The 57,671-nt window shown below is 36.3% G+C and carries 58 protein-coding genes and 1 tRNA gene (1 of these 59 running past the window's edge); 51 read left to right on the top strand and 8 right to left on the bottom strand.

Annotated elements, in window-relative coordinates:
• On the top strand, nt 1-332 hold the 3' end of the coding sequence (locus FC88_RS09625; protein ID WP_057815072.1) for a Gfo/Idh/MocA family protein. The gene continues 652 nt to the left of window position 1, outside the view; 332 of the gene's 984 nt are visible here — the last part of the coding sequence; the start codon falls outside the window, past its left edge; its stop codon occupies nt 330-332.
• A gap of 33 nt (nt 333-365) precedes the next feature.
• Here FC88_RS09625 and FC88_RS09620 read toward each other — a convergent pair whose 3' ends face one another.
• Nucleotides 366-920: a hypothetical protein gene (locus FC88_RS09620; RefSeq protein ID WP_057815071.1), complete on the bottom strand. Its 555-nt coding sequence runs from the start codon at nt 918-920 to the stop codon at nt 366-368.
• A 19-nt stretch (nt 921-939) separates the two neighbouring features.
• Nucleotides 940-1,557, bottom strand: coding sequence for a histidine phosphatase family protein (locus tag FC88_RS09615; RefSeq protein ID WP_057815069.1), 618 nt, complete (start codon nt 1,555-1,557; stop codon nt 940-942).
• Nucleotides 1,558-1,870: 313 nt separating this feature from the next.
• Here FC88_RS09615 and serC point away from each other — a divergent pair, with 313 nt between their 5' ends.
• Together serC and FC88_RS09605 are read left to right on the top strand one after the other, a co-directional pair.
• The gene (gene serC, locus FC88_RS09610) at nt 1,871-2,956 is read left to right on the top strand and encodes a 3-phosphoserine/phosphohydroxythreonine transaminase (RefSeq protein WP_057815067.1); all 1,086 of its coding nucleotides are present in this window, start codon (nt 1,871-1,873) and stop codon (nt 2,954-2,956) included.
• Nucleotides 2,956-4,125 carry a phosphoglycerate dehydrogenase gene (locus tag FC88_RS09605; protein WP_057815065.1) on the top strand — a complete coding sequence of 390 codons (1,170 nt, stop codon included), beginning with the start codon at nt 2,956-2,958 and terminating at the stop codon, nt 4,123-4,125. The genes serC and FC88_RS09605 overlap by 1 nt, the downstream gene beginning before the upstream one ends.
• Nucleotides 4,126-4,179: 54 nt before the next feature.
• On the opposite strand, the gene lexA is transcribed toward FC88_RS09605, so the two are convergent.
• A complete protein-coding gene (gene lexA / locus FC88_RS09600) occupies nt 4,180-4,803 on the bottom strand; it encodes a transcriptional repressor LexA (RefSeq protein ID WP_057815063.1) in 624 nt (207 codons plus the stop codon).
• 95 nt (nt 4,804-4,898) lie between these two features.
• Here lexA and FC88_RS09595 point away from each other — a divergent pair, with 95 nt between their 5' ends.
• The 13 genes from FC88_RS09595 (at nt 4,899) to purD (ending at nt 16,933) form a co-directional block, all read left to right on the top strand.
• Entirely contained in the window at nt 4,899-5,141 is a 243-nt protein-coding gene (locus FC88_RS09595) for a DUF896 domain-containing protein (protein WP_057815061.1), read from the top strand.
• A 61-nt stretch (nt 5,142-5,202) separates the two neighbouring features.
• Complete coding sequence (locus tag FC88_RS09590) at nt 5,203-5,424, top strand: YneF family protein (protein ID WP_057815059.1); 222 nt, start codon at nt 5,203-5,205, stop codon at nt 5,422-5,424.
• 241 nt (nt 5,425-5,665) lie between these two features.
• Nucleotides 5,666-6,148: a 5-(carboxyamino)imidazole ribonucleotide mutase gene (gene purE / locus FC88_RS09585; RefSeq protein WP_057815057.1), complete on the top strand. Its 483-nt coding sequence runs from the start codon at nt 5,666-5,668 to the stop codon at nt 6,146-6,148.
• On the top strand, nt 6,141-7,271 hold the full coding sequence (gene purK, locus FC88_RS09580) for a 5-(carboxyamino)imidazole ribonucleotide synthase (RefSeq protein WP_057815055.1): 1,131 nt from the start codon (nt 6,141-6,143) through the stop codon (nt 7,269-7,271). Before purE ends, purK begins: the two co-directional genes overlap by 8 nt.
• A gap of 2 nt (nt 7,272-7,273) precedes the next feature.
• Nucleotides 7,274-7,981: a phosphoribosylaminoimidazolesuccinocarboxamide synthase gene (gene purC, locus FC88_RS09575; protein ID WP_057815053.1), complete on the top strand. Its 708-nt coding sequence runs from the start codon at nt 7,274-7,276 to the stop codon at nt 7,979-7,981.
• Between the two features lie 10 nt (nt 7,982-7,991).
• Complete coding sequence (gene purS / locus FC88_RS09570; RefSeq protein ID WP_057815051.1) at nt 7,992-8,240, top strand: phosphoribosylformylglycinamidine synthase subunit PurS; 249 nt, start codon at nt 7,992-7,994, stop codon at nt 8,238-8,240.
• Nucleotides 8,241-8,915, top strand: coding sequence for a phosphoribosylformylglycinamidine synthase subunit PurQ (gene purQ, locus FC88_RS09565; protein ID WP_057815049.1), 675 nt, complete (start codon nt 8,241-8,243; stop codon nt 8,913-8,915).
• Complete coding sequence (gene purL / locus FC88_RS09560; protein WP_057815047.1) at nt 8,915-11,125, top strand: phosphoribosylformylglycinamidine synthase subunit PurL; 2,211 nt, start codon at nt 8,915-8,917, stop codon at nt 11,123-11,125. The genes purQ and purL overlap by 1 nt, the downstream gene beginning before the upstream one ends.
• Complete coding sequence (gene purF, locus FC88_RS09555; protein WP_057815045.1) at nt 11,110-12,516, top strand: amidophosphoribosyltransferase; 1,407 nt, start codon at nt 11,110-11,112, stop codon at nt 12,514-12,516. Before purL ends, purF begins: the two co-directional genes overlap by 16 nt.
• 12 nt (nt 12,517-12,528) lie before the next feature.
• Nucleotides 12,529-13,548 carry a phosphoribosylformylglycinamidine cyclo-ligase gene (purM, locus tag FC88_RS09550; RefSeq protein WP_057815043.1) on the top strand — a complete coding sequence of 340 codons (1,020 nt, stop codon included), beginning with the start codon at nt 12,529-12,531 and terminating at the stop codon, nt 13,546-13,548.
• Nucleotides 13,545-14,126 carry a phosphoribosylglycinamide formyltransferase gene (gene purN / locus FC88_RS09545; protein WP_057815041.1) on the top strand — a complete coding sequence of 194 codons (582 nt, stop codon included), beginning with the start codon at nt 13,545-13,547 and terminating at the stop codon, nt 14,124-14,126. Before purM ends, purN begins: the two co-directional genes overlap by 4 nt.
• Nucleotides 14,126-15,667, top strand: a complete 1,542-nt coding sequence (gene purH / locus FC88_RS09540) for a bifunctional phosphoribosylaminoimidazolecarboxamide formyltransferase/IMP cyclohydrolase (protein WP_187323367.1) — start codon at nt 14,126-14,128, stop codon at nt 15,665-15,667. Before purN ends, purH begins: the two co-directional genes overlap by 1 nt.
• Nucleotides 15,668-15,679: 12 nt before the next feature.
• On the top strand, nt 15,680-16,933 hold the full coding sequence (gene purD / locus FC88_RS09535; protein ID WP_057815037.1) for a phosphoribosylamine--glycine ligase: 1,254 nt from the start codon (nt 15,680-15,682) through the stop codon (nt 16,931-16,933).
• Nucleotides 16,934-16,984: 51 nt separating this feature from the next.
• Here the strand turns inward: purD and FC88_RS09530 are convergent, their stop codons facing one another.
• Nucleotides 16,985-17,614: a lysophospholipid acyltransferase family protein gene (locus tag FC88_RS09530; RefSeq protein WP_057815035.1), complete on the bottom strand. Its 630-nt coding sequence runs from the start codon at nt 17,612-17,614 to the stop codon at nt 16,985-16,987.
• A 62-nt stretch (nt 17,615-17,676) separates the two neighbouring features.
• Between FC88_RS09530 and FC88_RS09525 the strand changes: the two genes are divergently transcribed.
• From FC88_RS09525 to FC88_RS09400, 26 genes are all read left to right on the top strand, one after another.
• Nucleotides 17,677-18,405, top strand: coding sequence for a tRNA1(Val) (adenine(37)-N6)-methyltransferase (locus FC88_RS09525; protein ID WP_057815033.1), 729 nt, complete (start codon nt 17,677-17,679; stop codon nt 18,403-18,405).
• The gene (locus tag FC88_RS09520; protein WP_057815031.1) at nt 18,395-18,676 is read left to right on the top strand and encodes a GIY-YIG nuclease family protein; all 282 of its coding nucleotides are present in this window, start codon (nt 18,395-18,397) and stop codon (nt 18,674-18,676) included. The genes FC88_RS09525 and FC88_RS09520 overlap by 11 nt, the downstream gene beginning before the upstream one ends.
• Nucleotides 18,677-18,800: 124 nt before the next feature.
• On the top strand, nt 18,801-19,607 hold the full coding sequence (gene rpsB / locus FC88_RS09515; RefSeq protein WP_057815029.1) for a 30S ribosomal protein S2: 807 nt from the start codon (nt 18,801-18,803) through the stop codon (nt 19,605-19,607).
• Nucleotides 19,608-19,677: 70 nt separating this feature from the next.
• Nucleotides 19,678-20,553 carry a translation elongation factor Ts gene (tsf, locus tag FC88_RS09510; protein ID WP_057815027.1) on the top strand — a complete coding sequence of 292 codons (876 nt, stop codon included), beginning with the start codon at nt 19,678-19,680 and terminating at the stop codon, nt 20,551-20,553.
• 168 nt (nt 20,554-20,721) lie between these two features.
• Entirely contained in the window at nt 20,722-21,456 is a 735-nt protein-coding gene (pyrH, locus tag FC88_RS09505; protein ID WP_010019489.1) for a UMP kinase, read from the top strand.
• A complete protein-coding gene (gene frr / locus FC88_RS09500) occupies nt 21,446-22,003 on the top strand; it encodes a ribosome recycling factor (RefSeq protein WP_057815025.1) in 558 nt (185 codons plus the stop codon). The genes pyrH and frr overlap by 11 nt, the downstream gene beginning before the upstream one ends.
• 3 nt (nt 22,004-22,006) lie before the next feature.
• Entirely contained in the window at nt 22,007-22,750 is a 744-nt protein-coding gene (locus FC88_RS13175; RefSeq protein ID WP_057815022.1) for an isoprenyl transferase, read from the top strand.
• Between the two features lie 18 nt (nt 22,751-22,768).
• Nucleotides 22,769-23,563 carry a phosphatidate cytidylyltransferase gene (locus FC88_RS13170; RefSeq protein WP_057815020.1) on the top strand — a complete coding sequence of 265 codons (795 nt, stop codon included), beginning with the start codon at nt 22,769-22,771 and terminating at the stop codon, nt 23,561-23,563.
• 20 nt (nt 23,564-23,583) lie between these two features.
• A complete protein-coding gene (gene rseP, locus FC88_RS09485; RefSeq protein ID WP_057815018.1) occupies nt 23,584-24,852 on the top strand; it encodes an RIP metalloprotease RseP in 1,269 nt (422 codons plus the stop codon).
• Between the two features lie 14 nt (nt 24,853-24,866).
• On the top strand, nt 24,867-26,576 hold the full coding sequence (locus FC88_RS09480; RefSeq protein WP_057815015.1) for a proline--tRNA ligase: 1,710 nt from the start codon (nt 24,867-24,869) through the stop codon (nt 26,574-26,576).
• Nucleotides 26,577-26,926: 350 nt separating this feature from the next.
• A complete protein-coding gene (locus FC88_RS09475) occupies nt 26,927-31,225 on the top strand; it encodes a PolC-type DNA polymerase III (RefSeq protein ID WP_057815012.1) in 4,299 nt (1,432 codons plus the stop codon).
• A 118-nt stretch (nt 31,226-31,343) separates the two neighbouring features.
• Nucleotides 31,344-31,817, top strand: a complete 474-nt coding sequence (gene rimP / locus FC88_RS09470; protein ID WP_057815158.1) for a ribosome maturation factor RimP — start codon at nt 31,344-31,346, stop codon at nt 31,815-31,817.
• Nucleotides 31,818-31,827: 10 nt separating this feature from the next.
• Nucleotides 31,828-33,039, top strand: coding sequence for a transcription termination factor NusA (nusA, locus tag FC88_RS09465; protein ID WP_057815010.1), 1,212 nt, complete (start codon nt 31,828-31,830; stop codon nt 33,037-33,039).
• Between the two features lie 16 nt (nt 33,040-33,055).
• Nucleotides 33,056-33,364: an RNase P modulator RnpM gene (rnpM, locus tag FC88_RS09460; RefSeq protein WP_187323368.1), complete on the top strand. Its 309-nt coding sequence runs from the start codon at nt 33,056-33,058 to the stop codon at nt 33,362-33,364.
• Entirely contained in the window at nt 33,364-33,660 is a 297-nt protein-coding gene (locus FC88_RS09455) for a L7Ae/L30e/S12e/Gadd45 family ribosomal protein (protein WP_057815008.1), read from the top strand. The genes rnpM and FC88_RS09455 overlap by 1 nt, the downstream gene beginning before the upstream one ends.
• A gap of 13 nt (nt 33,661-33,673) precedes the next feature.
• Nucleotides 33,674-36,517, top strand: coding sequence for a translation initiation factor IF-2 (infB, locus tag FC88_RS09450; RefSeq protein ID WP_057815005.1), 2,844 nt, complete (start codon nt 33,674-33,676; stop codon nt 36,515-36,517).
• Between the two features lie 141 nt (nt 36,518-36,658).
• Nucleotides 36,659-37,018 (top strand): 30S ribosome-binding factor RbfA, encoded by a 360-nt coding sequence (gene rbfA / locus FC88_RS09445; protein ID WP_010019505.1) that lies wholly within the window; start codon nt 36,659-36,661, stop codon nt 37,016-37,018.
• A gap of 110 nt (nt 37,019-37,128) precedes the next feature.
• The gene (truB, locus tag FC88_RS09440) at nt 37,129-38,043 is read left to right on the top strand and encodes a tRNA pseudouridine(55) synthase TruB (protein WP_057815004.1); all 915 of its coding nucleotides are present in this window, start codon (nt 37,129-37,131) and stop codon (nt 38,041-38,043) included.
• A 12-nt stretch (nt 38,044-38,055) separates the two neighbouring features.
• Complete coding sequence (ribF, locus tag FC88_RS09435; RefSeq protein WP_057815002.1) at nt 38,056-38,982, top strand: riboflavin biosynthesis protein RibF; 927 nt, start codon at nt 38,056-38,058, stop codon at nt 38,980-38,982.
• A 177-nt stretch (nt 38,983-39,159) separates the two neighbouring features.
• Complete coding sequence (gene hrcA / locus FC88_RS09430) at nt 39,160-40,206, top strand: heat-inducible transcriptional repressor HrcA (RefSeq protein WP_057815000.1); 1,047 nt, start codon at nt 39,160-39,162, stop codon at nt 40,204-40,206.
• A gap of 16 nt (nt 40,207-40,222) precedes the next feature.
• Complete coding sequence (gene grpE / locus FC88_RS09425; RefSeq protein WP_057814998.1) at nt 40,223-40,783, top strand: nucleotide exchange factor GrpE; 561 nt, start codon at nt 40,223-40,225, stop codon at nt 40,781-40,783.
• A gap of 35 nt (nt 40,784-40,818) precedes the next feature.
• Nucleotides 40,819-42,684, top strand: a complete 1,866-nt coding sequence (gene dnaK / locus FC88_RS09420) for a molecular chaperone DnaK (RefSeq protein ID WP_057814995.1) — start codon at nt 40,819-40,821, stop codon at nt 42,682-42,684.
• Nucleotides 42,685-42,807: 123 nt separating this feature from the next.
• The gene (gene dnaJ, locus FC88_RS09415; RefSeq protein WP_010019515.1) at nt 42,808-43,947 is read left to right on the top strand and encodes a molecular chaperone DnaJ; all 1,140 of its coding nucleotides are present in this window, start codon (nt 42,808-42,810) and stop codon (nt 43,945-43,947) included.
• A gap of 197 nt (nt 43,948-44,144) precedes the next feature.
• Complete coding sequence (locus FC88_RS09410) at nt 44,145-44,840, top strand: hypothetical protein (protein ID WP_057814994.1); 696 nt, start codon at nt 44,145-44,147, stop codon at nt 44,838-44,840.
• 162 nt (nt 44,841-45,002) lie between these two features.
• Nucleotides 45,003-46,850 carry a translation elongation factor 4 gene (gene lepA / locus FC88_RS09405; protein ID WP_057814992.1) on the top strand — a complete coding sequence of 616 codons (1,848 nt, stop codon included), beginning with the start codon at nt 45,003-45,005 and terminating at the stop codon, nt 46,848-46,850.
• A 63-nt stretch (nt 46,851-46,913) separates the two neighbouring features.
• Nucleotides 46,914-48,218 (top strand): dihydrolipoyl dehydrogenase family protein, encoded by a 1,305-nt coding sequence (locus FC88_RS09400; protein WP_057814990.1) that lies wholly within the window; start codon nt 46,914-46,916, stop codon nt 48,216-48,218.
• Nucleotides 48,219-48,263: 45 nt separating this feature from the next.
• Here FC88_RS09400 and galE read toward each other — a convergent pair whose 3' ends face one another.
• Entirely contained in the window at nt 48,264-49,253 is a 990-nt protein-coding gene (galE, locus tag FC88_RS09395) for a UDP-glucose 4-epimerase GalE (protein WP_057814987.1), read from the bottom strand.
• 147 nt (nt 49,254-49,400) lie between these two features.
• Here galE and FC88_RS09390 point away from each other — a divergent pair, with 147 nt between their 5' ends.
• From FC88_RS09390 to FC88_RS09375, 4 genes are all read left to right on the top strand, one after another.
• Nucleotides 49,401-50,060: a class A sortase gene (locus FC88_RS09390; protein WP_083484628.1), complete on the top strand. Its 660-nt coding sequence runs from the start codon at nt 49,401-49,403 to the stop codon at nt 50,058-50,060.
• 91 nt (nt 50,061-50,151) lie between these two features.
• Complete coding sequence (gene recJ, locus FC88_RS09385) at nt 50,152-52,461, top strand: single-stranded-DNA-specific exonuclease RecJ (RefSeq protein WP_057814983.1); 2,310 nt, start codon at nt 50,152-50,154, stop codon at nt 52,459-52,461.
• Nucleotides 52,462-52,483: 22 nt separating this feature from the next.
• Complete coding sequence (locus tag FC88_RS09380) at nt 52,484-53,002, top strand: adenine phosphoribosyltransferase (protein WP_010019526.1); 519 nt, start codon at nt 52,484-52,486, stop codon at nt 53,000-53,002.
• 25 nt (nt 53,003-53,027) lie between these two features.
• A tRNA-Ser gene (locus tag FC88_RS09375) sits at nt 53,028-53,117 on the top strand.
• A 204-nt stretch (nt 53,118-53,321) separates the two neighbouring features.
• On the opposite strand, the gene FC88_RS09370 is transcribed toward FC88_RS09375, so the two are convergent.
• The 3 genes from FC88_RS09370 to FC88_RS09360 form a co-directional block, all read right to left on the bottom strand.
• On the bottom strand, nt 53,322-54,470 hold the full coding sequence (locus FC88_RS09370; RefSeq protein ID WP_057814980.1) for a site-specific integrase: 1,149 nt from the start codon (nt 54,468-54,470) through the stop codon (nt 53,322-53,324).
• 148 nt (nt 54,471-54,618) lie between these two features.
• Nucleotides 54,619-55,017, bottom strand: a complete 399-nt coding sequence (locus FC88_RS09365; protein WP_057814978.1) for an ImmA/IrrE family metallo-endopeptidase — start codon at nt 55,015-55,017, stop codon at nt 54,619-54,621.
• On the bottom strand, nt 54,992-55,387 hold the full coding sequence (locus FC88_RS09360; RefSeq protein ID WP_057814976.1) for a helix-turn-helix transcriptional regulator: 396 nt from the start codon (nt 55,385-55,387) through the stop codon (nt 54,992-54,994). Before FC88_RS09360 ends, FC88_RS09365 begins: the two co-directional genes overlap by 26 nt.
• Nucleotides 55,388-55,531: 144 nt before the next feature.
• Here FC88_RS09360 and FC88_RS09355 point away from each other — a divergent pair, with 144 nt between their 5' ends.
• From FC88_RS09355 to FC88_RS09335, 5 genes are all read left to right on the top strand, one after another.
• Nucleotides 55,532-55,750, top strand: a complete 219-nt coding sequence (locus FC88_RS09355; protein WP_057814974.1) for a helix-turn-helix transcriptional regulator — start codon at nt 55,532-55,534, stop codon at nt 55,748-55,750.
• Nucleotides 55,751-55,858: 108 nt separating this feature from the next.
• A complete protein-coding gene (locus FC88_RS09350) occupies nt 55,859-56,341 on the top strand; it encodes a hypothetical protein (protein ID WP_057814972.1) in 483 nt (160 codons plus the stop codon).
• 5 nt (nt 56,342-56,346) lie between these two features.
• Nucleotides 56,347-56,676: a DUF771 domain-containing protein gene (locus FC88_RS09345; RefSeq protein ID WP_057814970.1), complete on the top strand. Its 330-nt coding sequence runs from the start codon at nt 56,347-56,349 to the stop codon at nt 56,674-56,676.
• Nucleotides 56,677-56,931 (top strand): hypothetical protein, encoded by a 255-nt coding sequence (locus FC88_RS09340; protein ID WP_057814968.1) that lies wholly within the window; start codon nt 56,677-56,679, stop codon nt 56,929-56,931.
• Nucleotides 56,932-57,111: 180 nt separating this feature from the next.
• Nucleotides 57,112-57,671: recombinase RecT (locus tag FC88_RS09335; protein WP_200951541.1), on the top strand; the 560-nt coding region annotated here is incomplete at its 3' end.

Raw genomic sequence — 57,671 nt, 5'->3', positions numbered from 1 at the left:
ATTATGGATCAGTTAAAGCGGTAGCCATCGGTGCTAAGGATTCAGTTATCCCATTTAGAAGTAGTGTCATTCAAGGCAATCGTGGTTCAATTGTAGTCAACGGTCCAGCCAATGAAATGAAATCATTTGATATTTATGATAATGATAAGGAATTGGTAGAAAAAATCGATCACAACGTTTATCCACATCGGATGTACCAAGAATTCGTTGAATTTGAAAGGATCATTAGAACCCATGACTTACAAGCAGTTAGCAAACATTTGCAACACAGTGAAGATGTCATGTGGGTTGTGAAAAAAGCTTTAGAATCAGCTAATTTGAAATTAGACTAAAAAGATCCGTTATCAATTAAGATAGCGGATTTTTTAGATACTTTTTTTGACCATTCGTTCAATTCCATAATTGGAAAGGGTGTATAAGGAATCGAATAAAGCCTGTCCTAAAGCAGAATTACGTTTTATTTTACTGTTGTTATTATTTGGGATGTTTTTTAAAAGTGAATTGAGTTTTTCAAGATCACGATCAGAATAAAAGTGACTCTTTTTAAGATGATGAGTCAAGGCAACTAAAAAAGAATACTTAGGGTTGATTTTTTTCAATTGTTTTAATTTTTTGATTGCTGATTTATTCAAGCCATTTGGATAGATGATCTCGGAATATCGTTCACACAAATTAGCATAGACATCGCCAAAATGTAAGATCCAGACAATAAAATCATCAGAATTAATATATTGTAAAGTTAAATTAACTTCCGAGTAATCGTTAACTCTTTCTAGAATCTTATTTTCGATCAGCCAATCCATGAAGCCATAAAAGTACTCTTCGATATCACTGTTTCTAACGCTTGCTAAACCACTTAAACCATTAAAATTGGTAATCTTTTGCTTGATAATTTCATTTTCTAATTGTTGAATTGTCACATTTTTTCATCTCGAAATTTTAATTAAAGATTTGATTATAATACTCTAAATAAAACTCTCTATCACTAATGCCTGTTATTTTAGTCACGCTAGTGTTTCTTGGTTCTGGTAGGCTCATTGGATCTTGAGGTTTTAAAACATCCAAGGCACCGGCTTTGATAGTGAAGCCATGAGTAACACAAATAATTTTGTCGTTAGGATACTTGTTAGTGGCATCAATCATGAATTCGTGGACACGATTGATCACGTCATCAAAAGTTTCACCATCTTGAGCGTATTTGACGTACATTGGTAAGACGTCGTCCCAATAATCATTATAAGCATCTGGGTACTTTTTTCTCAAGTCAGCGTTCTTTTGGCCGTCCCATTGTCCATATGAAATCTCTAATAATCGTTTATCAAAACTAATTGGTAATTGAGCTGTTTGATTGAGAATTTCAGTAGTTTGTTTGGTGCGATTTAAAGGACTGGAGATGATTCTATCTGCGAAACTAATATCAAAGTGATTACGTAAATTTGTAGCTTGCTTTTGACCATTATCATTGAGATAGGTGATTTCTGAATTAATCGTGCCTTGTTTCATTTTTAGGACGTTAGCTTTCGTTTGTCCGTGGCGAATAAAATAAAATTGAGTCATGCGACCTCCTAGATATTTGTCTTAAGATAATTATATTCATAATAAATAAAGATTACTAGTTGACAATTATTAAAAGAATGTTAAAGTTTATTTAAGTTAATTGGAGGTTCTTTAATATGAAAAACATCAAAAATACATTAAACCTTACAGTCTCCTCCAAGTCTACACGTATATACATGTAGGCTTATTAACTAAACCTCATGTATGAAGTTAAATTCATAACTGTGGGGTTAATAAATCAAGTCAATTAGTTTCCTCACAGAGATTTTATCTGTGGGGATTTTTTTTCTAATTTTTTAAAGGAGTGGAATTCATGGTAGTTTATAATTTTTCAGCCGGTCCAGCAGTTTTGCCAACTGAAGTCATAAAAAAAGTTAAGGAAGATTTGCCATCTTTTGATAATTCGGGAATGAGTGTGATGGAAATATCTCATCGTTCGAATTTGTTTGAAAAAGTTATCGATCAAGCACAACGAGATTTAAAAGAATTATTGCAAGTACCAGATAATTATCACGTACTCTTTTTCCAAGGAGGTTGTACCTTACAGTTTAGTGCAGCTCCTTTGAATTTGGCAACTGAACATAAAAAGATTGCTTTGTTAGATAGCGGTCATTGGGCTGATCGAGCTAGGGATGAGGCTAGTCGTTTGGGCATTGGAGTAGATGTCTTAGATTCAACGAAAAATCTACATTACACTCAATTGCCTGTATTAAAAAATTTGCCACAAAATACTTACGATTACTTACACATTACGACTAATAATACGATTGAAGGAACTGCCTACAATACGTTACCAAAGACGAAGACTACACCCTTAGTAGCCGATTTGTCATCGAACTTCTTAGCCCAAAATTATGATTTTTCTAAATTTGATCTGATGATGGTGGGGGCTCAAAAAAATGTTGGGATTGCCGGATTAACTATCGTCGTGGTTAAGGATGAAATGCTCGGCAAAGCTAAAAATCTTCCTAGCATGATTGATTACGAACTCTTTGCTAAAAAGAATTCAATGTTCAATACACCACCAGTTTTTGCCATTTATGTGGCTGGTTTGGTTTTGAAATGGATCAAAGAACAAGGTGGAGTTGAAGAAATGGATCGCCGCAATCGTAAAAAATCCGATTTATTGTACGACTTCTTAGACGGTTCCAAACTATTTACTGCTCCTGTTACCAAAAAAGACCGTTCTTTAACGAATGTACCTTTTGTGACAGGTAACCAAGATTTAGATCAAGCACTGATTCAACAGGCTAGTGAAGTAGGTTTACTAAATATTAAAGGTCATCGTTCAGTCGGTGGAATGCGGGCTAGTTTGTACAATGCCATGCCTTATAGTGGCGTTGAAAAGCTAGTTGATTTCTTAAATAAATTTGAAAAAGATTATCGGGGGAAACACTAATGTATGATGTAAAAACTTTTAATGCAATTGCCCAAAGCGGCTTAGATACTTTTAGAAATGATTTTGGAATTAACAAGACAGACGATCCAGATGCTTATTTGATTAGATCAGTGAATTTGTTGGAAGCTGATTTCCCACAAAGTTTAAAGACAATCGTTAGAGCGGGTGCGGGTGTTAATAATATTCCGTTAGAACGCGTTACTCAAAAAGGAATTGCTGTTTTTAATACTCCTGGTAGTAATGCTAATGCGGTTAAGGAATTGATCGTGGCATTGATGATTGCTACGAAAAGAAATCTCTTTGCAGCACATCAATATTCAGATGAGCATACAGAAGCTGATGTCTCTCAACGAACTGAAAAAGATAAAACCAAATTTAACGGCACAGAATTAGCTAGCAAAAAAATTGCAGTGATTGGCTTAGGTCATGTTGGTTCTTTAGTTGCCAATGCTGCGTTAGGATTAGGAATGAAAGTAATTGGCTACGATCCTTATTTATCTGCTAATGCCGCTTGGAGAATCAATAATAAAGTTAAACGGGTGGATACAATAAAAAAAGCTGTTAAGAGTGCCGATTTTGTCACGGTTCACGTACCCAAAAATGAAGATACAATTGGCTTGATTGGAACGCCAGAAATCAATGAGATGAAGGATGGGGTAGTCTTATTTAATTATTCAAGAATTGGCATCGTCAATAATAAAGCCGCTATTAAGGCTATTCGTAATCAAAAAATAAATCATTATTGTACTGATTTTGGTGAACCAGTTATTGCCGAAAATCCTCAAATTACGATTACGCCACATATCGGGGGCTCAACTTTAGAAGCTGAATCAAATGGAGCTATTCAAGGTGCAAATACAGTCATGGATTATTTACAAAATGGTAATACAAATAACTGTGTCAACTTACCAAACATGCAAGTAGCTTTTGAAACAGCTTTTCGAATTACCGTAATTCACCAAAATGTTCCTAATATGGTTGGACAAATCAGTACACAATTAGCTAATCGCCAAATCAATATTGAAAATATGGCCAATGCAGCTAAAGATAAAGTTGCCTATACAATCGTAGATGTTAATGATTTGGAACAAGATGATGCAGAAGATTTAATTAATGCTCTAAATGAAGTTCCTGAAATCTATCGAGTACGTTTAATAAAACACCTATAAAAGTTGCTCAATAAAAAAACCACTCATCGGTTGAGTGGTTTTGAATAAGTAGTTTTAGAAAATTTGTGAACGATAAAGTCCAACGACTTTTCCTAAAATCTCAACATTATCTAGGATAATAGGGTCCATCGTATCATTTTCTGGTTGTAGGCGGTAATGTCCATTTTCTTGATAAAACCTCTTGCAAGTAGCTTCAATGTCTTCGGTCATTGCAATAATGATCTCGCCGTTATTAGCAAAGTTTTGTTCATGAACGATAACGTGATCGCCATCGTAGATTCCAGCATTGATCATACTTTCACCATGAATCTCTAACATGAATAACTCACCAGATTCGCGATTCAAATCAGGTGGGATTGGGAAATAACCATCAGGATTTCTCTCAGCAGTAATTGGTTGACCAGCAGCAACAGTACCTAAAATCGGGATTTGTTTAGATTTGATACCGATTGAATTGAGTCCAATGGTCGTTAATTCGATGGCACGTGGTTTAGTAGGGTCACGTTGAATGTAGCCTTTCTTTTCAAGACGAGATAGATGACCGTGAACCGTTGATGTTGAAGATAAATCTACAGCTTCGCAGATCTCTCTAACAGTAGGCGGATATCCATGTTCATCCAAGTAATCGTAAATGCATTGTAAAATTTGTGACTGTTTAGAGCCTTCAGCTTTTGACATTAGAACACCTCATTGTTAATATCTTAAATAGATTGTATCAAAATTTGAATACAAGTTCAAACAAGTGTTCGATTGTATTAGGGAGATTTGGAAAAATGAACGAACAAGACGAATTACTTAAAAAAATTAATGAATTAGCGCACAAAGCTAAAGCCGGCACAATTACTAAAGAAGAAGAAGATCAACAAGCTGAACTTAGAAAAGAATACTTGAAGAATTTCCGTGCTAGTTTTAGATCACAAATTGAGATGTTACGTGTCTTTGATAAGCAAGGAAATGAAGTTACTCCTGAAAAAGTTAGAGAAATTCAACGTAAAAAAGGATTACGTGACGATTAGGCTTTCAATTATTGAATTTTTTTTGTAATATTAATTAGTATATGGAAAGGGTGAAACATAAATGGGAACAACAATAGTCGTTGGTATTTTAGCTTTGTTGGTAGGCCTAGTTGGTGGTTTCTTCGCTGCTAGATGGTATATGAAGAAATATTTCCAAGATAATCCACCAATCAGTGCTGATATGATTAAGCAAATGATGGCTCAAATGGGACAAAAGCCTTCACAAAAGAAACTTAATCAATTAATGAATACTATGAAGAATTCACAAAAGAACAACAAATAGTTAAACCAAAATAAGTGATATGCATATTTTTATATGTGTATCGCTTATTTTTTTATGCTAAAAATTAAAGTATAAGTAAAATGCGAACTAAAAATATTTATCCAATTATTATCAGCAAAATGTAAACGATAAACACGAATAATAAAAGAAAAATATTGCATAAAATACGCTTTTTCCATTGAAAGAAAATGAAAACCCTGATAAACTTTGGATACCAAAGCAAGAAAGGTGGAAATTTTTAATGTCTGATGTAGCGATAGTTATGGGCTCTATTTCTGACTTGAAAGTTATGCAAAATACAATTGATGTTTTGCAAGAACTTGGGGTCAGCTATGAAGCCAAAGTGATTTCAGCGCACCGCACGCCTCAAGAAATGCTCGATTTTGCTAGAGGTGCTAAGGATACTTTCAAAGTGATCATTGCCGGAGCAGGGGGAGCTGCTCATTTACCTGGCATGATCGCATCATCAACAATTTTACCGGTGATTGGGGTGCCGGTTCCATCGAGATATCTCAAAGGGATGGACTCATTGCTTTCAATCGTACAAATGCCAGCTGGAGTTCCGGTGGCAACTGTTTCAATTGGTGAAGCTGGAGCTAAAAATGCAGCAATTTTAGCAACAAAGATTTGTGCATTACAAAATAATACTTATCAAGAATCATTAACAAAATATGTTCAAGCGATGCATGACAAATCGCTAGAAAGTGGGAAAGATCTTGAATAAGACAATTTTACCAGGCTCAACGATTGGTATTATCGGTGGCGGTCAATTAGGTCAAATGATGTCCTTTTGTGCTAAGGAAATGGGTTATAGAGTAATTATTTTAGATCCACAACCAAATTGTTCGGCTGCTCAAGTCTCTGATGATCAAATCGTGGCTGAATATTCTGATGTTGATCAATTAGTTGAATTAGCTAAGAGATGTGACGTCTTGACTTATGAATTCGAAAACGTTGACGCTTCAGCCATCAATGAAGTAAAAAAATACACTCAAGTACCACAAGGTATTAAAGCGTTAAAGGTCACTCAAAATCGAATTTCTGAGAAAGATTTTATCGATGCCAACGGATTTGCAACTGTACCACACGTTGTGATTGAAAATATCTTTGAATATCATCGTGGTGTTGAAAAATTAGGCGCACCAGTGATTTTGAAAACAATCCGCGGTGGTTATGACGGTAAAGGTCAAATTTTGATTACAGATCCCGAAGATGTTTGCTTTGCTGATATTGAACATTTATTGATGCAAGGGCCTTGTATGCTAGAAAAGAAAATTGATTTAGAAAAAGAAGTTTCGGTTGTCGTTTCTGCTAATAGTAACGGTGAGAAGTCAATTTTTCCAATCATCGAAAATGTTCATCGTCATAACATCTTGCATTTGAGTACCTGTCCAGCTCAAATCAGTAAGAAGAGTGCTCAACACATTTATCAAGTTGCTGAAACTTTAGCTGAGAAACTCGAGTTAGTAGGAACGATGTGTATCGAATTCTTTATTTCTACTAAAGATGAAGTGTTTGTTAATGAAATTGCGCCAAGACCTCATAATTCCGGTCATTTAACAATTGAGGCCTGCAATATTTCTCAATTTGATGCTCATATCCGCGGTGTTTGTAATTTAGCCATGCCAAAGATTGAATTGCTAAAACCTGCAGCTATGGTCAATCTTTTGGGTCAACATCTTGAAGCTGCTAAAAAGGAATTAGTTCAACATCCGGAATGGCATTTCCATGATTATGGTAAAGATGCTATCAAAGAAAATCGTAAGATGGGTCACATTACGATTTTAAGCGATGATCTTGAAAAAACTAAACAAGCTATCGAAAATAATTCAATTTGGGACGTGTAAAAATGACAGACGAAAAGTTACTTTATGAAGGAAAAGCTAAGAACGTGTATCAAGCTGAAAATGAGGATGAAGTTTTGATGGTCTATAAAGACCAAGCAACAGCTTTTAATGGTAAGAAAAAAGAAATTTTGCCAGGTAAAGGAGTTTTAAACTGTCAAATTTCAATGTTGGTTTTTGACTACTTAATTAAAAATGGTATTAAAACTCATTTAGTCAAAAATCTTTCAGATCACGAACAACTTGTTAAAAAAACCAATGTTTTCCCACTAGAAGTAGTTTTAAGAAATATTACTTCTGGATCACTAGTAAAAAAATTCCAAATTGAAGAAGGTCAAAAATTATCAACTCCAATTATTGAATTTTATTACAAGAGCGACGCTTTAGATGATCCATTTATCAACGAATCACAAATTCACGCCTTAAAAATTGCTGATAAAGATGAAATTGAAGAAATCAAAGAACAAGCTCTAAAAATTAATCAGTTATTAATTCCTTTCTTTGCTAAAGCAAACTTTGATTTAGTAGATTTCAAACTCGAATTCGGTAAATACAATGGTCAAATTATTTTAGTGGATGAATTTTCACCAGATAATTGCCGTCTTTGGGACAAGACTAGTCACCACTCAATGGATAAAGATGTCTTTCGTAAGCACGAAGGTGATTTAGTTGAAACATACCATGATGTCTTGCAACGACTACAAGATAAATAGGAGAGAAACCATGAAATTAGTTAAAGTTTACGTTACTTTGAAAGATTCCGTTCTAGATGCTCAAGGAGAGGCAATCAAGTCAGCTATCAATACGATGGGTTATGACAAAATTTCTGACGTTCACATGGGGAAGTATTTTGAATTGAAATTTGCCAGTGACTATCAAGAATTGGAAAATGACGTCGATAAAATCTGTGATGACCTTTTAGCAAATCCTAATATTGAAACTTATCGTTATGAAATTACGGAGGCTGAATAAATGAAACTTGCAGTAGTGAATTTCCCTGGTTCAAATTGTGACATGGACCTCTTTTATGCAATCCGTGACGGTATCAAACAAGCAGTCGAATTAGTTGATTATCGGGCTACGTCATTGAAGGGATTTGACGGCGTTTTGATTCCAGGTGGTTTTTCATATGGTGACTATTTGCGTAGTGGAGCAATTGCTGTACACGCGCCGATCGTTAAAGAAATTATTCGCTTTGCCAATGAAGGAAAAATTGTTTTGGGAATCTGTAATGGCTTTCAAATCCTGACAGAATTAGGTTTATTGCCAGGAGCTTTGATTCAAAATGAAAAGAGTCGCTTTATTTGTGAAACTGTCGACCTTGAAGTCGAGAACAATCAGACCATTTTTACAAGTCACTATCAACCAAAAGAAGTGATTAAAGTGCCAGTTGCCCATGGTGAAGGACGTTATTACTGTGATGAAGCAACTTTGCAGGAATTAAAAGAGAATCGTCAAATCATTTTCAAATATAAAGAAAATATCAATGGCAGTGTGGACCAAATTGCTGGAATTGCCAACAAAGAAAAGAATGTATTGGGAATGATGCCTCATCCAGAAAGAGCAATTGAAGAAATTCTCGGTTCTGATGATGGTTTGAAATTATTCCAATCGTTAATCAATCCAGAAGTAAAGGTGAATGACTAATGACTGAACCTACCGCAGAACAAATTAAAACTGAAAAGATTTATCAACAATGGGGTTTGACTGATGAAGAATATGACTTGATCAGTGAAAAGATTTTACATCGTCTACCAAACTACACAGAAGCGGGACTTTATTCCGTAATGTGGAGTGAACATTGTTCTTACAAAAATTCCAAAAAAGTTCTTCGTAAGATGCCTAATCACAGTGATCGCGTTTTGGCGGGTCCGGGTGAAGATGCTGGTATTTTGGATATTGGCGATAATCAAGCTGTAGTTTTTAAAGCTGAAAGTCACAATCATCCGTCCGCAGTTGAACCTTATCAAGGTGCCGCAACTGGTGTTGGAGGAATCATCAGAGATATTTTCTCAATGGGTGCTCAACCAATTGCTTTGATGAATAGTTTAAAATTTGGACCATTAAAAGATGGCAAGACTAAACATTTAGTTAATGAAGTAGTCGCTGGTATTGGTGGTTATGGAAACTGTATTGGTTTGCCAACTATCGGTGGAGAAATCTCGTTTGAAGATTGTTACGAACACAATCCATTAGTTAATGCGATGTGTATTGGTTTGTTGAATAGTACTGACTTCAAGCACGGTACGGCTAGTGGCGATAAAAACTTGATCGTTTATGTCGGTGCTAAGACTGGTCGTGATGGAATTCATGGGGCAACTTTTGCTTCAGATGAATTTACTGATACTAAGAATAAGCAACGTTCAGCTGTTCAAGTAGGTAATCCTTTTATTGAAAAACTCTTAATGGACGCTTGTGTTGAAATTATTGAACAACATTCTAATTGGATCTTAGGAATTCAAGATATGGGTGCAGCTGGATTAGTTTCTTCAACTGCTGAAATGGCTTCTAAGGCAGGATCTGGCTTGAAATTGAATCTAGATCGCGTGCCACAACGAGAAACTGGTATGACTGCTTATGAAATGATGTTGTCAGAATCGCAAGAACGGATGGTTTTATGTGTGAAACCAGAATTCATCGACGATGTATTGAATTTCTTTAGACATTTTGAATTAGATGCAGTTGTTATTGGTGAAGTTACTAACGATAAACAATATCGTATTTATCATCACGATGAGTTGGTTACTGATATTCCCGTTGACAGTCTGACTGAAGATGTTCCTGAGTATGATCGAATTGAAAAACAACCTCAAAGAATGATCGATGATAAAGATTTCCACTTTGAACCAACGATTTCTTCATTGAAAGAAACTTGGTTAGATATGTTGAAACGTCCGAATATCGCTAGTAAAAAATATTTTTATCAAACTTATGACTCTCAAGTTAAAGCCAATACCTTGGTACGTCCAGGTAGTGATAGTGGCGTGGTTAGAATTCGCGGTACAAAAAAAGCCATCGCGGTAACTAACGATAGCAATTCAAAATATGTCTATTTAAATCCATTTGTTGGTGGACAAATTGCTGTTATGGAAGCAGCTAGAAATATCGTCGCCAGTGGTGGCTTACCAATCGGTATCACTGACTGTTTAAATTACGGTAATCCAGAAGATCCAGAAGCCTTTTATGAATTGGATAAGAGCGTTGAAGGAATTGCCAGCGCTTGTGAAATTATTGATACACCTGTCATTTCTGGAAATGTATCGCTTTATAACGAATATAACGAAGTTGCTATTTATCCTAGCCCAATGGTAGGAATGGTCGGTTTGATCGATGATTTCAAGAAAGTCACTACGAGTGATTTCAAGCACGGTCAAGATTTAATTTATGTATTAGGTCAAACAGCTGATGATTTCAATGGGTCAGAAATTCAAATGGCACAAATGAAAAAATTAAAGGGTGATTTAAGACCGTTAGATTTAAATCAAGAAAAATTGCATCAGGATTTAATCAGACAAGCTATCAATCAAGGCTTGCTAAAGAGTTGTCACGACCTTTCAGAAGGTGGTTTGGCAGTTGCCTTATCAGAATCAGCTTTTGGAAATGATCTTGGTTTTGAAATTGAAACTAAGTTAACTTCAAAACAAATGTTCTCAGAAACTCAATCACGATTCTTAGTAACAGTAGCACCAAAAGATCAAATGGCTTTTGAAAATCTTGTCCAAAGGGATTTTGAATTATTAGGATTTGTAAGTTCTCAAAATATTTTCAAAATTACTACCGCTGATGCAACAGTTCAAATTAATGGACAAGCGGCTAAAAGTAATTGGAAAGAGGCGATTGCGTGCTTAATGAAGTAAAGAGTTTGAATGAAGAATGTGGCGTGTTTGGTGTCTGGGGAGCTGAAAATGCTAATTATTTAACTTATTTAGGTTTGCACAGTCTTCAACATCGTGGTCAAGAAGGTGCCGGAATTGTCGCTAATGATGGTAAAAGATTACGAACTTATCGTAATTTAGGATTGTTGACACAAGTTTTCTCTAAACCAGAATTTCTTAATAGTTTAGTTGGTAATTCAGCTATTGGTCACGTTCGTTATTCAACTGCTGGGGAAAACAAAATTGAAAATGTTCAACCATTATTATTTGACTTTACTGACAGCCAAATTGCCTTAGCACATAATGGTAACTTGACTAATGCCATCACACTCAAAAAGGAATTGGAAGAAAAAGGTCATATTTTTAAGTCCAGTTCTGACTCAGAAGTTCTAGTGCATCTTATTAAGGTTTCCAATGCGCCAACGCTGCACGAAAAAATCATTGAGGCGCTTAACAAGATTCAAGGCGGTTTCGCTTATCTATTGTTGACAAAAGATGCCTTGATCGTAGCACTTGATTCACATGGATTTAGACCTTTGTCAATCGGTAAATTATCTAACGGAGGTTTCGTAGTTGCCAGTGAAACATGTGCTTTGGATGCCGTCGGTGCCTCTTTAGTTCGTAACGTTCAACCTGGAGAATTGATTACCATCTCAGATTCAGGTATGGAAATTGATCACTGGACGAATAAAACACAATTGGCAATTTGTTCTATGGAATTCATTTATTTTGCACGACCAGATTCCGATATTTTAGGTATCAACGTCCATTCAGCTAGAAAACGTATGGGAGCCAACTTGGCCAAAGAAGCTCCAGCTGACGGAGATATTGTCGTGGGTGTTCCTAATTCTTCTTTATCAGCTGCTAGTGGTTATGCTGAAGAGATTGGTTTGCCTTACGAAATGGGCTTGATCAAGAATCAACACATGGGTCGCGAGTTTATCCAACCAACTAAAGAATTGCGTGAAAAGAGCGTTCGTCAAAAGTTAGCTGCTGTTAAAGGTGTTGTTCGTGGCAAACGAGTGATTTTAGTCGATGATTCAATTGTCCGGGGAACCACTTGTGCTTATATCGTGCAATTGTTGCGTGATGCTGGTGCTGTTGAAGTTCATTTAAGAATTGCTTCGCCACGTTTCATGCATCCTTGTTTTTATGGTATCGATATCCAAGAAAAGAGTGAGTTGATTGCTGCCCATAAGTCGATCCCAGAAATGAATCAAATGTTTGGTTCTGATTCACTAGAATTTCTCAGTGAGGATGGTTTGATCAGTGCAATTGGTTTAAATGCAGATGCACCGTATTCAGGTTTAGATATGTCATATTTTAACGGCGATTATCCAACCTATCTTTATGATTACGAATCCAAAAAATAAGGAGGCATCAAGATGTCTAATCCCTATCAAGATGCGGGTGTTAATATTCAATCAGGCTATAAAATTTCTAAGTTTGTTAAACAAAACACTCACGATAAAAATATCGGCAACTTTGGCGGTGTTTACGAGATACCAGAAGGATATAAGCATCCAGTTTTAGTTTCCAGCGATGATGGTGTTGGGACTAAATTGTTATTGACGAATAAAGCCAAGAGGTGGGATACGATTGGCATTGATTTAGTTGCGATGTGTGTCAACGATATTTTGTCACAAGGTGCTATTCCTCAATACTTTTTAGACTATATTTCGACTGGAAAAATCGACCAAAAAGTCGAAGAAATACTCAAAGGTGTAATTGAAGGCTGTAATCAAGCTAACGCTGCTTTGATCGGTGGCGAAACTGCCGAAATGCCCGGCGTTTATAGTGAAAAAGATTATGATTTAGCGGGTTTTTCGGTTGGAATCTGTGAAAAAGACGATTTATTACAAAGAGAAAATCTAAAAGCTGGCGACGTTTTGATTGGTATTACTTCTAGTGGTATTCATTCCAATGGTTATTCACTCGTTCGTAAAATTTTCTTTGAAGATCACAACTTTTCTATCAATGACGTGTTGCCAGAAGCATCTGGAAAGACTTTAGGCGAATTGTTATTAACGCCAACTAAGATTTATGTTGAAGACGTTGTACCACTGTTAGAAGAACGGTTGATCAAAGGTATCAGTCATATCACTGGTGGAGGATTTCTTGAAAATATTCCTCGGATGTTGCCAGATAATTTAACAGCGTCAATCAATGTTGACGTTTGGCCAAAGCCCCCTATTTTTGATATTTTGCAAAAATATGGACAGTTGGAATTAAGAGATATGTATAACATTTTCAATATGGGTATCGGGATGGTCATTGCTGTCGATCCTGATAGAGAAATTGAGGTTTTAGAATTATTGAATGAAAATAAAACCAATGCTTTTACAATTGGTGAACTAATACCAAAAGAATCTCAAAGTCTGATTTTGAAAGGAGATAAGCTATGAGAGTAGCCGTCTTTGCTTCCGGTAATGGTAGTAATTTCGAGGCCATTGCTAAATCGGATGAGTTAAGGAATTTAGGTTTAGAAATTGAAATTTTGGTATGTGATCAACCAAAGGCTCATGTTTTAAAACGAGCTAAAAAGTATCATATTCCAGTATTCGTTAATCAATTGTCAAACTATCCTGATCGTAGTAGTTATGAACAAGCAATCATTGAAAAATTAAAACCGTTAAACATCGAATATATTTTATTGGCAGGTTATATGAAAGTTGTGACACCAACTTTACTAACAGCTTATCCTAATCACATTATCAATATTCATCCATCGCTGTTACCGAAGTTCTCAGGCCTTGAAGCGATTGAAAGAACCTTTAAAGCAGGAGAGGAAGTAACTGGTGTAACGATTCACTATATTGATGAAGGGGTCGATACTGGGCCAATCATCAAACAGTGTAAAGTTGTTCGTTTAAGAAATGATACTGAAGCTAGTTTGGAAGCAAGAATTCATCAAACTGAGCATCAGATGTATCGCCAAGTAATTCTTGATTTATTAAATAAAAATAATGAGGTGGCCAAATAATGAAGAGAGCTTTAATCAGTGTTTCAGATAAAACAGGTGTTGTTGAATTTGCTAAAGGTTTAATCGCTAATGATTTTGAAATTATTTCTACTGGTGGTACATACAAAAAGCTTCAAGAAGCAGGCGTTAAAGTAACTGAAATTGATGAAGTAACTAAATTCCCAGAAATTCTCGATGGTCGTGTAAAGACATTGCATCCAGTCGTTCATGCTGGATTATTAGCTAAACGTGATAATCCTGAACACATGAAGACACTTGAAAAGCTCAATATCAATACGATTGATTTGGTTTGTGTCAATCTTTATCCATTTAAAGAAACTATTTCAAAAGCAGATGTTACCCCAGCTCAAGCTATTGAACAGATCGATATCGGTGGTCCTTCAATGATTCGTTCTGCTTCTAAGAATTTTAAGAGTGTATATGTGGTCATTGATAATAAAGATTATGAAACTGTCCTTGAAAGTATCCAATCAGACGAAGACGATACAATTTTACGTCGTCGTTTGGCTGCTAAAGCTTTCCGTCATACAGCCCAATACGATAGCATTATTGCTCATTATTTGACTGATCTAAATGAAGATGAATTCCCAGATGTCGAAGTCCTTGGATACGATTATCACCAAGAATTAAGATATGGTGAAAATTCACATCAAAAGGCGGCCTTTTATCAAAGTGCTATGCCAAGTGAATATTCAATTGCCTCAGCAAAACAACTTCATGGTAAAGAATTATCATTCAACAATATCAAGGATGCTGATGCTGCTTTAAGAATCGTGGCTGATTTTGACCAACCTTGTGTGGCTGCTTTGAAGCATATGAATCCTTGTGGTGTCGGAGTTGATGATGAATCAATTTATAAAGCATGGAGAAAAGCCTATACAGCAGATACAATGTCGATCTTCGGTGGTATCGTAGCAGTCAATCGCGAAGTTACTAAAGAGATTGCTGAAGAAATGCATAAGATCTTCTTGGAAATCGTAATTGCACCTAGTTTTACACCAGAGGCTTTAGAAATTCTTGAAGCTAAGAAAAATATTCGTCTATTGACACTTGATTTCTCTAAGTCAAAAGAAGCTGACAAATATGATTACGTATCTGTCATGGGTGGATTATTAGTTCAAGAACGTGATAGTACAGTTGATCAAATGAGTGAATTCAAAGTTGTAACTAAAAAAGCTCCAACTGCTGAAGAGATGAAAGCTTTATTATTCGGCCAACAAATCGTCAAGCACGTTAAGAGTAATGCCATTGTTATTTCCACGACTGACAAAACACTCGGTATTGGTGCTGGACAAATGAATCGTATCGGTTCAGTTAAAATCGCTGTTGAACAAGAAGAACAAGCTGATACACATACACCATTAGTTATGGCTTCTGATGCTTTCTTCCCAATGGATGACTGTGTTCAATACGCTGCTGAACACAACATTACAGCTATCGTTCAACCAGGTGGTTCCATTAAGGATCAAGACTCAATCGACATGGCAAATGAACATGGCATCGCAATGGTCTTCACAGGTAGAAGACACTTCAAACACTAGAGAGGTTTTTTAATGAAAATACTTGTTGTTGGTTCTGGTGCCAGAGAAGATGCTATTTGTAAGGCATTGTTGAAAAATAAAAATACTGTTTTCTGCGCACCTGGAAATGATGGAATGAAATTATCAGGTATCAAAACGATTTCAATTAATGAAGATGAATTTGATCACTTAACTAACTTTGTTCAGACTAACGATATCGACTATACGGTCGTTGGTCCAGAAGAGCCATTAGTAAATGGAATTGTCGATTTTTTTAAGGAACGTAAATTAAAGATTTTTGGACCTAACAAATTGGCTGCCCAAGTAGAAGGCTCAAAAACTTTTACTAAAAAAATAATGGCTGATGCTAATATTCCTACGGCTAAATATCATGAATTTACTGATTTAGAGAATGCTGTGGAGTATTTAACTGTTGAATCAAGTTTTCCAACAGTTATCAAAGCTGACGGATTAGCCGCTGGTAAAGGTGTTTATATTGTTCAGGACTTAAATGAAGCTTTAGAAGTGGTCAGTGAGCTCTTGGATGGACATAAATTCAATACTAAAAGAGTAGTGATTGAAGAGTACCTTGATGGTGAAGAATTCTCTCTGATGGCATTTGTTGATCACAAGCGCTTTTATCCTATGCCTTTAGCTCAAGACTATAAGAAAATTTTTGAAGATGACAAAGGTCCTAATACTGGCGGTATGGGTGCTGTTTGTCCAGTAGGCAATATTTCTGAAGACATCAAGCAAATGGCCATTGATCAAGTTTTGGAGCCTTTTGTTCACCAACTATATCAAGAAGGTATCAAGTATACGGGTATTTTATATGCCGGCTTGATCTCGACTAAAGATGGTATCAAGGTAATTGAATTCAATGCTCGCTTTGGTGATCCTGAGACTGAAGTGGTTTTGCCACGTTTGAAATCTGATTTGTCTGATATTTTTGTAAAGATTTTGAACCATAAAAAAATTACTGAGATAAATTGGGAAACAAAAGGTCTTAATCTAGGGGTTTTTGCGGTCAGCCAAGGTTATCCGCAGAAACCAATTTTTGGTAGTTTAGGTAAAGTCGATGATTTCAAAAATTGTCCATTGACGATTAATTTTGCTGGTGTTCGCAAGCAAGATGAAGAATTGATCAGCAATGGTGGGCGATTGTACTTGATGCAAACACAGGCTGATTCGTTGAGTCACGCTCAGGCTGATGTTTATCAGCACTTGCAACGTATGAATCAAGAGAATATTTTTTATCGTCGTGATATTGGTAAAAACTCCATATAGACGAAAAAGACGACAATTCAATTTGAAATGTCGTCTTTTTCGTCTATATAATTATTTATGTTTCTTTTTTGGTGGGATATATTCAAAACTAGGATCGATTTCGTTATCGATTTTGTCCCAAGCTTCTTCCATATCTTCATTAATTTGTTTAGTTTGCTTTTCATCCAGTTTGGCTTTAAAGTCAAAGTCGATTTCTGGACCGATTCCGACGGTGATTCGCTGATGTTTCATAAGACCACCAAAAGTCAAAGGTCCTTGATAAACAAATGGTACTAGTGGGGCTTTAGAAAGTTTTGCAATTAAAGCAGCACCACCTTTTAAGTCTTCCGAATAACGAGTTCCTGAAGGAAACATTATCAAAACTTTGCCTTCTTTTTTCAAGGCTTTAACGGGTGTTTTGATAACTGAGGGACCGGGATGTTCTCGATCAACTGGAAAGGCATGGGCGTGAACTAAGATAAATCTTAATATTGGATTCTTGAAGAGTTCTTTTTTTGCCATAAAAGTTGCAACACGTGGCGAAATTACCAAAGCAAAAAAGATTGGTTCCCACCAAGTTCGGTGGGGTGCTACTAGAATATAGGGCTTATCAGGCAAGTTTTCTTTGCCAACTACGTGGTAACGTCCATTTAAGAGGAAAACTAGTCCTCTTACTAAAACACGAATTACTTTATAAAACATAAAATTCTCATTCTCCCAAAAATAATTTTCACTTATTTAAAATACCATAAAGCAGGTGTAATATGTCGATTAATTCTCAAGATACGATTGCCAACAGCGGCGTCAAAATCAATCAAGACAAGGAGCTTTACTCATTTAACCTTGATACCATTTTACTCTATAATTTCGCAAATCCCGCAAAAAAAGGCAAAGTTGTCGATCTATGTGCAGGAAATGGAGCCATTGGATTGTCTTTAGCTAGTAAAACTGTCGCTAAAATTTACTTAGTTGAAATTCAAAAGCAATTATCTGATTTAGCTCAAAAAAGTATTGACGATAACCATTTGTCAAAGCAAGTGACATTGATTAATGACGATTTAAAAAATATTCAACAATACATTGCCCATGATACAGTTGATACGATCGTCTGCAATCCGCCATATTTTAAAGTAACTGATCAAACTGCAATCAAAGACAATTCCGTTTTAGCCATTGCACGCCACGAACTAAAAGCTAATTTAAAAGATATTTTGTCGGCTATCAAAGTTTTACTCAAAGAAAATTCTCACGCTTATTTAGTCTATCGCCCGCAACGACTCAGTGACTTACTAGTAACGATGGCAAAAGAGAAGTTGCAAGCTAAACGTCTACGATTCGTTAGGACAACTGCTAAAAAGGATGCCAATTTAGTATTGGTCGATGCTATCAAGACTGTTAAGACTGCGTCCTTGAGAGTGGAACCAGATTTAGTTATTTATGACGAAAATCATCAATTAAGTAAAGAGGCTAATTTAATAATCAATGGAAAGTAAATACTACGTATACATGTTATTGTGCAGTGACAGAACCTTTTACACTGGTACTAGTAACGATGTGAAAAAAAGAGTAAAAACGCACAATGCTGGCAAAGGTGCTAAGTACACGAAAGTTAGACGTCCAGTTAAACTCATGTATACCGAGGAATTGGTCGACAAGTCTGCAGCTTTGAAACGTGAAATTGCCATAAAAAAGCTAACCCGCCAACAAAAAAAACAGCTCTTAAAAAGTCATGGAATAAATTGGCGGGACTACTTGATTAAATAGTGGTCCTCATTTATAATATTAAACCGTATTGAATACACACACTTAACGATTCAACTGATGGTGCGCGAGTCGCGTTTTGGTTGAATAAGACTTAAGTGGAGGTAAAAACCAGGAGGAACTTTTTATGTCAGTTATTTCTATGAAACAACTTCTTGAAGCCGGTGTACATTTCGGTCACCAAACAAGAAGATGGAACCCTAAGATGAAGCCATTTATCTTTACACAAAGAAATGGTATTTACATCATTGATTTACAAAAAACAGTACGCATGATTGACGATGCATACAACTATATGAAGGCTGTTGCCGGTGATGATGGAATTTTCCTATTCGTTGGTACAAAGAAACAAGCCCAAGACGCTGTTGCTGAAGAAGCTACGCGTGCCGGTCAATACTACGTTAACCACCGTTGGTTAGGTGGAACTTTGACTAACTGGAACACAATCCAAAAACGTATCAAGAGATTAAAGGACATCAAGGCAATGGCTGAAGATGGTACTTTTGAACGTCTACCTAAGAAAGAGGTTGCTTTACTACAAAAGCAACAAGCTAAGCTAGAAAGATTCCTTGGTGGTATCGAAGATATGCCAAGAATCCCAGATGTTATGTTTATTGTTGATCCTCACAAGGAAAACATTGCTGTTAACGAAGCTAAGAAACTTAACATTCCTATCGTAGCTATGGTTGATACAAATACAGATCCAGATCCTATCGATGTTATCATTCCTTCAAACGATGATGCTATCCGTGCCGTTAGATTAATCACATCTAAGATGGCTGATGCTATCGTTGAAGGTAAACAAGGTGAAGAAGCTGTTACAGATGCAGACTTTGCTAAGGATGACAACAACGACGAAAATTCTGATGCTGCTGATGCAAAATCTATTGAAGATTTAGCACAAGCTAAGAACACAAGCGAAGATAACAAATAATTAAAATAATAAACGTAAAATAGAGTCATCTGAGTAAGATGGCTTTATTTATACGACTGGAGGATTACTAATGGCTAAAATTACTGCTGCTCAAGTTAAAGAATTACGTGATAAGACAAGCGTTGGTATGATGGATGCTAAGAAAGCATTGGTTGCTGCTGACGGTAATATGCAAGAAGCTATCGACAAACTTCGTGAAAAGGGTATTGCTAAGGCTGCCAAGAAGAGTGGTAACGTTGCTGCTGAAGGTTTGACACATATCGAAATCTCAGGTAACAAAGCTGCTATCATCGAAGTTAACTCAGAAACTGACTTTGTTTCATCAAACGATAAGTTTATCAATTTAGTAAATAGTATTGGTAAAGCTATCGTTGAAAATGAACCAAAGACAATGGACGAAGCTTTGGAACTTAAGATGGGTGACCAAACAATCAACGAAGCTATCACTGGCTTAACAGCTGTTATCGGTGAAAAGATCTCATTGAGACGTTTTGAGGTTCTTGACAAGACTGACTCACAAGTATTCGGTTCATACCTACACAATGGTGGTTTGATCGGTGCTATCGTTACTCTTGAAGGTGCTGATGAGGCTACTGCTAAAGACGTTGCTATGCATGTTGCAGCTATCAATCCTGAATTCATGGACCGTGATCAAGTTCCTGCAGATCGTCTAGAACATGAAAAAGCTATCTTCACTGAAGAAACAAAGGCTGAAGGTAAACCTGAAAAGATCATTCCTAGAATCGTTGAAGGTCGTCTAAACAAATTCTTGTCAGAAATTAGTTTGGCTGACCAAGAATTCGTTAAGGATTCAGATATGACAGTTCAACAATTTGTTGAATCAAAGAATGGTAAGTTAGTTTCATTCGTTCGTTACGAAGTTGGCGAAGGTATCGAAAAGAAACAAGAAGACTTTGCTGAAGAAGTAAAGAACCAAATGAAGTAATTTTTTAACAATTTCGAGAAAGGTCGCTTAATTCAATTTGAATTAAACGACCTTTTCTTTGTATAAAGGGTTGTATCCTGTCAAATTTTATTTAAAAATAGTGTTTAGATAAATTTAGTGTTTCTAATATGTTAAAATGTTTAATAGCAAAATTAAAGGAGAGTACTTATGCCTAATATCAAGTATAAAAGAATTATTTTAAAAGTTTCTGGTGAAGCTTTAGCTGGAGAAAAAGGATTTGGCATTAATCCCCCAGTTATTAAAAAAATCGCTGAACAAATCAAAAGTGTTCACGATTTAGGTGTTGAGGTTGCCATTGTTTGTGGTGGTGGAAACATCTGGCGTGGCGAAACTGGTGCTGAAATGGGTATGGATCGTGCTCAAGCAGATTACATGGGTATGATGGCTACAGTTATGAATGGTCTAGCATTACAAGATGGTTTGGAAAATATTGGTGTACCAACTCGTGTGCAAACTTCAATCGAAATGCGTCAAGTTGCAGAACCATATATTAGAAGAAGAGCCGTTAGACATTTAGAAAAGGGCCGTGTAGTTATCTTTGCTGGTGGAACTGGTAATCCATACTTCTCAACTGATACTACTTCAGTATTACGTGCTGCTGAAATCGAAGCTGACGTTATTTTGATGGCTAAGAATGATGTTGATGGAGTTTATTCAGCTGATCCTAAGAAGGATCCAAATGCTAAGAAGTATTCAGAATTGTCACAACTTGATATTATCAATAAGAATCTCGGTGTTATGGATACAACAGCTTCTTCATTGTCAATGGATAACAATATTCCATTGATCGTCTTCAACTTGAATAAACCTGAAAATATTAAGAAGGTTGTTCAAGGAGAAAATATTGGAACAATTATAAAGGGTGGTAATGATGACAAATAAAGCTATTACAAAAGCAAAAGAGAATATGTCTAAGTCAGTTGACGTTTTAAGTCGTGAACTAGCTAATATTCGTGCCGGTAAGGCTAATGCTTCAATTTTGAGTAACGTTAAAGTTATGTATTACGGTACAGAAGTACCATTGAATCAAGTTGCTTCTATCAATATTCCTGAAGCACGTGTTTTGATGATCACACCTTATGACAAATCATCACTAGATGACATTGAACATGCTATCAACTCTTCAGATTTGGGGTTAAACCCAGCTAATGACGGTACCGTTATTCGCTTGGTTATCCCACAACTTACTGGTGAACGTAGAAAAGAAATTGCTAAACAAGTAGGTAAGGAAGCTGAAAGTGGACGTATTGCTGTTAGAAACGTTCGTCGTGAAGCTATGGATGATTTGAAGAAACAAGAAAAGGACAATGACATCACTGAAGATGAATTGCGTGCTTTGGAAAAAGACGTTCAAAAAGTTACTGATGATGCCATTGCTCAAATGGATAAACTAGCTGCAGATAAGGAAAAGGAAATTACTGAAGGCTAATTTATGACAGAGGATATTAGGAAGAGATTAGATCCAGAAGCTTCGATTCCAAAGCATGTAGCAATCATTATGGATGGGAACGGTCGTTGGGCTAAAAAATTAGGTCAACCAAGAATCGCTGGACATAAAGAAGGCATGAACAATGTCAAAACAATTGCTACTGCTGCTAGTCATTTAGGCGTTAAAGTCTTGAGCCTTTATGCCTTTTCAACTGAAAATTGGAGTCGACCTAGCAAAGAAGTTAATTTTTTGATGCGTCTACCGGTTGACTTTTTTGGGACGTTTATGCCTGATTTAATCAAAGAAAATATTAAAGTATTGGTAACCGGATTTACGGACCATTTGCCCGATAGAACGAGAAAAGTAGTTATGAAAGCAGTTGAGGATACGAAGGATAATACCGGTATGATCCTCAACTTTGCTTTTAATTATGGTGGGCGTGCTGAGATTGTTCATGCAGCAAAAGAGTTGGCAATTAAAGCAAATGATGGTTTGATAGATCCAGAAGATATTGACGACGAAATGTTTTCTAGTCAATTATTAACTAGTCAGTTGGGCGAGTTAGCTGACCCAGACTTGTTGATCAGAACTAGTGGTGAAGAGCGAATTTCTAATTTCATGTTATGGCAATTAGCCTATTCGGAAATGGTCTTTGATAAAACTCTCTGGCCTGATTATTCGGTTGATAATTTGATTGAGGATATTCAAGAATTCGATAGAAGAGATCGCCGTTTCGGTTCGGTCTAGTTAGTTTGGGGGAAAATTATGAAACAACGTGTAATTACTGCCGTTATTGCATTAGCAATTTTTATTCCCATATTGCTTGCAGGTGGAATTTGGCTAGAAGTTGCAGCAGCAGCACTAGCAGCAGTCGGTGTATTTGAAGTTTATATCATGCGTAAGAGAATCATCGTTTCAGTCGATTTTTTAGTGACGATTTTAGGAACGTTGGCTTTGGTGGTACCAAATGGTTTTTATAGTGGTTGGTTACCAAAGAGTTTCTCACGTCTTGATTTGTTTTATGTCTTCGCAATTATTTTGTTGGTCATCACTGTTTTGACTAAGAACAAATTTAATTTTGAAGATGCAGGTGTTTCAGTAGTTTCAATGCTTTATATCGGAACTGGTTTTCATTATTTAGCAGCTGTCAGAAATTCACAACCAGGTCTTGGTTTATTGATGTATGCTTTGATCGTTGTTTGGTCAACTGATATTTTTGCTTATACATTTGGTAGAAAGATCGGTAAGCATAAATTATGGCCCGCTATCAGTCCTAACAAGACATGGGAAGGAACAATCGCTGGTATTATTATGGCATTAATTCTTTCTGGTGTTTATATGATTTTTGTCCCACAAGAATATTCCATCACGACAATGTTGATGATTGCTTTTGTCTTGTCAATTATGGGACAAATGGGCGATTTAATTGAATCTGCCTATAAGAGATATTACAAAGTAAAAGATTCAGGAAATATTCTACCTGGACATGGTGGGATCTTGGATCGTTTCGATAGTATGTTGATCGTACTACCATTGCTACATATTTTTGGTTTAGTCTAAATTAGCTCGTGGAGGTTAAAATGACCGCGATAATTACATTTATAATCGTTTTTGGAATTTTAGTAATTGTCCATGAATTTGGACACTATTATGCTGCAAAAAAATCAGGAATCTTGGTTCGTGAGTTTTCTGTTGGTATGGGACCAAAAATCGTCGCTTACCGCAAAAATCATACGACCTATACTTTGAGACTATTGCCTTTGGGTGGTTATGTCCGCATGGCTGGTGCGCAAGAAGATGATTCTGAAATTCAACCAGGAACGATGGCATCATTAGTAATTAATGATGACGATAAAGTAACAAAAATTATAACTTCAAGTAAGGTTTATGATGCAAACGCGGTTCCAGTTCAAATCTCTAAAGCTGATCTTGTTGATGATTTAATAATCGAAGGATACGAAAATGGTGATGAAACGGTCACTAAGAAGTATTCTGTTGATCATGATGCAACGATTGTTGAAGAAGATGGAACAGAAGTGCAGATTGCACCTCGTGACGTTCAATTGCAATCAGTTTCTGTCTGGAAGCGAATGATCACAAACTTTGCTGGTCCATTTAACAATTTTATATTAGCAATCGTGGCTGCTATTATTGCTGCCTTTATGATGGGATCGGTTGGGACTGGTTCAAATCAATTAGGTAGTATTCAAAAAGATTCAGTAGCTCAAAAAGCTGGTCTAAAAGCCAACGATAAAATTTTAAGTATTAACGGGAAGAAAACTGCTTCTTGGACTGATTTATCAGAAAATATTCAAAATAGTCCTGGTAAAAAATTAACGATGAAAGTTCAATCTGGTAAAAAGGTTGAAACAATCAAAGTAACGCCTAAGACAGTTAAATCTTCAGGTCAAAGTTATGGCTTGATCGGTATTATGCAAAAAACCGACTCTTCTGCTATGGCCAAGATCAAATATGGTTTTATTTATAGCTGGAGCACTTCGTTAACAATTTTCCACGCTTTAGGAAAGATGGTTTCAGGTGGGTTTAGCATTAATCAATTATCTGGTCCGGTAGGAATTTATTCGATGACTTCTAAAGTCGCCTCAACCGGTTTGATCAATATTATTTTCTTCACATCGATGCTGTCAATGAACCTCGGAATCGTCAATTTGATTCCAATTCCAGCTTTGGATGGTGGAAAAATCTTGTTAAATATTGTTGAAGCAATTAGAAGAAAACCGATTCCAGAACAATATGAAAATGTGATTACCTTAATTGGGGTCGGAATCTTAGTTCTATTAATGATTGCCGTAACCTGGAATGATATCCAGCTCTTCTTTATAAAATAGGGGGATAAAAGAACTTGAAACAGTCAAAATTATATATTCCAACATTAAAGCAAACTCCTTCAGATGCTGAAGCAATCAGTCATCAGTTGATGTTGCGTGCCGGTTATATCAGACAAGTCTCTGCCGGTGTTTATGCTTACTTGCCATTAGCTTGGTCAGTAATTCAAAAGATCGAAGGACTTATCAGAAAACAAATGAAGGACATCGATGCTGCTGAAATGCGTATGCCAGCTATTTTGCCAGCTGATCTTTGGAAAGAAAGTGGTCGTTACGCAACTTATGGTGACAATCTTTTCAAATTTAAAGACCGTCATGATCGTGATTTCATTCTTGGACCTACACATGAAGAAACTTTCACAAGTATCGTCAAAGAAGGTTTGAATAGTTATAAGAAATTGCCAATTGCTATGTATCAAATTCAAATGAAGTATCGTGATGAAGACCGTCCTCGTAACGGTTTGTTGCGTGGTCGTGAATTTATCATGCAAGATGCTTATTCATTTACTTCTAACAAAGAACAACTTGATGTTATCTTCAATCAAATGGAACAAGCTTATCGCAATATTTTTGATGCTTGTGGTTTGAACTATCGTGTTATTATCGGTGATGCTGGTGCCATGGGTGGTACTGATTCGAAGGAATTTTCTGCCATTGCTGATATTGGTGAAGATACAATTGCTTATTCAGATGATTCAGATTACTCAGCTAACCTAGAAATGGCCGCAAGTAAGATGGATGAAAATCCAGTTGAAGATAAGAAAGAAATGGAAGAAGTCGACACACCCAACGTTCATACGATTGATGCTTTGGCTCAACTTCTTAAAGTCGACGCTTCAAGAATCATGAAAGCTGTAGCTTATATTGCTGATGAAAATCCAGTTATGGTTATGATTCGTGGTGACTACGATGTCAATGATGTTAAGTTGAAAAACTATTTAGGTGCTGATTTCTTACGTGAAGCAACTAATGAAGAAGTAACTGACGTGTTTGGCAGTGTTCCTGGCTTCATTGGACCTAAAGGTATCAAAGAAGATGTTAAAGTTCTATACGATAGCTCATTAGTTGGCTTGACAAATTTTGTTGTTGGACCTAACAAAGCAGACCGTCACTTTATCAATGCTAACTTTGAAGACATCACTGATGAAATGCCAGAATTTAGAGATTTGCGTGTGATCAAAGAAGGTGAAACTTCACCAGATGGTCATGGTAAGATTCAATTTACTCGTGGTATTGAAATTGGACATATCTTTAAATTAGGAACAAAGTTCTCTAAAGCTTTAGGTGCTAATTTCTTGGATGAAAATGGTAAATCAAATCCTATCATCATGGGTAGTTACGGTATTGGTGTTTCAAGATTATTGACAGCTATCATTGAACAACACAGCGATGAAAATGGTATTATTTGGCCAGTAAGTTTGGCTCCATATCAAGTTCATGTTGTTCCTATCAAGTACAACAATGACATTCAAGGCAAATTAAGTGATGAAATTGTTGAATTGTTAGAAAATGAAGGCTACGATGTCTTGCTCGATGATCGTAAAGAACGTCCTGGTGTTAAGTTTGCTGACTCCGATTTGATCGGTACACCAATTAGAATTACTGTCGGTAAAAAGGCAGCTGACGAAATTGTTGAACTAAAGCTTAGAAGCACTGGCGAAACAATTGAAGTAAGTAAAGATGAATTAGTAAATTCAGTAAAAATATTGCTTAAGAATCAGAAATAGATTTTTTTAGTTAAGTATGGTTAGTGAAGGATTTCGTCCTCCATAGCAAAGAAAATTTGGCTGGAACGTAGTGGGCACGACTTGGAGCCTTTGCTAAGCCCAAAACCGGGCAAAGTCTTCAAGCTCGGCCTTATTCTAAGCAACAAGTTGCTAAGAATAATTTCACTACTGAGCCAATTTTCTTTGCTATTCCGGACTGGATAGTGGTTTTATTCTTTGTTTCATAATTATCTGAAATAAACAATAAAAGACGTTATCTAGTCGGAAGTGACGGCAGAATTCAGTAACCTGATTCAGAAAAAATCATAAAATGAGGCTTAGGCCTTTTTTTATTTTTTGAAGGGTAGAATATGGCAGATACAAAACAACTTTTTGAAATACTAGTTAAGCAAATCAAATTGGATCAATTATTAGAATCTAATGATTCATTTGCCGATGGTAAATTGAATAAATTGGAAGTTCATAAGAATAGTAAACGTTGGACTTTTTATTTTGAGTTCAAAGATGTTTTGCCATTTAATGAATTTCTAACTTTTGTCAAAGCGTTAAAGGCTAGTTTTCAAGGTATTGCGCAGGTAAATTTTGAAATCAAAACTACCCATGCACAATTAAAACAAAAAGACATTACTGATTATTGGAATTACGTCTTGAATGATTGCAGTGTCGAATCACCAATGGTTTTGGATAAAATCAGTCAAACGCCGCCGCATATAGAAAATGGTCAAGTTTTTTTGGACGTTTCTAATAGTTTCATGGCTGATATTGTTGATGGAAAATTGGTCAACGGCTTACAGTCAGAATATAGCAGTTTAGGTTTTCCCGATTTTAGAATCAGAGCTAATATCGATGAATCGAAGAATCAAGAAAAAGAAGCTGCGATGAAAGCCATGAACGTGGAAAAGAACAAACAATTCCAAGCCAAGGCTAAAGAAGTTAGTGAGAAAAAAGTTGCTAAACCAACCAATGTATCAAAAATTGGACGGAAAATTCCTGATGATCAAGAGATCACGCAAATGGTTGATATTGTTGAAGAAGAAAGAAACAAAGTCGTTGAAGGCTATGTTTTTGATATTGATGTCAGAAAACTGAAGTCAGGCCGTTCATTGTTGATTTTGAAAGTTACTGACTATACATCATCATTTAGTATCAAAAAATTCTCAAATGGTGAAGATGATGAGAACTTCTTTAATTCCTTAGACAAGGGCGCTTGGATCAGAGTTCGCGGTAGTGTTCAAGAAGATAATTTCTCACGTGAACTAGTTATCATGGCAAATGATATTAATGTTATCAAACATCAACCAAGACAAGATACCGCTGAAGATGACAACAAGCGAATTGAATTGCACGCTCACACGAATATGAGTCAAATGGATGCTATTCCTAGTGCAACTGATCTAATCAAACGTGCTAGTGACTGGGGACAAACTGGGATCGCTATAACAGATCATCATGCCTTACAAGCATTCCCTGAAGCCTTTAATGCTGGTAAAAAGTTTGGCATCAAAATAGCTTATGGTGTCGAGATTGATTTAGTTGATGAAGGTAATCCGATTGCTTACAATCTTCGTGATCAAAAATTAGCTGGTTCTGAATATGTTATTTTTGATACCGAAACAACTGGTTTATCGGCAGTATATGACTCCATCATTGAAATTGGTGCTACTAAGATGAAAGATGGCCAAGTGATTGATCGATTTGATAAATTTATCAATCCGGGTCATCCATTGTCTGAAGTAACAACGAACTTGACTAGTATCACAACAGAGATGGTCGAAAATGAACCTGACGAATCAGTAATTGTTGGTGAATTCATGGACTTTATCGGTGATGATATTTTAGTTGGTCACAATGTTACCTTCGATATGGGTTTCATGAATGCAGCTTTGACAAGAATGGGTCGAGATCGTTTATCAATGCCAGTGATCGATACCTTGGAAATGTCACGGACTTTGCATTCAGAGTATCGTAATCACAAATTGGATTCATTAGCTAAACGTTACAATATTGTTTTGGAACATCACCACAGAGCTGATTCCGATGCGGAAACCACTGGCTATTTGATGTACAAGTTATTTGAAGAATTGGAAGACAAATTTGGAACTGATAATGTTTCTCAATTAAATGACCATATCGGTGGCGATGAAGCGTATAAGCAAGCTCGTCCAAGTCACGCAATTTTATTGGCTAAGACGCAAGCTGGATTGAAAAATATGTTCAAAATCGTTTCATATTCAATGACGCAATACTATTATCGAACAGCTCGCGTACCTCGAAGATTATTGAACAAATATCGTGAAGGTATCATCGTAGGTTCTGCTTGTGAAAATGGTGAAGTCTTTACTAGTATGATGCAAAAAGGGTATGACGATACTAGAGAGCTTGCTCAATATTATGATTATTTGGAAGTTATGCCAAAAACTTTGTATCAACATTTGATCGATATAAAAATCATCAAGGACGAAACTGCGCTTGAGGAGATTTTGAAAAATATTGTCAAACTAGGAAGAGAACTCAATAAACCAGTCGTAGCAACCGGTGATGTTCATTACTTAGATCCACATGACAAAGTTTATCGAGATATTGTCATCAAGGCTGTTAAGAGTAACGCGTTAGCTCGTCGTCCTGAGTTGCCAGATGTACAATTTAGAACAACTAACGAGATGTTTGATGAATTTAGTTATATGGATTCACAAACTCAACAAGAAATCATTGTTGACAATCCTAAAAAGATCATGGATTCGATTGCAGAAATTTCACCAGTTAAAGATAAGCTCTACACTCCTAAAATGGAGGGTGCTGAAGATGAAATTCGCAATCTGACTTTAAATAAGGCACACGAATTATACGGTGATCCATTACCAGAGATCGTTCAAGAACGAATGGATAAAGAGCTTAAGAGTATTATCGGTAATGGATTCTCAGTTATTTATTTGATCTCACAACGTTTAGTTTATAAGTCAAATAAGGATGGTTACTTAGTTGGTTCTCGTGGTTCTGTTGGTTCAAGTTTTGTTGCGACGATGACCGGAATCACCGAAGTTAATCCTTTGCCACCGCATTATCGTTGTCCTAAATGTAAATATTCTGAATTCTTTACTAAAGGTGAAGTTGGTTCAGGGTATGATTTGCCGGATAAGAAGTGTCCTAAATGTGGCACTGATCTTAAAAAAGATGGTCAAGATATTCCATTTGAAACTTTCTTAGGATTTAAAGGTGATAAGGTTCCTGATATTGATTTGAACTTCTCTGGTGACTACCAACCAGTAGCTCACAATTATACTAAAGTACTATTTGGTGAAGATCACGTATTTAGAGCCGGAACGATTGGTACGATTGCTGATCGAACTGCGTTTGGTTACGTAAAAAATTATGAAGAGTTAACCGGTCAAAATCTTCGTAACGCTGAAGAAGAACGCCTAGCTATGGGCTCAACTGGTGTCAAAAGAACTACTGGGCAACATCCGGCTGGTATCATTGTTGTGCCAGACTATATGGATATTTTTGATTTTACGCCGATTCAATATCCAGCCGATGACCAAAATGCTGCTTGGAAGACAACTCACTTTGATTTCCATTCAATTCACGATAATATTTTGAAATTGGATATTCTGGGACATGATGACCCAACTATGATTCGTATGCTCCAAGATTTGTCAGGAATTGATCCTAAGACTTTACCGGTCAAAGACCCTGGGGTCATGGAATTATTCAGTGGAACTAAATCCTTAGGCGTTACACCTGAACAGATTTTCTCAAAGACAGGGACTTTAGGAGTGCCAGAATTCGGTACTCGATTTGTTCGTGGAATGCTTGAGAAAACTCATCCAACGACCTTTGCTGAATTGCTACAAATTTCTGGATTGTCTCATGGGACTGATGTTTGGTTAGGTAATGCTGAAGAGTTGATCGATAAGGGCATCGTTACTTTGAAGGAAGTTATCGGTTGTCGTGATAATATCATGATGGATTTGATCCACTACGGTATGGATTCACAGATGGCCTTCCAAATTATGGAGCACGTTCGTAAAGGACGAGGAATTCCTGATGATTGGAAACAAGCTATGAAAGATGCTGATGTTCCTGATTGGTATATTGAATCATGCTTGAAGATCAAATATATGTTCCCTCGAGCTCACGCGACAGCTTACATTATCATGGCGCTAAGAATTGCATACTTCAAAGTACACTATCCACTTTATTATTACAGTGCTTACTTTACAGTTCGAGCCGATGACTTTGATCTCGTTGCGATGACAACAAGTAAAGATGCTGTCAAAGCTTCTATGAAAGCTATCAATGATAAAGGAATGGATGCTTCTACTAAAGAAAAGAATTTATTGACTGTTTTGGAATTAGCTAATGAATGTTTGGAACGTGGTTTTAAGATTAAAATGGTCGATATTGAAAAGTCAGATGCTTTTGAATTTAAGATTATTGATGATAAAACACTTTTGGCACCATTTAATGCTATTCCTGGATTAGGTGATAACGTTGCTAAGCAGATCATTGCGGCACGTGAAGAACAACCTTTCTTATCTAAGCAAGACTTAGGTACTCGTGGTAAAGTTTCTAAGACTGTTATCGAATATATGACAGAAAATCATGTTTTAGATGGCATGCCAGATGAAAATCAGTTATCATTATTCTAGGTATGGTCGTTATAAGTTGATTTAATAACAAATATATGTTAAATTAACTACTAGTTAATTATTGATTAATGAGTGAGCAGAAATGCTCACTCTTTTTATTGCCGATTACTTTGGAGGAATGTCCTTGGATACAAAAGTTGAAGAATTAAAAGCCATTTTACAACCCATTTTGGAACAACACGATTTCTTTTTAGTTGATTTAGAACTCGTGCATGAACATGGGGATTGGTATTTGAGAGTTTATGCAGATAAAAAGGGTGGAATCAGTATTGATGATTGTGCCGTTATTAGTGAGGAATATGGAGAAAAACTAGATGAGTTGGACCCAATCGAACCAGCTTACTATCTAGAAGTTTCATCTCCTGGTGCAGAACGTCCATTAAAGAATGATGAAAGTTTAACAAATTACGTTGATGATTATGTTCATGTTTCTTTATACCAAAAACTAAATGGTGAAAAAGCTTTTGAAGGAACACTTACACAAGTAACGGATACAGAGATAACTTTGATCGTAAAAGTTAAGAATTTAAAGAAGCAAGTGGAAATTAGCCGCAAAAATATCGCTAAAATTCGTCTTGCAATCGAATTCTAAGGAGAAAATCATGAGTAAAGAAATGGTTGAAGCCCTCGATGCGCTTGAACGCGAAAAGGGTATCAAAAAAGAATACGTTATTGAATCACTAGAAGCTGCTTTAGTTGCGGCTTATAAGAGAAATTACAACCAAGCTCAAAACGTTGATGTTGAATTTGACGCAAAAAAGGGTAATATACATGTTTACGCGGTTAAAGAAGTTGTCGAAGAAGTCGTTGATGATCGCCTCGAAGTAAGTCTTGAAGATGCCCAACAAAAGAGTAAAGGTTATGAAATTGGCGATCACATCAAAGAAGAAGTAACACCTAAAGACTTTGGTCGAATTGCAGCTCAGACTGCTAAGCAAGTAATTATGCAACGTGTTCGTGAAGCTGAGCGTGATATCATTTATAATGAATACAGTCAGTATGAACATGAAATCATTCAAGGAACGGTTGAACGTAGCGATAATCGTTATGTTTATATCACTTACGGACGTATTGAAACAGTTATGCCTAAGGCTGATCAAATGCCTGGCGAAACGTACAATTCTCGTGATAGAATTCGTGTTTATGTAACTAAAGTTGAAAATGCTACTAAAGGACCACAAGTATTTGTTTCTAGAACTGATCCAGGTTTGGTCAAGAGATTATTTGAACAAGAAGTTCCAGAAATCTATGATGGAACTGTTGAAATCGTCTCAATTGCTCGTGAAGCTGGTGATAGAACTAAGATTGCTGTGAAATCAGATAATCCAGACGTTGATCCAGTGGGTACTTGTGTTGGGCCAAAGGGTTCACGTGTACAAGCAGTAGTTGACGAATTGAATGGTGAAAACATTGATGTCGTACCTTATGTTGATGATCCCGTTGATTTCATTGCTAACGCTTTGAATCCGGCAGAAGTAATTGCGGTTCAATTTGATGAAACTGATAAGAAGCAATGTATCGTAATCGTTCCTGATTACCATTTGTCACTAGCAATTGGTAAAAAAGGTCAAAATGCTCGTTTAGCTGCTAAGTTGACTGGATATAAGATTGATATCAAGCCAGAATCACAAGTTGAGTTTGTTGATGATAACGACGAAGATGTTGACTTAGATGACATTGAGAGTGGTAAGATCGACATAGAAAAGACTCGTGAAAATGCTGCTAATGCAGACGATGCCAAGAATCCCGCTGCACAAGATGATGATGAAAATGATTCAAACGATGTAGACGACGATTCTGATTCAGAAAATTAAAAAAGGGGTGATGGATTTGGCAACTCGTAAGATACCTATGCGTAAAGATGTCTTGACAAATAAGATGTATCCAAAAAGAGAAATGGTAAGAATTGTCAAAGACAAAGAAGGCAATATTTCAATTGATCCTACTGGAAAGAAACCCGGTCGTGGTGCTTATGTAGGTCTAGATCCAGAAGCCGTTAAAAATGCTAAATCGAAAAAAATTCTGGAAAAAGTATTTTCACATGCAGTTCCAGAGGATTTTTATGATGAACTATTTGAATTCGTAGATCACCAAAAAGCTCGTATGGACTTATTTGGAGATTTAGGCAAGAAACATTAATGAAAAACTTTTTAAATTTCTTAGGTATTGCAGTTAGAGCTCGAAAATTTATTAGTGGGACCGAACTGACTATTAATGGAATGCGCAGTGGTGAGGTAAAACTCGTTATCATGGCGCAAGATTGTAGTGCTCGAACAAAAAAAGATTTGCACAATAAGGCAAGTTATTATAATGTACCTGTGATAGATACGATAAGTAGTGAAGAATTAAAAACGGCTATTGGAAAAGACAGAAAAGTTATGGGAATAACAGATTTTGGATTTGCTAAAAGGTTAAAAGAACTTATGGACAATTAAGGAGAGTGATAGGATGGTCAAAAAAAGAATTTATACTATTGCAAAAGAAAATAGTGTTGAGAATCAAGTAGTACTAGATGCCGCTGCAAAATTGGGCATTGATGTGAAAAACCATATGTCATCAGTAGATGAAAGTGTAGAAAAGAAAATCGTTAACAGCTTAAAAGTTGGTAAAAAGCCTGTTAAAGCTCAACAGAATCAATCTAAAGCACAACCTAAGACTGGTGAAAAACGCGAAGGTAGTAATCACAATTCAGGTGATCACAAAACTAAAATCAAGATTACTGCTGTAAGAAGAGATACTAATAAGGGTAAAGGTCACTTTGACCATCGTAATAATAATCACAACTCCAACAGTAATCGTCCAAACAGCAATAGTGGTAACTATCATCGTCCAAATAATGGCAACAATTCTCAAAATTCAAACAATCACAATAGCAATGGCAATAGAAACGATAACCGTAATTCACAAAATCGTGATAACCGTAATCGTAACAATGAACCACGCAACAACCGCAATGGCGAAAATCGTAACAATAATCGCAATCGCAACAATAACAACCGACGTGATCGTTCAAATGTGCAAGGACAAGCTCCACGTCCAAGACAAAGTGCTGGTAACAAGTATCTAGAACAATTCAAGACCAACATCGCTGATGCTAGTCGTATTCCTAGTCATCCAACTAGAAATCGTAATAATCGTTCTAACAATAACCACACTAACAATAGTGAAAATGCTCATAGAAACAATCATCGTCCTAACAATAATAACGAGAATAACAATCGTTATAACAGAAAAAATAATAACAACCATAATTCAAATAATCGCAACAACCAAAATCAAAACAGAAGACCTAACCATAACAACAATGCAGCTGCCAAGGCTAAGGAAACTCCTAAAGCAACAGTAGCTAATGTTAATGTTCCAAAGCCAGAGTACAAGAAGCCAAAACCAACTAACAATAACCGTGATTTTGGTCACAAGCAAAATCTTGCTAATCCATTTGGTAGTCGTAAGAAGAAGAAAGAACGTAAACGTCAGCAACGTCAACGTACTGAACCTAAGAAACCAATGCCACAAAGAAAGGAACGTCCATTACCAGAAACACTGATTTATACAGTTGGTATGAACGCTCAAGATATTGGTAAGTTGATTCACAGAGAGCCAGCAGAAATTGTTAAGAAGCTCTTTATGCTTGGTATTATGATCAACCAAAATAAGTCATTGGATAAAGACACGATTGAATTGTTGGCTGAGGATTATGGTATTAAGTCACAAGAAAAGGTTGAAGAAGATGTTGCCGATATCGACAAGTACTTCGATGCTGAAGTTAATACAACAGAAAATCTTGTTACACGTCCACCAGTAGTTACAATCATGGGTCACGTTGATCATGGTAAGACAACCTTGCTTGATCATTTAAGACACACTCATGTTACTGCCGGTGAAGCTGGTGGTATTACTCAACATATCGGTGCTTACCAAGTTCGTCTAAAGGATAGATTGATTACGTTCTTGGATACTCCAGGACACGCTGCCTTTACTAATATGCGTGCTCGTGGTGCTGATATTACTGATATCGTCGTTTTAGTTGTTGCTGCTGATGATGGTGTTATGCCACAGACAATTGAAGCTATTAACCACGCTAAGGCTGCAAATGATCCAATTATCGTAGCTATCAATAAGATCGATAAACCAGGTGCTAACCCACAACATGTAACTGAAGAACTAATGCAATATGACTTAGTTCCTGAAGCTTACGGTGGGGATACGATCTTCGTTAATATTTCTGCTAAGATGGGTACAAATATTGATGAATTGCTAGAAATGATCTTACTAGAAGCTGATGTGCTAGAACTAAAAGCTAACCCTAAAAAAAAAGCTATCGGTACTGTTATTGAAGCTAAGTTGGATAAGGGTCGTGGACCAGTGGCTACTTTGTTAGATCAACAAGGTACATTACATGTTGGGGATCCAATCGTTGTTGGTAATACTTTTGGTCGTGTTAGAACTATGACCAATTACAACGGTAAAAATATAAAGAGTGCTAAACCATCAGAACCAGTTGAGATCACAGGACTTAATGAAGTTCCTGAATCAGCGGATAAATTCGTTGTCTTCGATGATGAAAAGACTGCTCGTGCTGCTGGTGAAGAGCGTGCTAGTCGTGCCCTTCAAAAGGAACGTCAAAATACTAACCCTGTAACACTTGATAACTTATTCGAAACAATGAAAGAAGGAGAACTTAAACAAGTCGACGTTATTATCAAAGCCGATGTTCAAGGTTCTGCTGAAGCCATTGCTGGAAGTTTGAAGAAGATTGAAGTCGAAGGTGTTCGTGTCAATATTATTCACTCTGCCGTTGGTGCTATTACTGAAAGTGATGTTAACTTAGCTGCTGCAAGTAACGCTATCATCATTGGATTTAATGTTCGTCCAACTGCTCAAGCCAAGGTTCAAGCTAAGGATGAAAATGTTGATATCCGTCTTCACAGAGTTATTTATAAGGCTATCGACGAAATCGAAGCTGCTATGAAAGGTATGTTGGAACCAGTTTACGAAGAAAAAGTTATTGGTAACTTGACTGTTCGTGAAACTTACAATGTATCGAAGATTGGTACTATCGCTGGTTGTTATGTAAACAGCGGTAAGGTTCAACGTGATAGTGGTGTAAGACTTGTTAGAGACGGTATCGTTGTTACTGAAGGTAAATTAGCTTCTCTAAAACGTTTCAAAGATGACGTTAAGGAAGTCGGTTCAGGATTCGAATGTGGTATCACAATCGAAAACTATAACGATATTAAGATCGGTGATGAAATCGAAGTCTACGTTATGGAACAAGTTCCAGTTAAATAGTTAATTATTAATAAAGCCAGAATGTTTTTGAAACATTTTGACTTTATTTTTTTGACAAAGTAATGTGATATAATCAAGCAGTGATGATTAAAAGATGACAAGTAAACTAGAAATAGTTTGAAAATTAATGGAGGTACAATTATGGTAAAACATCGTATAGGTCGTGTTGAACAAGAAATTCAAAAAGAAGTCAACGACATTCTTCTTAAACGTGTACGTGATCCAAGAGTTCAAGGTGTTACAGTTACAGGTGTTGAAATGACCGGTGATTTGCAACAAGCAACAATTTATTACAGTATTCTTTCTGAAAAAGCTAGTGATGTTGAAAAAACTCAAGCAGGACTAGATAAAGCTAAGGGATTGATTCGTCGTGAATTAGGTCAAAAATTGACTTTGTATAAAGTTCCTGAACTTGAATTCAAACAAGATCAATCAGTTCGTTACGGAGAAAAGATTGATAAATTGATTGCTAAATTGCATCAAGACGAGGCTAATCGTTAAAATTAGCAGGTAAGAATTTTTTTCTTGCCTGTTTTTTTTTGGAAAACTTCCTATTATTAACGAAGACTAGTAAAATTATTACTGATATTATGAAAAGACGGAGATCAATTATGGACGGAGTAATTCCATTAAATAAAGAAATCGGACAAACTAGTTCAGATTATGTATATAAATTACGAAAAATTTTACACACTAGAAAGATTGGCCATACGGGAACTTTAGATCCCTTGGTTGATGGGGTTTTGCCAATTTGTGTTGGACAAGCGACTAAGTTAGTTAATACTTTGACTAGTTCACCTAAAGAATATGCTGGTGAGATTACTTTAGGACGATCAACGACAACTGAGGACCGTGAAGGTGAGACAGTTGAGGAGAAGAAGTTATCAAAGCCATTTACTGATGAAGAATTGGAGAAAATCTTTCAACAAATGACTGGCGATTTAAAACAGATTCCGCCAATGTTTTCAGCGGTGCGCGTGAATGGTAAGAAACTTTACGAATACGCTAGAGCCGGTATTGAAGTAGAAAGACCAGTTCGTGAAATTCATATTTATAGTTTTTCAATGACTTCAGAACCAGTTTTTGACGAGACTATGAGCTATCAAACCATCAGATTTCATGTTAAATGTTCAAAGGGAACTTATGTAAGAACTTTGGCGGTAGAATTTGGTAGATTATTAGGATATCCGGCTTTTATGTCACAATTGACTCGAGTAAAAAGTGCTGGCTTTCCAATTGAAGAAACCTTTACTCTGGGTAAAATCGAAGAAATGATGGCAAAAAAAGATTACAGTTTCTTGAAATCAATTGATGAGGTTTTAAAAGATTTGCCTAGTTTAGAATTGAATGATGAGCAGTGGGATGTTCGGGTCAGCCATGGCGGATTCTTAGAAGTTGAAGATGTTGATTCTGATAAAGCAAAACAATTACGCGTGCAAAGAAATGGCGTCACTAAGGCACTTTACAAGTATGATAAAGTTAGAAATATGTGGATTCCAGATTTGATGTTACTGAACAATAAGTAGAAGAGGGTAATTATGCAGATTATTAATGTTAAACATCCGCTAATAGAAGAACAGTTGCCAACTGAAGCGACAGTTTTAATCATGGGTTTTTTTGACGGGGTACATTTAGGTCATCAAAAAGTTATTAAAACCGGTGTCAAAATTGCTAAGGAGCATAATCTGAAATCAGCTTTATTGACCTTTGATCGTTCACCAAGAACTGTTTATCAACATGAAACTAATTTTAGATATCTTTCAACAAGGGGTAGAAAAGCTGAATTAGTTGAATCGTTGGGCGTCGATTATTTGTATTTTGTTAAATTCACACCTGACTTTGCACACTTGAAGCCGCAAGAATTCGTTGACTACTACATGATTGATTTCAAAGCAAAATATGTTGTGGCAGGCTTTGACTATACTTATGGCAAAAAAGATATTGCTAACATGGCTAATTTGCCCAATTACTCGAAAGGCAATTTTGAAACGGTGATGGTGCCAGAACAGTTGATTGATGGTCAAAAAATCGGTTCGAGTGCTATTAAGAAATTTATTACTGACGATAAAATTGAAGAGGCTAATAAATTCTTAGGTTATAAGTATCAAAATCAAGGAAAAGTTATTCACGGATTGCAACGTGGACGAACTTTAGGTTATCCAACGGCAAATATTGCAGTTGAAGGAGAGCAAGTGATTCCTTCGATCGGTGTTTATGCTACAAGGATAAAGGTTGCAGGAGTTTGGTACAATTCAATGACTTCCGTGGGCTATAATGTAACCTTTAAGGAAAATACTGGTATTACTATCGAAACCAATATTTTCGATTTCAATCAGGAAATTTATGGTCAAGCAGTCGTGATTGAATGGATCAAGTATTTGCGTGGAGAAGTGAAGTTTGATAGCGCACAAGGTTTGATCGAACAGCTTGAACTAGATAAGGCCAACTCATTAAAAATTTTATAAAAGGGGACTTATGGCATTGGTCAAAAGGGTCTTTTTTTCGTTATTCACAAAAATGAAAAGTTTTATGGAAATAATTATGAAAAATAAGCTTGCATACTTGACACTATAAGGATAGATTGTTATATTTTACATTGTTAGCACTCAGGTATGAATAGTGCTAAAAAGGAGGACGGTATAATGCTATCACAACGTCAAGATGCAATCTTGAGAGAAGTCGTGCGCATATTTACAGATACCGGCCAGCCGGTTGGGTCGAAGACATTGATGAATGAATTACCATTTCATGTAAGTTCTGCGACAATCAGAAACGAAATGGCAATGCTTGAAGAAGTTGGGTATCTCGAGAAGACTCATCTTTCTTCAGGCAGAATTCCTTCAGCAATGGGATATCGCTATTATCTTGATCATCTGGTACAACCAACTAGTGTGCCACAAGATATTGCCCAAAGAATCGATGAAGATTTCGGTAAAACTTATCATCAAATTGGTGATATTATCGAACAATCCGCTAAGATCTTATCTCATTTGACCAGCTACACCGCAATTACATTGGGACCAGAAAGTAGTTCGATCCGTTTGACTGGATTTAGAATCGTCCCTTTGAACGCACATCAACTTATGGCAATCATTGTCACAAGTGATAATAATGTAGAAAATAATATTTATACTGTCGATGATGATTTTGATACTTCATTAATTGAAAAAATCGTCAACATCGTGAATGATAAGCTAGTTGGACAACCCCTTAATAAGGTTCTTCAAATGCTTCATAGCGATGTCCCAGCAATTCTTTCCGAATATATGTATTCAACCGATGGTTTGTTGGATATGATGGATTCACTCTTTAAGAAGGCTGAATCAGAGAAGTATTATGTCGACGGTCAATTGAATCTTTTGAATTATGCTAATGGTGACGATATGTCAGAAGTCCAATCGTTGTTCTCAATAATTAATCAAAGTAATGACTTGAGAAAGTTATTGGATCCTTCGATTTTGGATGACGGCATTAAAGTTCGTCTAGGAAGTGAATTAGGTAGTGATGCGTTGAAAAATTATAGTATCATTACTGCCAATTATGACGTTGGTCATCACGGTAAAGGCGTTATCGCATTACTTGGTCCAACGACGATGCATTATTCACAACTAATCGGCTTGTTAGGTGAATTTAGAGTTGAATTAGCAAAAAGATTGATTGATTATTATTCAAGGTATGATGATTCTTGAAATTTAGGAGGAAGTAATGGCAGATAAACAAAAAGATCAAGATTTGAAGAATGCTAAAGAAGAAACTTCAAAGACTGACAAAAAGGCTGAGAAAAAAACAGCCGAAAAAAAGGTTGATCCCAAAGATGAAAAAATTAAGGATCTAACAGCCAAGAATGCAGATTTGGAAGACAAATTCTTAAGAAGCCAAGCTGAAATTCAGAATATGAATAATCGTCATAAAAAAGAAGTTGCTGGCATGCTTAAATATGACGGACAAAAACTGGCTACTGAAATTCTTCCGGTTTTGGATAATTTGGAACGTGCTTTGAAGGTTGAAGCCACTGATGACTCAAGTAAACAGTTGAAAAAGGGTATCGAGATGGTTCAACAACACATGGTTAAAGCCTTAGAAGACAATCATGTGTTGGCTATTGACAATGCAGGTGAGAAGTTTGATCCTGCAGTTGCTCAAGCCGTTCAAACGGTCCCCGCTGATGATGACCACAAGAAAGATACCGTTGTTCAAGTCCTACAAAAGGGATACAAACTTGAAGATCGTGTCTTACGTCCAGCAATGGTCGTCGTTGCACAATAATATGTAAATAAAAAATTAAAAAGAGGTTTAGGTTTATGTCTAAAGTTATTGGTATTGATTTAGGTACTACAAACTCTGCTGTAGCCGTTTTGGAAGGCGGTTCTCCAAAGATTATTACAAACCCAGAAGGTGCAAGAACAACCCCTTCAGTTGTTGCATTTAAAGATGGTGAAATTCAAGTTGGTGAAGTTGCCAAAAGACAAGCTATCACAAACCCTGATACAGTTTCATCAATCAAGCGTCACATGGGTGAAGCAGGTTACAAGGTTACTGTAGCCGGCAAATCATACACACCACAAGAAATTTCAGCTTTCATCTTGCAACATATCAAGAAGTTCTCAGAAGACTACTTAGGTGAAAAGGTTACAGATGCTGTTATTACGGTTCCTGCATACTTCAATGATTCACAAAGACAAGCTACTAAAGATGCTGGTAAGATTGCTGGATTAAACGTTCAACGTATCGTTAACGAACCAACAGCTTCAGCACTTGCTTATGGTCTAGATAATGATAAGGGTGACGAAAAGATCCTTGTTTACGACCTTGGTGGTGGTACATTTGATGTTTCCGTACTTCAATTAGGTGACGGTGTCTTTGAAGTACTTTCAACAAATGGTGATACACACCTTGGTGGTGATGATTTTGACCAAAAGATCATCGACTGGTTAGTTGAACAATTCAAGGCTAAGAATGGCGTTGATTTGAGTCAAGATAAGATGGCTCTACAAAGATTAAAGGATGCAGCCGAAAAGGCTAAGAAAGACTTATCAGGTGTTGCTCAAACATCAATCAGTCTTCCATTTATTTCATCAGGTGCTAATGGTCCACTTCACTTGGAAGAAACATTATCACGTGCTAAGTTCGATGAATTAACTTCAGACTTAGTTGAAAGAACAAAGATTCCAGTTGACAATGCTTTGAAAGATGCTAGCTTGACTACTTCAGATATCGACAAGGTTATCCTAAATGGTGGTTCAACACGTATCCCTGCCGTTCAAGATGCTGTTGCTAAATGGACTGGCAAAGCTCCAGATCACTCAATCAACCCTGATGAAGCCGTTGCTCTTGGTGCTGCTATCCAAGGTGGTGTTATCTCCGGTGATGTTAAAGACGTTGTTTTACTAGATGTTACTCCACTATCACTTGGTATCGAAACTATGGGTGGGGTCTTCACTAAGTTGATCGATAGAAATACAACTATCCCAACAAGCAAGTCACAAGTATTCTCAACCGCTGCTGATAATCAAAGTGCTGTTGATATTCACGTTCTTCAAGGTGAACGTCCAATGGCTGCTGACAACAAGACCTTAGGTCGTTTCCAATTGACAGATATTCCTGCTGCACCTCGTGGCGTACCTCAAATCCAAGTTACATTCGATATTGATAAGAACGGTATCGTTAATGTATCTGCTAAGGATATGGGAACAAACAAGGAACAAAAGATTACTATCAAGAGTTCATCAGGTTTGAGCGATGAAGAAATCGATCAAATGATGAAGGAAGCTAAAGAACACGAAGAAGAAGACAACAAACGTAAGGAAGAAGTCGATGTTAAGAACGACGTTGAACAAACATTGTTCACAACTGACAAGACTCTAAAAGACGTTAAAGGTAAAGTTTCTGACGATGAAATCAAGAAAGCCCAAGATGCTCGTGATGCTTTGAAGAAAGCTCAAGACTCAGGTGATCTTGAAGACATGAAGAAGAAACGTGACGATTTGAACAAGATCGTTCAAGACTTGTCTGTAAAACTTTATCAACAAGCTCAACAAGCACAACAACAAGCTGGTGGCGATAAAGGTGCTACTGGTACAGGTTCAACTGATGGCAAGAAGTCAGGCGACGACAATACAGTTGACGGTGACTTTTCCGAAGTAGACCCTGATAAAGACAAGAAATAATAATTGTGATAAAGAGCAGTGGTTTAATTACTAAAACCAATTATGGTATAGTAAGAACAATAACTGCTCTTTTGAGCGTTAAAAAGGAATGGGACAAATGTCCTGTCGCATAAAGGTGATTTAATGGCAGATAAAAATCCATATGACGTACTAGGCGTTGATAAAAACGCTTCTGATGACGATATAAGAAAAGCATTTCGTAAACTTTCTAAAAAGTATCACCCTGACTTGAATAAGGCTCCTGATGCTGAAGAAAAGTTTAAGGAAGTTAATTCCGCTTATGAAATTCTAAAAGATCCTCAAAAACGTGCGCAATATGATCAATATGGTTCTGCCGGCATGAATGGTGGCCAAGGAGGATTTGGCGGCTTCGGCGCTGGTGGTGCTGGAGATCAATTCGGTGGTTTCGAAGATATCTTCAGTCAATTTTTCGGTGGCGGCGGTGCTGCTCGTCAAAATCCTAACGCCCCAAGACAAGGTTCCGATCTTCAATATCGCATGGATTTGACTTTTGAAGAAGGTGTCTTTGGTAAGAAGACTAATATTTCTTACAATCGTGAGGAAGAATGTTCTACTTGTGGTGGTTCTGGTGCAAAGCCGGGAACACATCCAGAGACTTGTTCAAAATGTCATGGTTCAGGTTATGTTGAAGTTGATCGTCAAACTCCACTTGGTCGTATGCGTACACGTGTTGTTTGTGATGTCTGCAATGGTACTGGTAAAGAAATCAAAGAAAAGTGTAACGTTTGCCAAGGTTCAGGTAAGGTAAATGAAAAGCACGAGTTAAAGGTTACTGTGCCAGCTGGTGTTGAAGATGGACAACAAATGCGTCTAGAAGGCCAAGGTGAAGCCGGAACTAACGGTGGACCTTACGGTGATCTATATATTGTCTTCCACGTTGCTCCAAGTAAGGAATTCAGACGTGATGGTTCAACTATCTATGCTTCAGTTAATATCAGTTTCCCACAAGCTACATTGGGAGACGAAATCAAAGTCAACACAGTTCACGGTCCAGTTAACTTGAATATCCCTAGCGGTACTCAAACTGGTACTACATTTAGATTGCGTGGCAAGGGTGCTCCAGTTCTCAATAGCAAGAGTATCGGTGATGAAAAAGTAACAGTTAATATCGTTACTCCGCGCAAATTGTCAGCTGAACAACGCAGTGCTTTGAAGAAATTTGCTGAAGCTGGCGGAGACAAAGTTAAAGAAAAAGATAGTAACTTTTTCAATAAAGTCAGAGATGCTTTTAAAGGTGAATAATATAAAAAAGTCGTTTTTAACTTCCCAATCGAAGTTAGAAATGACTTTTTTATTTAGTAATTATTGTGTAATTAAAAAAATGTGGAATAAATAAATTTATGGTTGTAAAATTAACTTGTATAAGTGCCTTTTTGTTTTTTAGCTTGGAAAATTACATTATACGAATATAGAAATTACTATATTGGGAGGATGAGTACATGGCTTTTGATTCAAATGAGGAAGATAAATTATTTAAGGAAATTCAAGATAAAGGTGACTATAATTATTTCGTAAGAGATGGTGTAGTTAATCGTACAGAATATCTTAAAAGTAAACCAAAGATATTATTTATTTTACGGGAATCTTATGGTACTGATGATTCTCAACCTGAAGAAATCGTAAAACTACGTGAGTTTTTTGCAACTGGTGGTTTGAATAAGAAGAGTCCTCAAACGGAATCTGGAATTACAAGAACCGTTGAACAAATCGATGCAGCATCAAAAGGAAAATTATTATCTTATGATGAAACTATGCATGTTGATAATGAACGTAGGAAAAAAGCACTGAATAAAGTTGCTATTTTCAATTTAAATAAAGAATCTAACCATATTAATAATCAAACAAATTGGACCCTTTTAAAAAAGGAAACAAAGTCCAATTGTGACATATACAAGAAGTTATTTGATTTGTACGAACCTGATATAATTGTTTGCGGAGGAACCTATGGTTTATTTCAAACAATCTATCCAGAACTAGAAGACACTCCTACAAAAGATAACAGATATTATAGTTGGACTACGGTTAATAATAAAAAAACACTTGTTCTAAACTGCAATCATCCTAGCGATAGAAATTCTCATGAATATTATGATAGATTGAATGGTATTTTAAGTAAAGTTTATATCGAAGACTGATTTTTTCGTTGGATGTAAAGTGACTTGAAAAGATAATTTAGCAAAGTTGAAATTCTATCAAATGAATTTCAACTTTTTTTATTGATTTCGTCGTCTAGAACATCGGTGTACAATAGTGTAAAATAGAAAGAATGATAAATTTCTGATAGAAGGGAATAATTTATGGATTTAGATCTCGATAAATTAAAAGAAAGACAAAAAAGAATTCGTAATTTTTCTATCGTAGCGCATATCGATCATGGTAAATCAACGATTGCCGATCGAATTTTGGAAAGAACTAAGACAGTTTCAAAACGTGAAATGAAAGCTCAGATCCTTGATGATATGGATTTAGAGCGTGAACGTGGAATTACTATCAAGTTGAATGCGGTCGAACTAGAATACGAAGCAAAAGATGGACAGACTTACATCTTCCATTTGATCGATACACCAGGACATGTGGATTTCTCATATGAGGTTTCACGTTCTCTTGCCGCTTGTGAAGGAGCATTATTAGTAGTAGACGCTGCTCAAGGTGTCGAAGCACAAACTTTGGCTAATGCTTATTTAGCGATTGATAATGACCTAGAAATCGTGCCAGTTATCAATAAAATTGATTTGCCATCTGCTGAACCAGACAAGGTTAAAGAAGAAATTGAAGAGATGATCGGTATCGATGCTGAATCTTCGATTTTGATGAGTGCTAAAACTGGTATTGGTGTTGATGAACTGCTTGAACGAATCGTAACGGACGTACCAGCTCCAACTGGAGATTTGAATAAACCGCTTAAGGCTTTGATCTTTGATTCCGTTTATGACAGCTATCGAGGAGTTGTTCTCGATGTACGTGTCCGTGAAGGCGTTGTTAAGGTCGGAGACACGATTGAATTGATGAGTAATAAGAAGACCTTTGAAGTCACAGAAGTCGGTGTGATGTCTCCTAAGGCTGTTAAACGTGATTATTTGATGGCAGGGGATGTTGGTTACATTACTGCTAGTATCAAGACAGTTAAAGATACTCAAGTTGGTGATACAGTCACTTTAGCTGACAATCCAACTGATGCACCTTTGACTGGTTACCGTAAGAGTACGCCAATGGTTTATGCTGGACTTTATCCAGTTGACAATGCCAAATATGAAGATTTGCACGAAGCTTTAGATAAATTGCAGTTAAATGATGCCGCTTTGGAATATGAACCAGAAACTTCACAAGCTCTAGGTTTTGGTTTCCGTGTCGGATTCTTAGGCCTATTGCACATGGATGTTGTTCAAGAACGATTGGAACGTGACTTTGATCTTGATTTGATTACGACATCACCATCAGTTGACTATCACGTCACAAAAACTGATGGCGAAGAGATAATTGTTGATAATCCAGCTGAATTACCAGATGCGACCGATATTAAAGAAATTCGTGAACCATTCGTTCGCGCGGAAATTATGGTTCCAGAAGACTTTGTTGGTCCAGTAATGGAACTTTGCCAACGAAAACGTGGTGAGTTTATTACGATGGACTATTTAGATAAGTATCGAGTTAACGTGGTTTACAGATTGCCATTGCTTGAAATTATCTTTGATTTCTTCGATGACTTGAAATCTAATACTAAAGGTTATGCATCGCTAGACTACAGTATTGATGAATATGAACCTAGTGAACTAGTTAAGATGGATATCTTATTGAATGGTGAACCAGTCGATGCTTTGAGTTTTATCGTTCACAAAGACTTTGCCCAAAAACGTGGTCGTGATATCGTAGCTCGCTTGAAGGAAGTAATTCCTAGACAAATGTTTGAAATTCCAATTCAAGCTGCTATTGGTAACAAGATCGTGGCTCGTTCAAATGTTAAAGCTTATCGTAAAGATGTTACTGCTAAACTTTATGGTGGTGATAGAACTCGTCGTGATAAGTTGTTGAACAAGCAAAAAGCTGGTAAAAAACGTATGAAGGAAGTTGGAAAAGTTTCTGTACCACAAGAAGCCTTCATGTCAGTCTTGGATCTTAACCGAGGCAAAGAAGACAATAAAAATTAAGAAAACACTTATAATGTAACTATAGATTGCATTATAAGTGTTTTTTGTTTGGAGGAAATTTGTATGGAAAAATTCGATACGATTATTATTGGTGCAGGACCTGCTGGATTAGCCGCTGCTTATAATTTAAAAGGTAACGGACAAAACGTTGCGGTAATTGAAAATAATCTCTGGGGTGGAACTTGTCCTAACCGTGGCTGTGACCCTAAAAAAGTTTTGTTGAGTGGTGTTGAAGCAAGGGACAGAATGGCACAACTTCAAGGTAAAGGTTTTGATGATGTACCTTTTGTTAACTGGGAACAATTGGAAACTTTTAAAGAAAAATTTACAGCACCGGTTTCTACTGGCAGTCGCAAAGGAATCGTTGATGCAGACATTACAGCTATTGATGGTCAACCTAAATTTACTTCTAAGAATTCTTTAGTCGTTAATGGAACTGATTACCAAGCAGATAATTTTATCATCGCTACTGGTCAACGTCCTAGTTATTTAGATATTCCTGGTAAAGAACATTTATTGTCTAGCACTGATTTCTTATCACTTAAGAAGATGCCAGGCGATATTACGATCATTGGTGCCGGATACATTGCTTTTGAACTAGCTACGATTGCTAATGCCACAGGGGCAAAAGTTCATATTGTCCACCATAATGATCATCCATTAAAGGAATTTGATGAAAAATATGCGATGGAATTAGTTAAGCAGCTCGAAAATAAAGGTGTCGATTTTAATTTCAATATTGATACGCAATCAATTGATGCTCAAGATGGAAAGTATCTTTTGAAGGCCCAAGATTTTGAATTGAGTACCGACTTAGTAATTGGTGCGACTGGTCGAATTGCTAACGTTGATTTCTTAGACTTAGAAAAAGCTAACGTGGAATACAATCGTCACGGGGTAGTAGTTAATGATCACTTGCAATCAACTAATGAAAATATTTATGCAATTGGGGATGTCGTTGCTACTAAACAACCAAAATTGACTCCAGTAGGTGGTTTTGAAGCTGGCTATGTTAGTGACATTTTATTAGGAAAGACTGATAAGAAACTTGAATTGCCTCTAATTCCAACCGTAGTTTATGGCAGTCCTAAGCTTGCTAAAGTTGGTGCTCAAACTGGCGATAAAGTAGTCGAACAGAATGTAACCAGTTGGTTCACTTATAGTCACACTAATGAACCAGTTGCTAAAGTAAAAATTGTTTTGAATGATAAGAAGCAAATAATCGGTGCAACTTTATTGAGCAATGAAGCCGATAGTTTGATCAACTTATTGACACTAGCAATTAAACAAAAGATGAGTCACGAAGATGTTGTTAAGCAAATTTTTGCTTATCCAACTGCTGCTAGCGATTTGGAATATTTGATTTAAATAAAAAAGCTGAATCCCATCTAGGAATTCGGCTTTTTTATCAGTTTAGTTTTCATAACCGTTCAAATGTTTAGATTTAAAATTCCAAGCATCAGTGATGACTTTTTGAACATCATCGTATTTAGGTTGCCATTTCAAAATTGTTCTAGCTTTAGTTGAATCAGCAATCAAAGTACTTGGATCTCCGGCACGACGTGGTCCAATTTTAGCAGGAATTTCTTTACCTGTGGCGATTCGAGCAGCTTCAAGGATTTCTTTGTTTGAGAAACCAGTTGAAGAACCGAGGTTAAAGACATCACTATCATTGCCGTCACGTAAGTATTCCATGGCTAGTCGGTGAGCTTCAGCCAAATCTTCTACGTGGACGTAATCGCGAACGTTAGTACCATCCTTAGTGTCGTAGTCGTCACCAAAAATTGTCAATTCATCGCGTTGTCCAGCAGCAACTTGTAGAACTACAGGAATCAAGTGAGTTTCTGGATTGTGGTCTTCACCGATAGTCCCATCAGGTTTAGCACCACCAACGTTGAAGTATCTCAAAGCGACAAATTTGATGCCATAAGCGACATAACACCAGTGCATGATTTTTTCCATAGCTAGTTTACTTTCACCGTATGGATTAGTAGGCACTGTTGGATCAGTTTCTTTGATTGGGATTTGTTTAGGCTCGCCATAAGTTGCGGCAGTCGAGGAGAAGACGATATGCTTTACTCCAAAGTTGTGCATGACCTGTAATAGAGAAATCATACCAGCAGTATTGTTATCAAAGTACTTGAGTGGATCTTTCATTGATTCTGGTACGATTGAAAAGGCCGCAAAGTGAATAACATCAGTAATATCTTCATTTTGGAATAATTTGATCAAAAACTCTTTATCGCGAACGTCGCCTTGATAAAATTTGGCTTTAGGATTAATAGCCTGTCTGTGACCAGTTGCTAAGTTGTCTGCTACAATGACGTCGTAATTCATTTCACATAAGTGATCAACTGTATGTGAACCGATGTAACCAGCGCCACCTAAAACAAGAATGCTCATATAATTACCTCCAGATTCATTTATAAGTACATTATAACCTAAATAGAAAAGTATAAAGTTAGTAAAAATTAAATAACTACACTTTTCTTCTTAGATGTTTTAAGATGAAATATATATTGCAAATTAATGGAACAAGGAATGAAAAACATGAAAAAGTTCTTTTCGATTTTTGGAACAATTCTTTTATTGTTGATTGCTGTTGCTTTGATCTTTAATCAACCAATCAAAGAATATGCGGTCAAAAGAATCGCTGAACACAATTTGACTACTTTGACTGCTGAAAAGGCTGAGGCTAATGCTAAGAAAAAGGGGGAATTTGATTTCAATAAAGTAAAACCGATTTCGGCATCTCAAGTTGCCAAAGCCTCTGTTAATAATGATGCCGCCGTGATTGGGAAAATGGCCGTTCCTTCAGTTAACTTACGTTTGCCGATCGTTGTTGGTTTAAGTGACAATGCACTGTCAACTGGTGGCGGTACGATGAAAGAAAACGAGAAGATGGGTAAATCTAATTATGCTTTGGCGGGTCATTACATGACTAGTAAAGGCGCTTTATTTTCACCACTGGAAAATGCCAAAATTGGTGACTTAGCTTATATTACTAATATGAAACGCGTTTATACGTACAAGATTTACTATAAAAAAATCGTTCCACCGACAGCAGTCTATTTGTTAGACGATGTTGAAAATCAGAGTATCTTAACTTTGATAACTTGTGCTGATGGTGGTACTAACCGTTGGGCTTTACAAGGATCACTTGTGAAAAGTCAACCAGCTAATAAAAGTACTCTAGCAGTATTTTCTTAATAACTCCTTAAAAAGTTTTGGAAATAGTTTCAGGACTTTTTTTTTGTGTTTGATAATTGTTATAATTGAATAATTGTGAGTAGGTGATGGATTGACATTAATTAATTGGGAAAAGCGAAAGAATCCCACAAAACAAGAGATAAATGAATTTGCACAAAGCAAAAATGTCACACCAATAGTATCAGAATTATTATTGGAACGAGATATCGTTGAAGATAGTGATATTGAGGCTTTTTTGCACAGTGATGTGACTGAATTACAAGATCCTTTTGGACTTCATGACATGGATAAAGCTTTGGAATTGATTGATGAAGCTGTCGAATCAGAAAAAAAGATCGCCATCTACGGCGATTATGATGCTGACGGTGTTACTAGTACATCAATTATGAAATTGACCTTGCAAAAATTAGGTAACAAGCCAATTTTTTATGTTCCCGATCGTTTTAAAGATGGATATGGTCCTAATTTAGAACGATATAAAGAATTAGCTGATAAAGGAATTGATTTGTTGATTACCGTTGATAATGGTGTCAGTGGTAAAGATGAAATCAAATATCTTAAAGACCGTGGAGTCAAAGTAATCGTTACTGATCATCATGATTTACCTAAAGAACTACCAGATGCTGATGCCATCGTTCATCCTAGTATCCCAGGCTCTGAATACGTTTGTCCATATTTGTCTGGAGCTGGGGTAGCTTTTAAGATTGCCGATGCTTTGTTAGGTGATGAAGCCTTGCAGTTGATCGATTTGGCTGCTATTGGAACTGTTGCCGACGCAGTGGCTTTAAAGGGTGAAAATCGAGTCATCGTTACCGAAGGTCTCAAGCAAATGAAAAATAACAATCACGTTGGTATGACTGCTTTGTTAGAAAAATGCAAAGTTAGGTTATCTAATGTGACTGAAGAAGATATCGGTTTTCGAATTGCACCTAGGATCAATGCTCTTGGTCGCTTAGAAAATGCTTCTTCTGGGGTTGAATTACTGACGACTGGTGATGAGTCATTTGCTAAAGAAATCGTTGATGAAACTGAAGATATTAACTCTAGAAGACAAGACTTAGTTGCCAGTGCCTTTGCAGATGCGCAAGAACAAATTCAGGCTCAAAAAGATAATGGTGTGATTGTTTTAAAGGGTAACGGTTGGCATCAAGGAATTCTAGGAATTGTTGCTAGTAGAACGATGGATCAAGAGAACAAACCCGTTTTGGCAACTCAATTTGACAATAATAGTGGTGTGATGAAAGGTTCCGGTCGTTCGCCAGAAGGTTTCAATTTATTTACCGCCTTAGACAAACATCGAGACTTGTTTACCGCTTTTGGTGGTCATGCTCAAGCTTGTGGCTTTTCAATCGAAGAAGATAAACTTGATGAATTGACAAAACTATTACAAAAAGAGCCAACAGAGCAAAGTTTTGATTCCAAAGCTCCAGTAATCAACAAATACGATTTGCAAATGAATATTGCGGATTTGAATATGGATCTGATCAACCAGATTCAACAATTGGCACCATTTGGAATGGGTAATCCTAAGCCAATTATTAAATTGAGCAATGTGTCTTTGACTCAGTCGCGTTCAATCGGTAAAGATGCTAGTCATTTGAAGACGGAGATTGCAGATAATAACTATCGAATCAATGCTATCGGTTTTGGGATGTTTGCTAAAGCTGCTAGCATGTCGACTAATTTATGCGATGTTTATGGTAAGGTTGGCATCAATGAATGGCGTGGAAAAAAGAATCTGCAATTGATGATCGATGATTTCCAAGTTTCACCACAAGCACAAAAAATTGCTGATTTGAAGAATGTCTATTTAGATTATCGTAATAAGGGTCTATCAACCAAGATCCTAGAACATTTTGATGCCGTGATCTTTTTCAATGAAGCATATTTAGAGGTGGCAAAGCGTTTCGATGTTAAAACTAATTTAGTTATGTATAATGAAAACTGTGACGGTAAGAATATTTTGATTTACGATCGACCTCACAAATTAGATTTATTCAAAGAATTTATTAAAAACAATCAAACTCAACATACGGCGTTGTTTTTCCATACAAACTTGACAAGTAGATACTTAAAGCCTGATATGATAAAGATGAAAACGCTTTTGAAATATCTTTACTCCCATCAGAATATTAAGATGGAGGGGATGGATTTAGTTGCCAAATACTTGAATATGCAAAAAAATGACGTAGATTTTTATTTAAAAGTGTTTTTTGAGTTAAATTTTGTTAAAATAGTAAATGGTTTTGTTGAAAAAGCAAATGCTTCACAACAACGTGAATTAATCGAATCTCCGACTTACTTGAAGAGATTACAGCGTAATGACGTTGAAAAAATATTAATTGAATCTAGCTTTGATGATTTATTGTCGTGGATGAGCAATTACGATTGTCACTGTTAGATTGAATGGGGAATTTAAAAAAATGGATATTGATTTTAAGAAATACGTAGCTAATGTTCAAGATTTTCCAGAACCTGGTGTACTATTTCGAGATATTTCACCATTAATGGCTGATGGCAAGGCATATGCTGCCGCAACCGATAAGATTGTGGAATATGCAAAGAGCCGTGGAGCCGAAATGATAGCTGGACCAGAAGCCCGTGGATTTATCGTGGGTTGTCCAGTAGCTTACAAGATGGGCATCGGTTTTGCTCCTGCTCGTAAAAAAGGTAAGTTACCTAGAGAAACAGTTTCTGTTTCTTATGATTTGGAGTACGGTCAAGCATCACTTTATATGCAAAAAGATGCTATCAAGCCAGGTCAAAAAGTCTTAGTAGTAGATGATTTGATGGCAACTGGTGGTACTTTAGCCGCTACGATCAAGTTGATTGAAAAACTAGGTGGGATTGTTGTTGGAACAGCCTTCTTAATCGAATTAACTGATTTGCACGGTCGTGATAAAATTAAAGGGTATGATATGTATACTCTTATGCAATACTAATATAAAAGGCTTAGGCCTTTATTATGGTGAGTTGGCAGAGTGGTAATGCATCGGACTCGAAATCCGACGAACCCGTCTTATAGCGGGCGCGCAGGTTCAAATCCTGTACTCACCTTTTTTAGAATAAAAGAGAACAAAAGTTCGTAAGATTGCTAATAGGAATGCTGATAAAAAGGTGTTCCTATTTTTTTATTCTCTTGAAAATTAAAGATAATGTAAATTTTCTTTGCGCATCATTTTGCGCGGCGGAAGATTCATTGTCCCATTTTGCGCAGGAAAAAATCAGCAAAAACGCCTTGCGCAAAATATTGCGTTAATACTAATCATTATCATTAGTTTCTTCAATGCCGTTAAATAATTTTCTAAGATCACTACTTTGCTCAAGCGATGTTGAATCGAACATATGAGTGTAATATTTTAATGTAGTAGCAGTCGTTTTATGACCGACACGTCTTGATACATATTTAAGATTAAAGCCTTGATCAAGTAGATAGGATATGTGAGTATGTCTAATTCCATGGAAATTAATTATTTTGCTTGCACCGATTTCATTTAGCAATTTCTTTAATTGCTGATTGACTGATTGAGAAGTAGGTGTTTCTTTACGTCTGCTTCTAAAAACATAATTGTAAGGATCAGTGTAATTAATTCTATTAAAGTATTCTTCCTGACCAATTTTGAGCTTTTTAAGTACATTAATGCAGTCACTACTAACATCAACATACCTAACACCAGCAGGTGTTTTAGTGGCCTTTTGATTACGGGTATCATTTTCGATGGCTTTATTGACACGAATTACTTTTTTATTAAAATTGATATCATTCCAAGTAAGCCCCGCACATTCCTCGTATCTCATTCCTGTTTGTGTTACTAAATATACTTCAGCTGATGATATATCATTAATAGAAGTATGCATTTTAGCAACTTCAATCAGTTTTATGTAATCATCAGGTTCAAGAAATTTTTCATCAGGACTTTTTGATTCCTTACCGGCAACAATGGTTGTATTTCTAGTGAAGTCTGTATAGATTAATTGCTCAGCTATTGCATCTTCACACATTGATCTAAAAAAACTGTTGTATTTGCTAACGGTTACTTTTGTGCGAGTTTTGCCAAACTCATTTAAAAAATGCTGATAGTCCGCTTTAGTAACATCAACTAGTCTCATGTTTGGAAAGTATTTCTTGATTACATCTATCGCAAAATAGTATCTATTAACCGTAGAATGCGATTTGCCTTTAATGCGATATAATTCTACCCATTCTTTAAAGTAGTCAGAGAAGAGCATATCTTGTTTTGCTAAGTTAGCATGATTTGATTTTTGAAGTTCAATTTTTCTTGCCGCTTCTTCACATTCTGTTTTACGAGTAAAACCACCTTTAGTCTTATTTCTATATTTTCCAGTAGTAGGATCTTTATAGGAAACTCGATATTCCCATTTTCCATTGCGTTTATGAATTGTTGCCATAATTACAATTTCCTTTCTTATGTAAATTTATTTAATGATTTAGCCATATTTAAGCTTTTTTTGCGTTCTAAGTTGACATTTAAGGGATTACTGTAAATTCAGGGGCACATATGTTCTTTAGATATTAAAAATAAAAAGCCGCTTCCGGCTAAAATGGTAATCCGTAATCATATCTTAAATCCTTGTAAGTATCAGGTAAATGACCATTCTCTTCTATATAAAGGTTAGTAACCACAGCCATAGCAAATTCATCGGCACTATTCTCTGATTTATCCTTAAATCTCATATTAGAAGAGTAGTATGCCGTTAATCCATCTTGTTCGATCACGTGACACAATTCATGTGCCAGTATAAAGTATCTCTGGTTGCTGTATCTAATTGTATTAGACATCATAATAATTGGTGTATCACCATAATATAAGGTTTCAGCAACCTCTTTCCAATATATTTGAACATTTAATTTTTCTACCCATGTGAAAGGGTCAAACGTACTATAACGTTGACCAATGGCAAAAACTAATTTATTTATTTCCCTTGTCGATGTCATCAGTATCGCTTCTTTCTTTCTTGCGCTGATCCCAGAATATCTGTGTTAAAGCAATTTTTAACTTATCTCTTTGTTCATCAGTTAGTTCATCACCATCATAGAAGGCACCTACAAGGTTTTTATCCAAAAAGGATTTTAAATCAATGGTGTCTTTTTGTTTTGCCCAATAAGGGGTTTCGTTTCTTCCATAAAGGTAATCAAGTGTGACATCAAAATAATCGGCAATTCTTATTGTAGCAGCCTGATCTGGTTCACGTTTGCCTTGTTCCCATGAAGCGTATGTTGTAGGAGCTACTCCAAGAGCCTTGGCAATTTCTTTTTGTGTTCTATGTGTTTTACTTCTTAATTTTTTAAGTGTGTTAGAGAACATATGAATCACCTCGAGTAAAATATACTACACAATTTGTGCATTTATATTAAAATACACAAAAAGAGTAGAAAACTATTTACAATACACATAATGAGTAGTATATTATAACCATAGCAACGCGATAAGCGTAAGAAAGGAGAAACAATGAAGCAAAGAAGATGGCTTAAAGAAATAAGAGAAACAAAAAATATGACTCAATCAAATTTTGCAGAACTTCTTAATGTTCCTGTAACAACATATGCTTCATGGGAACAAGGAGTACGAACACCTAGTGTTGATAAGGCAAAAGAAGTTGCTGAAATTCTGAATATTAAGTGGACTATTTTTTTTGATCATCAGGTACTCGAAACGAGTAGTAAATAATATTTCGATTGCTATGGTATAAAAATTCTACACACTAAGAGTACAAAAAAGTCGATTTACAAATGAAGTCAGTTTTGTAAACCGTAGTTATCAAGGAGGTGATAACTGATGAGCGACATAAACATTGTTAAGGAAGTTTTAGATATGCAAGATCGTCAAAATTTCAATGATACTGATTTGGCAGCAATAGCAGGAACGTCAAAAACAACTGTTGGTAAATGGTTTAAAGGAACTCCAATTAAAGATGAATATTTAGTAAATCTTTCAAATGGAATTGATGATACTAGATTCTCATTAGCTGTTGATTGCTATTTATTTAATTTTCCAGCAATTCTGTTAAATATCGTAAATGAATATAACTCAGAAACATCATCACTATTAGTAGGAACACAAATTGAAGATTTAAACAGTGATACAGCAATTGAGAATGCTCTTAAAGAAATTAGCAAGAGCAATCCTGATGAAAATATTATCGAATTTGGAATATTCAAAATGTTCAGAACTAGTTCAATTATGAGAGCAGGTGCAGAAGCTCTGGCACATAGGTACCACATATCACTTAAAAAAGCTGCATTAGGTGAAAGAGGGTGAAATAAATGCAAGAACCAGAGACTTTGCCATTTGGTATTCCAGAGAAAGACGGATACGTACTGGCTTGGGTACGAAAAGATAAACTGAAGGATTTGATCAGCAAGCCTGCTGACGAGGGTATCGAATTGCTTCCTTGGGCATGTAAAATTGCTGGTTGTTCAGCCCCAACTTTAGTAAAGAAGCTAGACAGATACCGTGACGTCCTAGATATGGATAAGGGTGGGTGTGTTAGATATTCTACTGGTTCTGGTAGCCCTTGGAAGTTTTCAGCACCCGAATTTAGAAAGTTTGTATTGGAACATAAAAAGGAATTTGCAAAATCGGAGGAAATTTAAATGCTTATATCAGATGCACTTATGGGATTTGGAATATTTGGACTTGCTGGTTATACCATTGCCGGCGTAATTAAAGACGAAGGTGGATTATTCAATTGTTTTGATATCAAACAAGGCAAGAAGATTAAAGCAATTCAAAAGTTTTGGCGTGAGTTAGGTAGTTCAATTTTTGGTAAAGAAGATAGAACTAACACTGATACTTATACCAAACGAACACCTGAAGCCAAAAAAAAAGACTCTCTATCCACTAAATAGAGAGTCCAAGGTATTACTAATAATTTATACATTTATTTTAACACGTTAAGAGGAATTTAAAATGGGTAATTTTGATAGTTGGCTATCTGATGAAGATAGCGTTATTAAGGCTGATTCTTATTACGAAGAGAAAGCCAAGGAAGACGATATTAAAGCAGACAGAGCGGAGGAATTTTAATTATGAAGGACTTAGCAAGAATACCAGTTAAGGAATTAGTTAGATCAGATACGATTAAGAGCAAATTTGATGATATCTTAGGAAAAAGAGCACCACAATTTATTTCTTCAATCGTCAATATTGTTAATAGTAACCAAGATTTAAAGAACGTTGATCAAACAAGTGTTATTTCATCGGCACTAGTAGCAGCATCTTTAGATTTACCGATTAATCAAAACTTTGGATATATGTATTTGGTTCCATATAGTGGTAAAGCTCAACCTCAAATGGGTTACAAAGGTTATATCCAATTGGCTCAACGTTCTGGACAATACAAGCGATTAAATGCCATTTCGGTCTATAAAGATGAATTTCATGGATGGAATCCATTGACTGAAGAACTTAACTATACGCCAGCATTTAGAGATAGAGACAAGGATGAACAGCCTATTGGATACGTTGGTAGTTTCAAATTGCTTAATGGATTTGAAAAGACAGTATTTTGGACACATTCAATGATTGATGACCACCGTCAAAAATTCTCAAAAATGTCAGGTAAACAACAGCCTTCCGGAGTTTGGGC

It is taken from the genome of Companilactobacillus futsaii JCM 17355 (genome assembly GCF_001435505.1).
Taxonomy (GTDB): Bacteria; Bacillota; Bacilli; order Lactobacillales; family Lactobacillaceae; genus Companilactobacillus; species Companilactobacillus futsaii.
This window is presented reverse-complemented; position numbering and strand designations above follow the sequence as displayed.

Excerpts from the sequence above, each read along its gene's own strand:
- FC88_RS09380 (WP_010019526.1), top strand. The coding sequence starts at position 52,484 with ATGGATATTGATTTTAAGAAATACGTAGCTAATGTTCAAGATTTTCCA.
- nusA (WP_057815010.1), top strand. The coding sequence starts at position 31,828 with ATGAGTAAAGAAATGGTTGAAGCCCTCGATGCGCTTGAACGCGAAAAG.
- FC88_RS09340 (WP_057814968.1), top strand. The coding sequence starts at position 56,677 with ATGCTTATATCAGATGCACTTATGGGATTTGGAATATTTGGACTTGCT.
- FC88_RS13170 (WP_057815020.1), top strand. The coding sequence starts at position 22,769 with ATGAAACAACGTGTAATTACTGCCGTTATTGCATTAGCAATTTTTATT.
- purN (WP_057815041.1), top strand. The coding sequence starts at position 13,545 with ATGAGAGTAGCCGTCTTTGCTTCCGGTAATGGTAGTAATTTCGAGGCC.
- FC88_RS09615 (WP_057815069.1), bottom strand. The coding sequence starts at position 1,557 with ATGACTCAATTTTATTTTATTCGCCACGGACAAACGAAAGCTAACGTC.
- FC88_RS09360 (WP_057814976.1), bottom strand. The coding sequence starts at position 55,387 with ATGTTCTCTAACACACTTAAAAAATTAAGAAGTAAAACACATAGAACA.
- purM (WP_057815043.1), top strand. The coding sequence starts at position 12,529 with ATGTCTAATCCCTATCAAGATGCGGGTGTTAATATTCAATCAGGCTAT.
- FC88_RS13175 (WP_057815022.1), top strand. The coding sequence starts at position 22,007 with ATGACAGAGGATATTAGGAAGAGATTAGATCCAGAAGCTTCGATTCCA.
- FC88_RS09355 (WP_057814974.1), top strand. The coding sequence starts at position 55,532 with ATGAAGCAAAGAAGATGGCTTAAAGAAATAAGAGAAACAAAAAATATG.
- FC88_RS09590 (WP_057815059.1), top strand. The coding sequence starts at position 5,203 with ATGGGAACAACAATAGTCGTTGGTATTTTAGCTTTGTTGGTAGGCCTA.
- purH (WP_187323367.1), top strand. The coding sequence starts at position 14,126 with ATGAAGAGAGCTTTAATCAGTGTTTCAGATAAAACAGGTGTTGTTGAA.
- infB (WP_057815005.1), top strand. The coding sequence starts at position 33,674 with ATGGTCAAAAAAAGAATTTATACTATTGCAAAAGAAAATAGTGTTGAG.
- purE (WP_057815057.1), top strand. The coding sequence starts at position 5,666 with ATGTCTGATGTAGCGATAGTTATGGGCTCTATTTCTGACTTGAAAGTT.
- rpsB (WP_057815029.1), top strand. The coding sequence starts at position 18,801 with ATGTCAGTTATTTCTATGAAACAACTTCTTGAAGCCGGTGTACATTTC.
- frr (WP_057815025.1), top strand. The coding sequence starts at position 21,446 with ATGACAAATAAAGCTATTACAAAAGCAAAAGAGAATATGTCTAAGTCA.
- FC88_RS09410 (WP_057814994.1), top strand. The coding sequence starts at position 44,145 with ATGGCTTTTGATTCAAATGAGGAAGATAAATTATTTAAGGAAATTCAA.
- tsf (WP_057815027.1), top strand. The coding sequence starts at position 19,678 with ATGGCTAAAATTACTGCTGCTCAAGTTAAAGAATTACGTGATAAGACA.
- galE (WP_057814987.1), bottom strand. The coding sequence starts at position 49,253 with ATGAGCATTCTTGTTTTAGGTGGCGCTGGTTACATCGGTTCACATACA.
- purS (WP_057815051.1), top strand. The coding sequence starts at position 7,992 with ATGAAATTAGTTAAAGTTTACGTTACTTTGAAAGATTCCGTTCTAGAT.
- grpE (WP_057814998.1), top strand. The coding sequence starts at position 40,223 with ATGGCAGATAAACAAAAAGATCAAGATTTGAAGAATGCTAAAGAAGAA.
- lexA (WP_057815063.1), bottom strand. The coding sequence starts at position 4,803 with ATGTCAAAAGCTGAAGGCTCTAAACAGTCACAAATTTTACAATGCATT.
- FC88_RS09605 (WP_057815065.1), top strand. The coding sequence starts at position 2,956 with ATGTATGATGTAAAAACTTTTAATGCAATTGCCCAAAGCGGCTTAGAT.
- rseP (WP_057815018.1), top strand. The coding sequence starts at position 23,584 with ATGACCGCGATAATTACATTTATAATCGTTTTTGGAATTTTAGTAATT.
- pyrH (WP_010019489.1), top strand. The coding sequence starts at position 20,722 with ATGCCTAATATCAAGTATAAAAGAATTATTTTAAAAGTTTCTGGTGAA.
- FC88_RS09475 (WP_057815012.1), top strand. The coding sequence starts at position 26,927 with ATGGCAGATACAAAACAACTTTTTGAAATACTAGTTAAGCAAATCAAA.
- dnaK (WP_057814995.1), top strand. The coding sequence starts at position 40,819 with ATGTCTAAAGTTATTGGTATTGATTTAGGTACTACAAACTCTGCTGTA.
- hrcA (WP_057815000.1), top strand. The coding sequence starts at position 39,160 with ATGCTATCACAACGTCAAGATGCAATCTTGAGAGAAGTCGTGCGCATA.
- ribF (WP_057815002.1), top strand. The coding sequence starts at position 38,056 with ATGCAGATTATTAATGTTAAACATCCGCTAATAGAAGAACAGTTGCCA.
- FC88_RS09365 (WP_057814978.1), bottom strand. The coding sequence starts at position 55,017 with ATGACATCGACAAGGGAAATAAATAAATTAGTTTTTGCCATTGGTCAA.
- FC88_RS09370 (WP_057814980.1), bottom strand. The coding sequence starts at position 54,470 with ATGGCAACAATTCATAAACGCAATGGAAAATGGGAATATCGAGTTTCC.
- purC (WP_057815053.1), top strand. The coding sequence starts at position 7,274 with ATGACAGACGAAAAGTTACTTTATGAAGGAAAAGCTAAGAACGTGTAT.
- purQ (WP_057815049.1), top strand. The coding sequence starts at position 8,241 with ATGAAACTTGCAGTAGTGAATTTCCCTGGTTCAAATTGTGACATGGAC.
- dnaJ (WP_010019515.1), top strand. The coding sequence starts at position 42,808 with ATGGCAGATAAAAATCCATATGACGTACTAGGCGTTGATAAAAACGCT.
- purD (WP_057815037.1), top strand. The coding sequence starts at position 15,680 with ATGAAAATACTTGTTGTTGGTTCTGGTGCCAGAGAAGATGCTATTTGT.
- rbfA (WP_010019505.1), top strand. The coding sequence starts at position 36,659 with ATGGTAAAACATCGTATAGGTCGTGTTGAACAAGAAATTCAAAAAGAA.
- FC88_RS09350 (WP_057814972.1), top strand. The coding sequence starts at position 55,859 with ATGAGCGACATAAACATTGTTAAGGAAGTTTTAGATATGCAAGATCGT.
- serC (WP_057815067.1), top strand. The coding sequence starts at position 1,871 with ATGGTAGTTTATAATTTTTCAGCCGGTCCAGCAGTTTTGCCAACTGAA.
- rimP (WP_057815158.1), top strand. The coding sequence starts at position 31,344 with ATGTCCTTGGATACAAAAGTTGAAGAATTAAAAGCCATTTTACAACCC.
- FC88_RS09520 (WP_057815031.1), top strand. The coding sequence starts at position 18,395 with ATGGAAAGTAAATACTACGTATACATGTTATTGTGCAGTGACAGAACC.
- FC88_RS09455 (WP_057815008.1), top strand. The coding sequence starts at position 33,364 with ATGAAAAACTTTTTAAATTTCTTAGGTATTGCAGTTAGAGCTCGAAAA.
- purL (WP_057815047.1), top strand. The coding sequence starts at position 8,915 with ATGACTGAACCTACCGCAGAACAAATTAAAACTGAAAAGATTTATCAA.
- FC88_RS09400 (WP_057814990.1), top strand. The coding sequence starts at position 46,914 with ATGGAAAAATTCGATACGATTATTATTGGTGCAGGACCTGCTGGATTA.
- FC88_RS09525 (WP_057815033.1), top strand. The coding sequence starts at position 17,677 with ATGTCGATTAATTCTCAAGATACGATTGCCAACAGCGGCGTCAAAATC.
- FC88_RS09595 (WP_057815061.1), top strand. The coding sequence starts at position 4,899 with ATGAACGAACAAGACGAATTACTTAAAAAAATTAATGAATTAGCGCAC.
- FC88_RS09345 (WP_057814970.1), top strand. The coding sequence starts at position 56,347 with ATGCAAGAACCAGAGACTTTGCCATTTGGTATTCCAGAGAAAGACGGA.
- truB (WP_057815004.1), top strand. The coding sequence starts at position 37,129 with ATGGACGGAGTAATTCCATTAAATAAAGAAATCGGACAAACTAGTTCA.
- FC88_RS09390 (WP_083484628.1), top strand. The coding sequence starts at position 49,401 with ATGAAAAAGTTCTTTTCGATTTTTGGAACAATTCTTTTATTGTTGATT.
- lepA (WP_057814992.1), top strand. The coding sequence starts at position 45,003 with ATGGATTTAGATCTCGATAAATTAAAAGAAAGACAAAAAAGAATTCGT.
- FC88_RS09530 (WP_057815035.1), bottom strand. The coding sequence starts at position 17,614 with ATGTTTTATAAAGTAATTCGTGTTTTAGTAAGAGGACTAGTTTTCCTC.